Origin of the sequence: Streptomyces sp. NPDC006798 (genome assembly GCF_040635975.1) — a bacterium.
Classification (GTDB): domain Bacteria; phylum Actinomycetota; class Actinomycetes; order Streptomycetales; family Streptomycetaceae; genus Streptomyces.
Genome location: NZ_JBEYIS010000030.1, coordinates 1 through 57,065 on the forward strand (window position 1 = coordinate 1; position 57,065 = coordinate 57,065).

Annotated in this window: 49 protein-coding genes and 1 tRNA gene (1 of these 50 running past the window's edge); 32 read left to right on the forward strand and 18 right to left on the reverse strand. The window is 73.2% G+C overall.

Annotated elements, in window-relative coordinates; all coding sequences use genetic code 11:
* Positions 1–202: 202 nt before the first annotated feature.
* On the reverse strand, positions 203–1,690 hold the full coding sequence (locus tag ABZ714_RS20910) for a potassium/proton antiporter (RefSeq protein WP_358826840.1): 1,488 nt from the start codon (positions 1,688–1,690) through the stop codon (positions 203–205).
* Between the two features lie 266 nt (positions 1,691–1,956).
* On the opposite strand from ABZ714_RS20910, the gene ABZ714_RS20915 reads away from it, so the two are divergent.
* Complete coding sequence (locus tag ABZ714_RS20915) at positions 1,957–4,839, forward strand: penicillin acylase family protein (RefSeq protein WP_358826770.1); 2,883 nt, start codon at positions 1,957–1,959, stop codon at positions 4,837–4,839.
* Positions 4,840–4,996: 157 nt separating this feature from the next.
* Here the strand turns inward: ABZ714_RS20915 and ABZ714_RS20920 are convergent, their stop codons facing one another.
* The gene (locus ABZ714_RS20920; protein ID WP_358826841.1) at positions 4,997–5,629 is read right to left on the reverse strand and encodes a 5-formyltetrahydrofolate cyclo-ligase; all 633 of its coding nucleotides are present in this window, start codon (positions 5,627–5,629) and stop codon (positions 4,997–4,999) included.
* 493 nt (positions 5,630–6,122) lie between these two features.
* Between ABZ714_RS20920 and galU the strand changes: the two genes are divergently transcribed.
* The 7 genes from galU (at position 6,123) to ABZ714_RS20955 (ending at position 11,784) form a co-directional block, all read left to right on the forward strand.
* Positions 6,123–7,034 (forward strand): UTP--glucose-1-phosphate uridylyltransferase GalU, encoded by a 912-nt coding sequence (gene galU / locus ABZ714_RS20925; protein ID WP_358826771.1) that lies wholly within the window; start codon positions 6,123–6,125, stop codon positions 7,032–7,034.
* 26 nt (positions 7,035–7,060) lie between these two features.
* Positions 7,061–8,404: a gephyrin-like molybdotransferase Glp gene (glp, locus tag ABZ714_RS20930; RefSeq protein WP_358826842.1), complete on the forward strand. Its 1,344-nt coding sequence runs from the start codon at positions 7,061–7,063 to the stop codon at positions 8,402–8,404.
* Positions 8,405–8,549: 145 nt separating this feature from the next.
* Complete coding sequence (moaC, locus tag ABZ714_RS20935; protein WP_358826772.1) at positions 8,550–9,032, forward strand: cyclic pyranopterin monophosphate synthase MoaC; 483 nt, start codon at positions 8,550–8,552, stop codon at positions 9,030–9,032.
* A 182-nt stretch (positions 9,033–9,214) separates the two neighbouring features.
* The gene (locus ABZ714_RS20940; RefSeq protein ID WP_358826843.1) at positions 9,215–9,730 is read left to right on the forward strand and encodes a MogA/MoaB family molybdenum cofactor biosynthesis protein; all 516 of its coding nucleotides are present in this window, start codon (positions 9,215–9,217) and stop codon (positions 9,728–9,730) included.
* Positions 9,727–10,350 carry a GNAT family protein gene (locus tag ABZ714_RS20945; RefSeq protein WP_358826844.1) on the forward strand — a complete coding sequence of 208 codons (624 nt, stop codon included), beginning with the start codon at positions 9,727–9,729 and terminating at the stop codon, positions 10,348–10,350. Before ABZ714_RS20940 ends, ABZ714_RS20945 begins: the two co-directional genes overlap by 4 nt.
* Before the next feature lie 139 nt (positions 10,351–10,489).
* Complete coding sequence (glpR, locus tag ABZ714_RS20950; RefSeq protein WP_358826773.1) at positions 10,490–11,650, forward strand: gephyrin-like molybdotransferase receptor GlpR; 1,161 nt, start codon at positions 10,490–10,492, stop codon at positions 11,648–11,650.
* A 60-nt stretch (positions 11,651–11,710) separates the two neighbouring features.
* Positions 11,711–11,784 (forward strand) — tRNA-Ala (locus ABZ714_RS20955).
* A 36-nt stretch (positions 11,785–11,820) separates the two neighbouring features.
* Here ABZ714_RS20955 and ABZ714_RS20960 read toward each other — a convergent pair.
* Positions 11,821–12,279 (reverse strand): MerR family transcriptional regulator, encoded by a 459-nt coding sequence (locus tag ABZ714_RS20960; RefSeq protein WP_358826774.1) that lies wholly within the window; start codon positions 12,277–12,279, stop codon positions 11,821–11,823.
* A 98-nt stretch (positions 12,280–12,377) separates the two neighbouring features.
* Between ABZ714_RS20960 and ABZ714_RS20965 the strand changes: the two genes are divergently transcribed.
* Positions 12,378–13,232: a polysaccharide deacetylase family protein gene (locus tag ABZ714_RS20965; RefSeq protein ID WP_358826775.1), complete on the forward strand. Its 855-nt coding sequence runs from the start codon at positions 12,378–12,380 to the stop codon at positions 13,230–13,232.
* A 12-nt stretch (positions 13,233–13,244) separates the two neighbouring features.
* Here ABZ714_RS20965 and ABZ714_RS20970 read toward each other — a convergent pair whose 3' ends face one another.
* A complete protein-coding gene (locus ABZ714_RS20970; RefSeq protein WP_358826776.1) occupies positions 13,245–14,084 on the reverse strand; it encodes an aminotransferase class IV family protein in 840 nt (279 codons plus the stop codon).
* A gap of 43 nt (positions 14,085–14,127) precedes the next feature.
* Here ABZ714_RS20970 and ABZ714_RS20975 point away from each other — a divergent pair, with 43 nt between their 5' ends.
* The gene (locus ABZ714_RS20975) at positions 14,128–14,553 is read left to right on the forward strand and encodes a MerR family transcriptional regulator (protein WP_358826777.1); all 426 of its coding nucleotides are present in this window, start codon (positions 14,128–14,130) and stop codon (positions 14,551–14,553) included.
* A gap of 60 nt (positions 14,554–14,613) precedes the next feature.
* Here ABZ714_RS20975 and ABZ714_RS20980 read toward each other — a convergent pair whose 3' ends face one another.
* Positions 14,614–15,600 (reverse strand): methyltransferase, encoded by a 987-nt coding sequence (locus ABZ714_RS20980; RefSeq protein WP_358826845.1) that lies wholly within the window; start codon positions 15,598–15,600, stop codon positions 14,614–14,616.
* A gap of 285 nt (positions 15,601–15,885) precedes the next feature.
* Positions 15,886–16,368, reverse strand: a complete 483-nt coding sequence (locus tag ABZ714_RS20985; protein WP_358826778.1) for a GNAT family N-acetyltransferase — start codon at positions 16,366–16,368, stop codon at positions 15,886–15,888.
* 82 nt (positions 16,369–16,450) lie between these two features.
* Between ABZ714_RS20985 and ABZ714_RS20990 the strand changes: the two genes are divergently transcribed.
* The 3 genes from ABZ714_RS20990 to ABZ714_RS21000 all read left to right on the forward strand — a co-directional run bounded on the left by ABZ714_RS20990 (position 16,451) and on the right by ABZ714_RS21000 (position 19,985).
* On the forward strand, positions 16,451–17,251 hold the full coding sequence (locus tag ABZ714_RS20990) for an exodeoxyribonuclease III (protein WP_358826779.1): 801 nt from the start codon (positions 16,451–16,453) through the stop codon (positions 17,249–17,251).
* A gap of 212 nt (positions 17,252–17,463) precedes the next feature.
* Positions 17,464–19,086, forward strand: a complete 1,623-nt coding sequence (locus tag ABZ714_RS20995; RefSeq protein WP_358826780.1) for an NAD(P)/FAD-dependent oxidoreductase — start codon at positions 17,464–17,466, stop codon at positions 19,084–19,086.
* Positions 19,083–19,985 carry an alpha/beta hydrolase gene (locus tag ABZ714_RS21000; RefSeq protein WP_358826781.1) on the forward strand — a complete coding sequence of 301 codons (903 nt, stop codon included), beginning with the start codon at positions 19,083–19,085 and terminating at the stop codon, positions 19,983–19,985. The genes ABZ714_RS20995 and ABZ714_RS21000 overlap by 4 nt, the downstream gene beginning before the upstream one ends.
* A 124-nt stretch (positions 19,986–20,109) precedes the next feature.
* On the opposite strand, the gene ABZ714_RS21005 is transcribed toward ABZ714_RS21000, so the two are convergent.
* Positions 20,110–20,991 carry a TIGR03620 family F420-dependent LLM class oxidoreductase gene (locus ABZ714_RS21005; protein WP_358826782.1) on the reverse strand — a complete coding sequence of 294 codons (882 nt, stop codon included), beginning with the start codon at positions 20,989–20,991 and terminating at the stop codon, positions 20,110–20,112.
* A 28-nt stretch (positions 20,992–21,019) separates the two neighbouring features.
* The gene (locus ABZ714_RS21010) at positions 21,020–24,682 is read right to left on the reverse strand and encodes a S41 family peptidase (RefSeq protein WP_358826783.1); all 3,663 of its coding nucleotides are present in this window, start codon (positions 24,680–24,682) and stop codon (positions 21,020–21,022) included.
* A 317-nt stretch (positions 24,683–24,999) separates the two neighbouring features.
* Here ABZ714_RS21010 and ABZ714_RS21015 point away from each other — a divergent pair, with 317 nt between their 5' ends.
* Together ABZ714_RS21015 and ABZ714_RS21020 are read left to right on the forward strand one after the other, a co-directional pair.
* Entirely contained in the window at positions 25,000–25,575 is a 576-nt protein-coding gene (locus ABZ714_RS21015) for a TetR/AcrR family transcriptional regulator (RefSeq protein ID WP_358826784.1), read from the forward strand.
* 398 nt (positions 25,576–25,973) lie between these two features.
* On the forward strand, positions 25,974–28,205 hold the full coding sequence (locus ABZ714_RS21020; protein WP_358826785.1) for an MMPL family transporter: 2,232 nt from the start codon (positions 25,974–25,976) through the stop codon (positions 28,203–28,205).
* Positions 28,206–28,309: 104 nt separating this feature from the next.
* Here ABZ714_RS21020 and ABZ714_RS21025 read toward each other — a convergent pair whose 3' ends face one another.
* Complete coding sequence (locus tag ABZ714_RS21025) at positions 28,310–28,735, reverse strand: SsgA family sporulation/cell division regulator (protein WP_358826786.1); 426 nt, start codon at positions 28,733–28,735, stop codon at positions 28,310–28,312.
* A gap of 344 nt (positions 28,736–29,079) precedes the next feature.
* Here ABZ714_RS21025 and ABZ714_RS21030 point away from each other — a divergent pair, with 344 nt between their 5' ends.
* From ABZ714_RS21030 to ABZ714_RS21050, 5 genes are all read left to right on the forward strand, one after another.
* Positions 29,080–30,354 carry an energy-coupling factor ABC transporter permease gene (locus tag ABZ714_RS21030; protein WP_358826787.1) on the forward strand — a complete coding sequence of 425 codons (1,275 nt, stop codon included), beginning with the start codon at positions 29,080–29,082 and terminating at the stop codon, positions 30,352–30,354.
* Positions 30,342–31,136 (forward strand): cobalt ECF transporter T component CbiQ, encoded by a 795-nt coding sequence (gene cbiQ, locus ABZ714_RS21035; protein ID WP_358826788.1) that lies wholly within the window; start codon positions 30,342–30,344, stop codon positions 31,134–31,136. Before ABZ714_RS21030 ends, cbiQ begins: the two co-directional genes overlap by 13 nt.
* Positions 31,133–31,915 (forward strand): ABC transporter ATP-binding protein, encoded by a 783-nt coding sequence (locus ABZ714_RS21040; RefSeq protein ID WP_358826789.1) that lies wholly within the window; start codon positions 31,133–31,135, stop codon positions 31,913–31,915. Before cbiQ ends, ABZ714_RS21040 begins: the two co-directional genes overlap by 4 nt.
* A 42-nt stretch (positions 31,916–31,957) precedes the next feature.
* Positions 31,958–33,193: a serine hydrolase domain-containing protein gene (locus ABZ714_RS21045; protein ID WP_358826790.1), complete on the forward strand. Its 1,236-nt coding sequence runs from the start codon at positions 31,958–31,960 to the stop codon at positions 33,191–33,193.
* 98 nt (positions 33,194–33,291) lie between these two features.
* Complete coding sequence (locus ABZ714_RS21050) at positions 33,292–34,071, forward strand: SDR family NAD(P)-dependent oxidoreductase (RefSeq protein WP_358826791.1); 780 nt, start codon at positions 33,292–33,294, stop codon at positions 34,069–34,071.
* Between the two features lie 102 nt (positions 34,072–34,173).
* Here the strand turns inward: ABZ714_RS21050 and ABZ714_RS21055 are convergent, their stop codons facing one another.
* From ABZ714_RS21055 to ABZ714_RS21075, 5 genes are all read right to left on the reverse strand, one after another.
* A complete protein-coding gene (locus ABZ714_RS21055) occupies positions 34,174–34,983 on the reverse strand; it encodes a hypothetical protein (RefSeq protein ID WP_358826792.1) in 810 nt (269 codons plus the stop codon).
* A 104-nt stretch (positions 34,984–35,087) separates the two neighbouring features.
* Entirely contained in the window at positions 35,088–36,413 is a 1,326-nt protein-coding gene (locus ABZ714_RS21060) for a penicillin-binding transpeptidase domain-containing protein (RefSeq protein WP_358826793.1), read from the reverse strand.
* 145 nt (positions 36,414–36,558) lie between these two features.
* Positions 36,559–37,680, reverse strand: coding sequence for an NADAR family protein (locus tag ABZ714_RS21065; protein WP_358826794.1), 1,122 nt, complete (start codon positions 37,678–37,680; stop codon positions 36,559–36,561).
* Between the two features lie 115 nt (positions 37,681–37,795).
* The gene (locus tag ABZ714_RS21070) at positions 37,796–38,857 is read right to left on the reverse strand and encodes a DUF5954 family protein (protein WP_358826795.1); all 1,062 of its coding nucleotides are present in this window, start codon (positions 38,855–38,857) and stop codon (positions 37,796–37,798) included.
* A 275-nt stretch (positions 38,858–39,132) separates the two neighbouring features.
* The gene (locus ABZ714_RS21075; protein WP_358826796.1) at positions 39,133–40,089 is read right to left on the reverse strand and encodes a helix-turn-helix domain-containing protein; all 957 of its coding nucleotides are present in this window, start codon (positions 40,087–40,089) and stop codon (positions 39,133–39,135) included.
* A gap of 312 nt (positions 40,090–40,401) precedes the next feature.
* Here ABZ714_RS21075 and ABZ714_RS21080 point away from each other — a divergent pair, with 312 nt between their 5' ends.
* Together ABZ714_RS21080 and ABZ714_RS21085 are read left to right on the forward strand one after the other, a co-directional pair.
* Positions 40,402–41,295 carry an ABC transporter ATP-binding protein gene (locus ABZ714_RS21080; protein ID WP_358826846.1) on the forward strand — a complete coding sequence of 298 codons (894 nt, stop codon included), beginning with the start codon at positions 40,402–40,404 and terminating at the stop codon, positions 41,293–41,295.
* Positions 41,292–42,164, forward strand: coding sequence for an ABC transporter permease (locus tag ABZ714_RS21085; protein WP_358826797.1), 873 nt, complete (start codon positions 41,292–41,294; stop codon positions 42,162–42,164). Before ABZ714_RS21080 ends, ABZ714_RS21085 begins: the two co-directional genes overlap by 4 nt.
* Before the next feature lie 39 nt (positions 42,165–42,203).
* Here the strand turns inward: ABZ714_RS21085 and ABZ714_RS21090 are convergent, their stop codons facing one another.
* From ABZ714_RS21090 to ABZ714_RS21105, 4 genes are all read right to left on the reverse strand, one after another.
* Complete coding sequence (locus ABZ714_RS21090; RefSeq protein ID WP_358826798.1) at positions 42,204–42,632, reverse strand: helix-turn-helix domain-containing protein; 429 nt, start codon at positions 42,630–42,632, stop codon at positions 42,204–42,206.
* Between the two features lie 10 nt (positions 42,633–42,642).
* Positions 42,643–43,143, reverse strand: a complete 501-nt coding sequence (locus tag ABZ714_RS21095) for a YbaK/EbsC family protein (protein WP_358826799.1) — start codon at positions 43,141–43,143, stop codon at positions 42,643–42,645.
* A gap of 583 nt (positions 43,144–43,726) precedes the next feature.
* A complete protein-coding gene (locus tag ABZ714_RS21100) occupies positions 43,727–45,367 on the reverse strand; it encodes a penicillin-binding transpeptidase domain-containing protein (RefSeq protein WP_358826800.1) in 1,641 nt (546 codons plus the stop codon).
* A gap of 214 nt (positions 45,368–45,581) precedes the next feature.
* Positions 45,582–47,309: a phospholipid carrier-dependent glycosyltransferase gene (locus tag ABZ714_RS21105; protein WP_358826801.1), complete on the reverse strand. Its 1,728-nt coding sequence runs from the start codon at positions 47,307–47,309 to the stop codon at positions 45,582–45,584.
* A gap of 460 nt (positions 47,310–47,769) precedes the next feature.
* On the opposite strand from ABZ714_RS21105, the gene rsmI reads away from it, so the two are divergent.
* The 10 genes from rsmI to ABZ714_RS21155 all read left to right on the forward strand — a co-directional run.
* Positions 47,770–48,645 carry a 16S rRNA (cytidine(1402)-2'-O)-methyltransferase gene (rsmI, locus tag ABZ714_RS21110; RefSeq protein ID WP_358826802.1) on the forward strand — a complete coding sequence of 292 codons (876 nt, stop codon included), beginning with the start codon at positions 47,770–47,772 and terminating at the stop codon, positions 48,643–48,645.
* Positions 48,646–49,224: 579 nt separating this feature from the next.
* Entirely contained in the window at positions 49,225–49,707 is a 483-nt protein-coding gene (locus ABZ714_RS21115; RefSeq protein WP_358826803.1) for a hypothetical protein, read from the forward strand.
* A gap of 239 nt (positions 49,708–49,946) precedes the next feature.
* On the forward strand, positions 49,947–50,825 hold the full coding sequence (locus ABZ714_RS21120) for a TatD family hydrolase (protein ID WP_358826804.1): 879 nt from the start codon (positions 49,947–49,949) through the stop codon (positions 50,823–50,825).
* A gap of 153 nt (positions 50,826–50,978) precedes the next feature.
* Positions 50,979–52,199: a ubiquitin-like domain-containing protein gene (locus ABZ714_RS21125; RefSeq protein WP_358826805.1), complete on the forward strand. Its 1,221-nt coding sequence runs from the start codon at positions 50,979–50,981 to the stop codon at positions 52,197–52,199.
* A 575-nt stretch (positions 52,200–52,774) separates the two neighbouring features.
* Complete coding sequence (gene rsmA / locus ABZ714_RS21130; protein WP_358826847.1) at positions 52,775–53,659, forward strand: 16S rRNA (adenine(1518)-N(6)/adenine(1519)-N(6))-dimethyltransferase RsmA; 885 nt, start codon at positions 52,775–52,777, stop codon at positions 53,657–53,659.
* Positions 53,656–54,576, forward strand: coding sequence for a 4-(cytidine 5'-diphospho)-2-C-methyl-D-erythritol kinase (locus ABZ714_RS21135; protein WP_358826806.1), 921 nt, complete (start codon positions 53,656–53,658; stop codon positions 54,574–54,576). Before rsmA ends, ABZ714_RS21135 begins: the two co-directional genes overlap by 4 nt.
* 202 nt (positions 54,577–54,778) lie before the next feature.
* Positions 54,779–55,048, forward strand: coding sequence for a hypothetical protein (locus ABZ714_RS21140; protein ID WP_358826807.1), 270 nt, complete (start codon positions 54,779–54,781; stop codon positions 55,046–55,048).
* A 170-nt stretch (positions 55,049–55,218) separates the two neighbouring features.
* On the forward strand, positions 55,219–55,686 hold the full coding sequence (locus tag ABZ714_RS21145; RefSeq protein WP_358826808.1) for a hypothetical protein: 468 nt from the start codon (positions 55,219–55,221) through the stop codon (positions 55,684–55,686).
* A 114-nt stretch (positions 55,687–55,800) separates the two neighbouring features.
* Entirely contained in the window at positions 55,801–56,676 is an 876-nt protein-coding gene (locus ABZ714_RS21150) for a glycosyltransferase (protein WP_358826809.1), read from the forward strand.
* Positions 56,677–57,056: 380 nt separating this feature from the next.
* Positions 57,057–57,065, forward strand: the 5' portion of a protein-coding gene (locus tag ABZ714_RS21155) for an acyltransferase (RefSeq protein WP_358826810.1). It continues 1,377 nt past the right edge of the window; only the first 9 of its 1,386 coding nucleotides appear in the window; it begins with the start codon at positions 57,057–57,059; its stop codon lies off the right edge, out of view.

Below are 57,065 nucleotides of genomic sequence, written 5' to 3' on the forward strand. Positions count from 1 at the left end.
GAGCGGCCGGACCGAGCAGGAGTGGCTGGAGAGCGTCTGGCCGACGGCGGTGGCGGCGGCGCAGCCGTACCCCCGGCTGCGGAAGCGGTACGCCCCCGTCCCGATCCGCCGCCCGCCCCGGCTCCGTACCGACCGCTCCGGGCCCGGCTCCGTACGCCCGGCGCCTTGCCGGCCGCCCCGGATCCGCCCCGTACGGCCGTCGTCAGCTCGCCCGGCCCAGCCAGCCCGCCAGCTTGCCGCCCCGTCCCACGTCGAGGAGGCGGCGCTCCGCCGCGTCCCTGACCGGGTCCGTCGCCACCACCAGCAGCTCGTCGCCGCGCCGCAGCACGGTCGTCGGCAGCGGTACGAAGCTCTTGCCGTCCCGGACCACCAGGGTGACCGCCGACCCGGCGGGCAGCCGCAGCTCGGCCACCTCCACCCCGTGCATCCGGGAGTCCTCGCCGATGGTGAGCGAGAGCAGGTGGCCGCGCAGCCGCTCCAGCGGCGCCGACTCGATCCCCAGGTCCGACGGCGCGCCGGGACCCAGCTTCAGGGCCTTCGCCAGCCAGGGCAGCGTCGGACCCTGGATCAGGGTGTAGACGACGACCAGGACGAAGACGATATTGAAGATCCGGGTACTGTCCGCGACGCCCGACACCATGGGGATGGTCGCCAGGATGATGGGCACCGCCCCGCGCAGCCCCGCCCAGGAGAGCAGGACCTGCTCCCGTTTGGGGATCGGGAACGGCAGCAGGGTCAGGAACACCGACAGCGGGCGGGCCACCATCGTCAGCGCCAGCCCGATGAGCAGGGCGGGCACCAGGTCGTCGCCCAGTTCGTGCGGGGTGACCAGCAGCCCCAGCAGGACGAACATCCCGATCTGGGCGATCCAGCCGAGCCCCTCCGCGAAGCCGCGGCTGGCGGGGGCGTGCGGCAGCTTCGAGTTGCCGAGGACGACGGCGGCCAGATAGACGGCGAGGAAGCCGCTGCCGTGGGCCATGGCGCCGGCGGCGTACGCGATCACCGCGATGGCCATCACGGCGATCGGGTACAGACCGGACGCGGGCAGCGCCACATGCCGCAGCCCCAAGGCGCCGAGGAAGCCGACGGCGAGCCCGATGCCCGCACCGATCGCCAGCTCCAGCGCTATCTTCCCGACCAGCATGTACCAGTCGTCCACCGGTCCCGCGGTCGAGAAGGCGACGACCAGGATCACGACCGGGGCGTCGTTGAATCCCGACTCGGCCTCCAGTACGCCGGTGACCCGGGACGGCAGGGGCACTCTGCGCAGTACGGAGAAGACGGCGGCGGCGTCCGTGGACGAGACGACGGCGCCGATGATCAGTGCCTGGCGCCACTCCAGCCCGATCACGTAGTGCGCGGCGGCGGCCGTGACACCCACGCTCAGCGCGACGCCGACGGTCGACAGGGCGATCGCCGCGGGCAACGCGGGTTTGATCTCCTGCCATTTGGTGCCGAGACCGCCCTCGGCCAGGATCACCACCAGCGCGGCATAGCCGATCACCTGTGTCAGCTCGGCGTTGTTGAACGTGACGTTGAAGATGCCGTCCTGGCCGATGGCCACCCCGATACCCAGATACAGCAGCAGGCTCGGGAGGCCGCTGCGGGACGAGATGCGTACGGCGGCGACGGCGATCAGCAGCACGAGCGCGCCGCTGAACAGGAGCTCATTGAGGTCGTGAACAGTCAGTGGCCGATCCTTCCCCTCGCGCCTCTATGTGCCGGATGCTGATTCCGGGCGGCGACACTTCGTTACCTTACCTAATCTTTAACGTTTTCTTGACGGCCCCGATGGGATCGCCGCCCCGGTCCGCCAACTGCCGTGAATCGGACACAAGGTGGCGCTCCGGTCCGATAATCGGGGTGCGCTTGTGGATACCGCGTCAGGGGTGGAGGGCCGCTGCGCCTATGGTTGCTCCAGCACCCCAGGACCAGCTTGCGCCTCGAAGGACAGCGATGCCCTCCAACACAACGGCCTCTTCCCCCAAGAAGAAGAAGGGGCGACGCGGTCGTCTGTTCGTGATCGTCCTGGTGCTGGCGCTGCTCGGCGGCGTCGGTTACGGCGGTTACTGGACCGTCGACTCCGTGCGCGCCTCCTTCCCCCAGACGACCGGCAAGATCGAGATCCCGGGTCTGAAGGGCGAGGTCGAGGTCAAGCGGGACGACTACGGCATCCCGCAGCTCTACGCCGACAGCGACGAGGACCTGTTCCGCGCCCAGGGCTTCGTGCACGCCCAGGACCGCTTCTGGGAGATGGACGTCCGCCGCCATATGACGGCGGGCAGGCTCTCCGAGATGTTCGGCTCGGGCCAGGTCGACACGGACGCCTTCCTGCGGACCCTGGGCTGGCACCGGACCGCGCAGGAGGAGTACGACAAGAAGCTCTCCGCGTCCACCAAGAAGAACCTGGACGCCTACGCGGCCGGGGTCAACGCCTATCTGAAGGGCAAGGAGGGCAAGGAGCTGTCGGTCGAGTACGCGGCCCTGTCCTTCAGCAACGACTACAAGCCGGAGGCCTGGACCCCGGTCGACTCGGTGGCCTGGCTCAAGGCGATGGCCTGGGACCTGCGCGGCAATATGCAGGACGAGATCGACCGCTCCCTGATGACGTCCCGGCTCTCCCAGGACCGGATCGCCCAGCTCTACCCGGAGTACCCGTTCAACCGGAACAAGCCGGTGGTGCGGAACGGCGCCGTGGACGAGTCCGAGGGCGCCTTCGACCCGCAGGGCGAGCCCTCGGAGGACGGCGGCAGCGGCAGCGGGATCGGCAACGACGGTTCGAGTTCCGGCTCGGGCTCCGATTCGGGTACGGGCGGCGCCTCGTCGGACTCCGGTACGGGTGACGGCACCGGGATCTCCAACAACAGCGGCTCCGGCGACGGCTACCCCGGCGGCACCGACGCCTCCGACGCCGTTGACGGGGTGAACACCCAGCTCGCCGGGGTTTCCGAGGCCATCGAGTCCATCCCCGCCCTGCTCGGCCCCAACGGCGACGGCATCGGCTCGAACTCCTGGGTCGTCTCCGGCAAGTACACGACCACCGGGAAGCCGCTGCTCGCCAACGACCCGCATCTGGCCCCCCAGCTGCCGTCGCTCTGGTACCAGATGGGCCTGCACTGCCGGAAGGTCTCCAGTACCTGCTCCTACGACACCGCGGGCTTCACCTTCTCCGGTATGCCCGGTGTGATCATCGGACACAACCAGGACATCTCCTGGGGCCTGACCAACCTCGGCGCCGACGTCACCGACCTGTATCTGGAGAAGATCTCCGGCGACAGCCGGATCGCCGACGCCGAAGAGGGCACCGAGGAGAAGCTGGTCTCCCGCAAGGAGATCATCAAGGTCGCGGGCGGAAAGCCCCGGACGATCACCGTCCGCGAGACCGCCCAGGGCCGCCCGCTGCTCTCCGACCGCAGCGACGAGCTGGAGGGCGTCGGCGAGAAGGCGCCCGTCGACAACGACGCGCCCGACCGGGCCACCGGCTACGGCGTCTCCCTCCAGTGGACGGCCCTGGAGGCCGGCCGCTCCATGGACGCCGTCTTCGAGCTGAACCGGGCCGAGGACTTCGACTCGTTCCGGGAAGCGGCGAGCAAGTTCGAGGTCCCCTCGCAGAACCTGATCTACGCCGACAAGAGCGGCAAGATCGGCTACCAGGCCCCGGGCCGGATCCCGGTCCGCGCCAAGGGCGACGGCACCCGCCCGGCGCCCGGCTGGGACCCCGCCTACCGCTGGGAGAAGGACCCCGTCCCCTTCGAGGAGATGCCGTACGAGGAGGACCCGGAGCGGGGCTACATCGTCACCGCCAACCAGGCCGTCATCGACGACTCGTACAAGCACCTGCTGACCAAGGACTGGGGTTACGGCGCCCGCAGCCAGCGGATCAACGATCTGATCGAGCAGAAGATCGCCGACGGCGGAAAGATCTCCACCGAGGACATGCGGACCATGCAGATGGACAACAGGAGCGAGATCGCCACGCTGCTGAACCCCATCCTGGTCAAGCTCGACATCAAGGACCCGCATGTCCGCGAGGCGCAGAAGCTCCTGGAGAGCTGGGACTTCAGCCAGGAACCCGACTCGGCCGCCGCCGCCTACTTCAACGCCGTCTGGCGGAACATCCTCAAGCTCGCCTTCGGCAACAAGCTGCCCAAGGAACTGCGGGCCGAGGGCGACTGCCTGAGTGTCCGCCCGGCCGACGCGACCGGACCGGACGACCAGATCGAGCCGGTCGTCGAATGCGGCGTCCGGGACGGCGACACGGCGCAGCCCGACGGCGGCGACCGCTGGTTCGAGGTGGTCCGCGGCATCCTCAAGGACGAGGACAACATCTGGTGGCAGTCGCCCCGCAGCCGTACGGACAAGGCGACCAAGACCCGGGACCAGCTGTTCGCCCGGGCCATGGAGGACGCCCGCTGGGAGCTGACCGCCGAGCTGGGCAAGGACATGGACACCTGGAGCTGGGGACGGCTCCACCAGCTCCAGCTGAAGAACCAGACCCTCGGCAAGGAGGGCCCCGGCCTGGTCAAGTACTTGCTCAACCGCGGCCCGTGGAACCTGGGCGGCGGTGAGGCTGCGGTCAACGCCACCGGCTGGAACGCGGCCTCCGGTTACGACGTGGTCTGGGTGCCGTCCATGCGGATGGTGGTCAACGTCGGCGACTGGGACAAGTCGCGGTGGATCAATCTGACCGGCGCCTCCGGGCACGCGTACAGCGCGCACTACACGGACCAGACCGACAAATGGGCCAAGGGTGAACTGCTGGACTGGTCCTTCAGCCCCGACGCGGTGGAGAAGAACACGGTCGACACCCTCACCCTCGCCCCGAAGTCCGGCGGCTGACGGCGGCCGGGTGCACGGAGACGACCGGGCCGGGAACGGGGCGTACGGCCTCGTTCCCGGCCCGTCCGGGCTCTCGGGGCCGGGCGGGATGTGCGGCCCGCCCGGCCCCGCAGACGCCGTTCGCCGGTCCGGTCCGGTCCGCTATCGGGCTGCCGGGCTACCGGTTCGGGCCCGGCCGCCCGTCCCGGTCCCCGGCGCCGTCGTGTGGTCCGTCCCCGGCCTCGGGCGGGGCGGTGAAGCGGCGGACGCCGTCGGGGGTGACGACCGTGTGCACGGGACGGTCGTGCGCCTCCGCCGGGACACGGTCGACCACCTCGTTCGCGTACAGCAGGACGACCAGCGGCGGCGGTACGGCGCTGTCGGCGAGCCGGGCCAGTACGCGGTCGTACGAACCGCCGCCCCGGCCCAGCCGCATGCCGCGCCCGTCCACCGCCAGGCCGGGCAGCAGCACCGCGTCCGCGCCGCGTACGGCGCCGGGGCCGAGCCGGGGCCCGGTCGGCTCCAGCAGCCCCCGCCCGGCGCGCGCCAGCCGCTCCGGGCCCTCGTACACCGCCCAGTCGAGATCGTCGTCGGGCAGCAGCACCGGCAGCAGTACCCGTACGCCCCGGGCGCGCAGGGCGTCCAGCAGGGAGCGGGTGCCCGGTTCGCGTCCCACCGAGACATACGCGGCCACGGTGCCCGCGGCGGCGAGCTCGGACAGCTCCAGGGCGCGCCGGGTCAGTTCGCGGGCGGCGGTCGCGGCGAGTTCGGGGGTCGTCCCGGCGCGGGCGTCCAGCAGGGCACGGCGCAGGGCGCGCTTCCCGGCCGCCGCGTCGGTGCCGCTCCCGTCCCCGGCCGTCGGGGCGGTGCCGCCCGTACGGGACCCGGTCGTACCGGAATCAGTCGTACCGGAGCCGCCCCCACCCGTCGCACCAGTCGTACCGGAGCCGGCCCCACCCGTCGCACCAGTCGTACCGGAACCGGTCCCGCCGTCTCCACCGGTCGTACCGGAGGCGGTCGTATCGGAACCAGTCGTACCGGCCGTAGCGGAATCCCCCGCGTCCCGGCCGGGGCCGTCGGCGCCCCGGCCCGTAAGGGCTCCACTCGCCCCCGGGGCCGTACCGGAATCGTCCGAGCCCGTCTCCGGCCGCGGAACGCCCTCCGCCTCCGCCGGGTTTTCGGACACTCCACCGGAACGTTTGTGCCTCATCGACCGCTCCCAAACCCCTCGTATGCGCCTTTATGCGTAGGTAGTTAACCGGAGCCTGATCTTCCCCGCATATGCACCGGATATTGTGCCGGGCATGACTCAGTCGAACCCCAGGATCAGCAAGGCGGTCATCCCCGCCGCCGGCCTCGGTACGCGCTTCCTGCCTGCCACCAAAGCCACTCCCAAAGAGATGCTGCCTGTCGTCGACAAACCCGCGATCCAGTACGTCGTCGAGGAGGCCGTGGCCGCCGGTCTCTCCGATGTACTCATGATCACCGGACGCAACAAGCGCCCCCTGGAAGACCACTTCGACCGCAACTACGAGCTGGAGGAGGCGCTCTCCCGCAAGGGCGACGAGAGCCGGCTGAAGGCGGTCCAGGCGTCCAGTGACCTCGCCACCATGCACTACGTCCGGCAGGGCGATCCGCGCGGCCTCGGCCACGCCGTCCTGTGCGCCGCCCCGCACGTCGGCGACCAGCCCTTCGCCGTCCTCCTCGGCGACGACCTGATCGACCCGCGCGACCCGCTGCTCTCCCGCATGGTCGACGTCCGGGAGCGCGAGGGCGGCAGTGTGATCGCCCTCATGGAGGTCGATCCGTCCCAGATCCACCAGTACGGCTGCGCCGCCGTCGAGCCGACCGCCGACGGGGACGTCGTACGGGTCACCCAGCTCGTCGAGAAGCCCGAGCGGGCCGAGGCCCCCAGCAATCTCGCCATCATCGGCCGCTACGTCCTCGACCCCGCGGTCTTCGCGATACTCCGCGAGACCGAGCCGGGGCGCGGCAACGAGATCCAGCTGACCGACGCCCTCCAGAAACTGGCCGCCGACGAGAAGGCCGGCGGACCGGTCCACGGGGTGGTCTTCAAGGGACGGCGGTACGACACCGGCGACCGCGGGGACTATCTGCGGGCGATTGTCAGACTCGCGTGCGAACGTGAAGATCTGGGGCCGGAGTTCCGGGACTTTCTGCGGAGCTATGTGACCGAGGAGATGCAGCGGAATTGAGCGACAGCGCGTTGAGCAGCGGCACCATGTGGTCGGTCGACGGCCATCTGGAGGACATTCTCGCGGCGGTCCGGCCGCTCGACCCGATCGAGCTGCATCTGGCCGACGCCCAGGGCTGTGTCCTGGTCGAGGACGTCACCGTCCCGGTCGCCCTGCCGCCCTTCGACAACAGCTCGATGGACGGGTACGCGGTCCGGGTGGCCGACGTCCAGGGGGCGACGGAGGAGTTCCCGGCCGTGCTGACGGTCGTCGGCGACATCGCGGCGGGCGGCGCCGCCCCGCCGTCGGTCGGCCCCGGCGAGGCGGCGCGGATCATGACGGGCGCGCCGCTGCCGCCGGGCGCGGAGGCGGTCGTCCCCGTCGAGTGGACCGACGGGGGTACGGGCGGCGGGGCCGCCGTGGCGATGCTCCCGGCGGGCCGGGCCCCGCAGGGCGCGGGCGGCGAGGTCCGGATCCACCGCCCGGCGTCGGCGGGCGCCCATGTCCGGGAGCGCGGCAGCGATGTGAGCGCCGGGGATCTGGCGCTGGCGCGCGGTACGGTCCTGGGCGCCCCGCAGATCGGGCTGCTTGCCGCGATCGGCCGGGGGACGGTGCGGGTGCGGCCCCGGCCGCGGGTGGTGGTGCTGTCGACCGGGAGCGAGCTGGTCCAGCCCGGTGAGGCGCTGGGGGAGGGGCAGATCTACGACTCCAACAGCTTCGCGCTGGCCGCCGCCGCCCGGGAGGCCGGGGCGATCGCCTACCGGGTGGGCGCCGTCACCGACGACGCGGACATCCTGCGGGCCACCATCGAGGACCAGCTCGTCCGGGCGGACCTGGTGGTGACCACGGGCGGGGTGAGCGTGGGGGCGTACGACGTGGTGAAGGAGGCACTCTCCGAAGTCGGCGCGGTCGGCGCGGGTGGCGGCTCGGGCGACGGCTCCGGTGACGGCTCCGGGGGCGACGGCGTGGCGTCCGGCAGCGGGGTCGACTTCCGCACCCTCGCGATGCAGCCGGGCAAACCGCAGGGGTTCGGCACGGTCGGCCCCGACCACACGCCCCTGCTGGCCCTGCCCGGCAATCCGGTCTCCTCCTATGTCTCCTTCGAGCTGTTCGTCCGGCCCGTGGTGCGGACCCTGATGGGGATGACGGAGATCCACCGGCCCCGGGCCCGGGCCCGGCTGGCGGCGGACGCGCCCCTGCGGTCGCCGGAGGGCCGCCGCCAGTTCCTGCGGGGGACGTACGACCCCGGGGCGGGGACGGTCGCCCCGGTCGGCGGCGCCGGTTCCCATCTGGTCGCGGCGCTGGCCCACGCCGACTGTCTGATCGTGGTGCCGGAGACGGACACCTCCGTGGCGCCCGGGGACGATGTGGAGGTGGTCCTCCTCGGCTGACCCGCACGCCCTGGGGGTACGGTGGCTGCGCACACGCGCCCGTACGGGCCGTGACGAAGTTCTTACAGGTGCTTACGGGTTCTCACGGGTGGCACGGTCCTGCGGACCGCCGCCCGGCCCACCGGACCGGAGCGGCGAGCGGCGGATGAGTACAGAAGCGGGCGGACTGACGCATATCGATGAGGCGGGGGCGGCCCGGATGGTCGACGTCTCGGGGAAGGACGTCACCCGGCGGACCGCACGGGCCACCGGCCGCGTCCTGGTCTCGCCCCGGGTGGTCGGACTGCTGCGGGGCGACGGCGTGCCCAAGGGGGACGCGCTGGCCACCGCGCGGATCGCCGGGATCATGGGCGCCAAGAAGACGCCCGAACTGATTCCGCTCTGCCACCCGCTGGCGCTCTCCGGGGTGAAGGTCGACCTCGCGGTCGCCGACGACGCCGTGGAGATCACCGCGACCGTACGGACCACGGACCGTACGGGGGTCGAGATGGAGGCCCTGACCGCCGTGACGGTGGCCGGGCTCACGGTCGTGGACATGGTGAAGGCGGTCGACAAGGCGGCGGTGATCACCGACGTACGGGTGGAGGAGAAGACGGGCGGGAAGTCCGGCGACTGGAGCCGCCCGTGAGCCGCGGCGGCGAGGTCCACAGCCAGGCGCACGGCCCCGCGCCCGAGGGCGGCCCGGCGGTTCCCGGCGACCCCGCGGCGACGGGCCCGGCGGCCGGCGAGGGCGGCCCTGTCGCCGCAGGTGCGGCGGCCGAACTCGGTACCCCGGGCGCCCCGCCCTCCGGACCGGCCGTAGGCCGCGCCCTGGTGATCACGGCCTCCAACCGGGCATCGGCGGGCGTCTACGCCGACCGGGGCGGCCCGCTGCTCGCCGACGGCCTGGCCGAAATCGGCTTCGCCGTCGAAGGCCCCGTCGTGGTCCCCGACGGAGATCCGGTCGGCGCGGCGCTGCGCGCGGGCGTCGCCGCCGGATACGACGTCATCGTCACCACCGGCGGTACGGGCCTGTCGCCCACCGACCGCACCCCCGAGCAGACCCGGGCCGTCCTCGACTACGAGGTCCCCGGCATCCCGGAGGCGATCCGCGCCCACGGCACCCCGAAGGTCCCCACGGCCGCGCTCTCCCGGGGCCTGGCCGGAGTCGCGGGCCGCACCCTGCTGGTGAACCTCCCCGGTTCGCCCGGCGGCGTACGGGACGGACTGGCCGTCCTGGCCCGGCTGCTGCCGCACGCGGTGGACCAGCTGCGCGGCGCCGACCACGCCCCGGCCGGAGATCCCGGCCACCGGGACGGCACCGGATCCCCGGGGAGCCGGCGCTGAACGCCCCCTGGCCGGTCGTCCTGGCCGACGGCGATGTGGTCCTGCGCCCGATAAGGCTGCGCGACCAGCGGGCCTGGCGCGAGGTGAACCGCCGCAACCGGGACTGGCTGCGCCCCTGGGAGGCCACCATCCCGCCCCCGGCGCCCGGCGCGCCGCCCGCGCAGCGCCCCACGTACCGGCAGATGGTCCGCCATCTGCGGTCGGAGGCGAACGCGGGCCGGATGCTGCCCTTCGTCATCGAGTACCGGGGGCGGCTGGTGGGTCAGCTCACGGTCGCCGGGATCACCTGGGGCTCGATGTGCTCGGGGCATGTCGGCTACTGGGTGGACCGGGAGGTCGCCGGGCACGGAGTGATGCCGACCGCCGTGGCGCTCGTCACGGACCACTGTTTCCGAACCGTAGGACTGCACCGGATGGAGGTCTGCATTCGGCCCGAGAACGGACCGAGCCGCCGGGTCGTGGAGAAGCTCGGATTCCGTGAAGAGGGCCTGCGTCCTCGATATCTCCATATCGACGGCGCATGGCGTGACCATCTGGTGTTCGCCCTGACCGCGGAGGAAGTGCCCGAGGGCCTGCTCCCCCGCTGGCGGCGGGCCCGGCCCGAGACCCCACAGAAATAAGAAATATGTTCGAATACCGTCCTCGTGGCTATGTGATGATCGGAACAATCGCAAAAAATGTCCGTCATATCAGCGGGATCGGGCGACACACCGGCCCAATTGGCGGATGTCCTTGCGAGAATCCCTCTACGGTGTGACCGTGAGCAGCAGCGGCCTCATCTACGCAGTCATCGTCGGGGCCTGGGCCGCCTACCTGGTGCCGATGTGGCTCCGCAGGCAGGACGAGCTGAACGAGGCACGTCCGACGGAACGCTTCTCCACCGCCATCCGGCTGCTGTCCGGCCGTGGCGCGATGGAGCGCCGGTACGCCAAGGAGCTGCGGGATCGCGACCCGGAGCGGCCCGAGTCCGACATCGACCCTGACGCCGTCACGGAGCATCTGAGCACCGTCGACGTCCGGGCCTTCGCCGCGCCCCGCACGGAGGTCCGCCCCGCGGACCAGGTGCAGGCGCCCGTCCAGGCCCGCCCGGGCCACGGCCCGTCCGGCCCGTCCGGCCCGGGCGGCCCCGGCGGAACGGTGTACGCCCAGTCGGCGCCCGGGACCGGCGCGGCCACGGCCGAACCGCCCGCCCCCGGCCCGCTCCAGCAGCGCCGCCAGCGCCCGCGCCCCGGCGGCACGGCCGCCGAGCGGGCTCGCCGCAGCAAGGTGCTGGCCCGCCGTCGCCGTACGACGGTGATGCTCTTCCTCACCTTCACCGCGGGCTCCGTGGTGGCGGCGGTCGGCGGCCTCGGCTTCCTGTGGGCCCCCGCGGCACCCGCCGTACTCCTGAGCGCGTACATCGCCTATCTGCGCGCCCAGGAACGACGGCGCTTCGTGGTCGTGATGGACCGCCGCAGGGCGGAGGCGGCAGCGGCCCGGCTGCGGGAGACCCGCCGCCGCCCCGCGCCCCCCGCGCCCCGCCCGGAACCCGCGGCCGAACGCCCCGACCCCCTCCCCGAGCCCGAACCGGCCCCCGTCTCCCCGCAGGAGGCCGGCCGCCGCGCCCTGGTCGAGCAGACCGACCACGCGGAATGGGTCGACCAGCAGCGCGACCGCGGCCCGGCCTCCGGCGACAGCTGGGACCCGGTCCCCGTCCCCCTCCCGACCTATGTGACGGCCCCGGTCGCCCCCCGCGCCACCAGCGGTATCGACATGAACGACCCGGAGACCTGGAGCTCGGCCCGCTCCTCGGCGGCGGACCCCGCCCCGCCCCCGCCCCACCAGTCCCCGCCCCCGCGCCGCGCCCCCCGTGACCGCGGCCGTACCCCCCTCTTCGACCAGTACGCGGACGAGGACCGCCCCCGCGCCGCCAACGAGTGACCTGCGCGGAACGGATTAACGGGCACTCCGATCGAGATGCTAAAGTTTCACTCGTTGCAAGGGCCTGTGGCGCAGTCCGGTAGCGCACCTCGTTCGCATCGAGGGGGTCAGGGGTTCGAATCCCCTCAGGTCCACAACAACGACTCTTGTTGATTCCGTTCAGGAAGAGTTCACGAGATCCCGTCCGATCTGATTGATCGGGCGGGATCTTCGTCGTTTCGGGGGCCGTTCTGTGCCGGTCGCTCTCGCCGGTCGGGGTTCCGGGCCCGGTCTTCGGCGCGGACCGTGGCGACATACGTCGAGATCGCGTCGCGGTTGCGGGTGAGGACGTCGATGCGGGTCGTCATGCGGTCGCGTTCGTGTTCCAGGGTCGCCAGCATCTCCGGGGTGGGGTTGGGGAAGTAGATCGTGGTCGGCTGGTCCAGGCAGGGCAGGATCTGTTTGATGATGCGGGTCGGGAGGCCCGCGTCGAGGAGGCCGCGGATCTGGCGGACGCGGGCGACGTTGCGGGGGTCGTAGTCGCGGTAGCCGTTGGGGGTGCGGGCGGCGGCGATCAGGTCCTGGGACTCGTAGTAGCGCAGCAGTCGGCGGGACGTCTCGGTGAGGCGGGAGAGTTCGCCGATGCGCATGTGATCCACCTCATGTCGGGGCGTGTTGACCCTCACACAGATGTGAGGGTTCGAGTCTAGGAGGGCGAAGTCCGCGCCTGCGACGAGGGGTTACGACGATGGACCAGACGCTCTACGACTACAGCCCGATCACCGAGCGGGAGCCGCTGCGGTGGCCCGGTGGGGCGAGGGTCGCGTTCTATGTGGGGCTCAATGTGGAGCACTACCGGATCGACAAGCCCTCCACCAGTACGTTCGCCGGGACGGCCGGGCTGACGCCCGATCCGCTGAACTACGGGTGGCGTGACTACGGGCCCCGGGTGGGGATCTGGCGGGTGATCCAGAGCCTGGACCGGTACGGCGTACGGGCCAGCGCGCTGCTGAACTCGGCCGCGGGGGAACGGTATCCGCAGATCGTCGGGGCCGGGCGGGACCGGGACTGGGCGTGGCTGGCGCACGGGCGGGACAACTCGACCTTCCAGGCGGCGATGGCGGCCGAGGAGGAGCGGCGGTATCTGACGGAGGTGGTGGAGTCCGTCGAGCGGACCACCGGGCGGCGGCCGCGCGGCTGGATGGGGCCCGCGCTGACCGAGACGTTCCGTACGCCGGAGCTGCTGGCCGAGCTGGGGCTCGGGTATGTCTTGGATTGGACCAACGACGACCAGCCGTACCGGCTGAACGTACCCGGGATGATCAGCGTGCCGTACTCCGTGGAGCTGAACGACATCGGGATCTTCGTGGGCAAGGGGACCACCGGGCCCGACTTCGTGCGGATCGTCAAGGACCAGCTCGACCGGCTGTACGCCGACGCCACACCCGACAGCGGGCGGGTGATGGCGCTGGCGCTGCATCCCTTCGTCATCGGGCAGCCGTTCCGCAGCCGCTATCTGGACGAGGCGCTGGAGTACGTCACACAGCACCCCGGGGTCTGGGTGACCACCAGCGACGAGATCGCCGGGCACTACGCGGGCTGAGCCCGCCCCGGGTCAGGGGGAGACCGGGGGTTCCGTCGCGTGGGCCCGGTGGAGTGCATCGAGGAACTCGGGGGGCGTCGGGATCTCCGTGGTGTCGACGCGGTGGACCGCGATCCCCGGGGTCCAGGAGTTCAGCACCGCGACGCCCGTCAGCGACGGCAGATCGGCGGGGGTGACCGTCCGGTCCTCCTGGGGGACGCCGAGCCTCGTCAGGCCCCGGCGGACCGTGCCCATCATCGTGCCGCGCAGCATCTCCGCCACCGGCCAGACCACGGTCTCGCCGTCCCAGAAGACCAGATTCCAGATCGACGCCTCGCTGAACCGGCCCACGCGGTCGACGAAGGCGACGTCGTCGAAGCCCCGGGCCGCGAGCTGCCGGGGGTAGTACGTCTTGGCGATCTCTCCGACGTGCTTGATGGCCGCGACGGGTCGCTCGTAGGGGACGACCGCCAGGGACAGCGGGCCTTCGGGGCCGTTCGCGGGCGGGGCCGTTGCGACCAGCAGATCGAGGGCGGCTGCCGGGTCGGCGGGGGTGAACTCGCCGTCCCGGGAGTAGACCGTCGCCTTCAGCGACAGATCGCCGGGGCCCGCCGCCAGGGCGTCCCGCAGCAGTTCGCGGATCCGTTCGTCGGGCAGCGCCCGGCCGAACAACTCCTCCGACGCGTGGCGCAGCCGGTCCAGATGCAGGTCCAGGCCCCTGATCCGGCCGTCGCGGACCTGGATGGCGGTGAAGTGGGCATAGCCCGCGAAGGCGAGCGGGGCCAACTCTTCGGCGGCGGCCGGGCGTCCGTTGAGCCGGGTGATATACGGCGATGCGGGGGCGGCGGTGGAATGGTGGGGTGTGGTGGTCATGTTGGGACCGTAGGACTTCACATCGGTGTGAGGTTCAAGTGCCGTGGCGGACATCACACCGGGCCGGGCGGGCGGGGGCGAAGAGGGGATGGGTATGGGTGCGGGGATGCGGATCGGGGAGCTGGCCGGGGTGACCGGGGTCAGCCCGAGGCTGCTGCGCTATTACGAGGAGCAGGGCCTGCTCACCCCGTACCGGGTCGGGACGCACCGCCGCTACGGCGCGGACGCGCCCGCCGTCGTCGGCTATATCCGTACGTTCCTGGACGCCGGGCTGCCCACCCGGGTCATCCGTGAGGTGCTGCCTTGTGTGGAGGGCCCCGGGCCTGCCCTGAACGAGTGCGTCGCCCTGACCCTGGAGGAGCAGCTGCGCGAGCTGGACGACCGGATAGCGACGCTGAGGTCGAGCCGGAACGTACTCGCCGGGCTGCTGGCCTCGGGGCGGGTGGAGCGGGTACGGGAAGCCGCCTGAGGTGTGGCCGGGGGCGGCCGGACCCTGTGGCCCGGCCGCCCCCGCGCCGCACCTTCGCGGTCAGACGGCCGCGGCCTCGATCAGGCTGAACGGCGGTGCCTGCGGGAGCGGGGTGACCGAGGTGACGGCGAGCCCCGCCCGGCCGCAGACCTCGTCGAAGTCCGTCCGGGTCCGTTCCCGGCCGCCCACGTTCACCAGCATGTTCAGATCGCTGAGATAGGGCGTCCCGGCCGCCGGGTCCACGACCTCCGGAAGGATCGGTTCCACGATCAGGATCCGGCCCTCCGGCGGCAGCGCCGTACGGCAGTGGGTGAGGATCGTGACGACCTGGTCGTCGGTCCAGTCGTGCAGGACGCTCTTCATCAGATAGAGGTCGGAGCCCTCGGGGACCGTACGGAAGAAGTCGCCGGTGAGCAGTTCGGCGCGGTCCCGTACGCCCTGCTCGGTCAGGTTCCGGTCCGCGTCGGCCAGGCCCTCCGCCGTGTCGAGGATCGCGCCGGCCAGTCCGGGGTGGCCGGTGAGGACGGCGGCCAGGAGGGTGCCGTCGCCGCCGCCGACGTCGGTGACCCGGCTGAAGCGGCCGAAGTCGTAGGCGCCGGGCAGGACGGCGGCCGTGGCCCGGCTCGCCTGGCTCATCGCCGTGTTGAAGTCGGCGGAGAGTTCGGGGTGCCGGGCGAGATGGCCGAAGAAGTCCGTACCGAAGATCTGGTCGAACGCGATCTCGCCGGTACGGACGCTGTCGTCGAGCCGTTCCCAGGCCCGGGTCATCAGCGGATCGGTGAACGACTTGACGAAGGCGGTCAGGGATTGGGGGTGACCCGGGTCGAGGAGCGTGCCGGCCGGGGTGGCCGAGAAGACCCCCGGGGAGTGCTCCCGCAGCAGGCCCAGGCCCGCGAGGGCGCGCAGCAGCCGGAGGGTGGGCAGCGGCGCCGTCCCGGCCTCGGCGGCGATCTCGTCGGACGGGCGGGGCTCGTCGCCGATCAGCTCCACCACCCGCAGCCGGACGGCCGCGCGCAGGGTCTGCGCCGCCATGGTGCCGAAGCCCATCCGGGCGATCAGGAAACGGTCGGCGGGGGTGGGAGCGGCGGCAGCGGGGGAGTCGGCGGGGACCCCGGAGCCGGTCGTATCGGCGGCAGCCGTACCGGTGTCGGTCGTGCGGGCGCCGGTACTACCGGTGCCGGCCGTGCGGGCGTTTGTCGTACCGGCGGCGTCGTCACTGGCGGTCATACGCGATGTCCTCCTCGGCCGGGCGGTGCGCCCGGCGACGGCGGTGGTGGTCGTTCGCGCGGTTCCTCGGTCCCCCGGAGGGATGGGTGACGGCCCGGGGAGGGTCTACAGGGGTTTGGCGAAGCAGCGGACGTCGTCGTGGTGGCGGTAGTGGCCGAAGGGCGTCGCCGGGGTGTAGCCCGAGGACGCGTAGAGCGCGATCGCCTCCGGCTGGGCCGAACCCGTCGACAGGACCATCCGGTCGCGGCCGGCCGACCGGGCGTCGTCCTCCAGGGCCGCGAGTATCCGCCGGGCCAGGCCGCGGCCGCGGGCCCTCGGGACCACGTACATCCGCTTGAGTTCGGCGTCCCCGTCCGCGTACCCCTCGGGGTTGTCCTCCTGGGACCGCCAGCCGCCGGTCGCCAGCGGCTCGCCCGCCGCGTCGTAGACGATCAGATAGGCGCCGTGCGGCGGGTCGAACATGGTGGCGTCGAGCGGGGTGGCGTCGCCGCCGTCCTCGGGGCCGTAGAGCCTGATGTATTCGAGCCGCACCTCGTCGTCGAGCTTGACGGCGTCGGGGTGGTCGAAGGCGACCCTGCGGATGTCCATGCGGTTCATCGTACGTTTCGGGGTTCGGTGACGGGCCGCCGCCGTCCGGTTACCGGACCCCGGGCCGGGTTAGGCTGCCGGGATGCTGACCGTGACTTCCGTGAACGTGAACGGGCTCCGCGCCGCCGCCAAGAAGGGCTTCGCCGAGTGGTTCGCCGCGACCGGGGCCGATGTGGTCTGTCTGCAGGAGGTACGGGCCGAGCCGGGGCAGCTGCCGGAGTCCCTGCGGGAGCCGGAGGGCTGGTTCGCCGCGCACGCGCCCGCCGCGGCGAAGGGCCGGGCCGGGGTGTCGCTGTACACCCGGCGGGAGCCCGACGCGGTGCGGACCGGGTTCGGGTCGGCCGAGTTCGACGACAGCGGACGGTATCTGGAAGCGGACCTTCCGGGTGTCACCGTCGCCAGCCTGTATCTGCCGTCGGGTGAGGTCGGCACGGAGCGGCAGGACGAGAAGTACCGCTTCATGGACGAGTTCCTGACCTATCTGGCGGCCCTGCGCGCCCGGGCCGGGGCCGAGGGGCGGGAAGTCGTGGTCTGCGGCGACTGGAACATCGCCCACCGCGAGGCCGACCTCAAGAACTGGCGGGCCAACCGCAAGTCCTCCGGCTTCCTCACCGAGGAGCGGGAGTGGCTCTCCCGGGTCTATGACGAGGCGGGGTACGTGGACGTGGTCCGCGCCCTGAACCCGGACCAGGTGGGGCCGTACAGCTGGTGGTCCTACCGGGGCCGGGCCTTCGACAACGACACGGGCTGGCGGATCGATCTCCAGGTCGCCACACCGGGACTGGCCGGACGCGCCGCCAAGGCCGTGGTGGAGCGCGCCGCCACCCACGGCGAGCGGTGGAGCGACCACGCGCCGGTGACGGTGGTGTACGAGCAGCGGTAGCGGTGCCGGTGTCCGCCTCGGCCCGGGTTCCCGGGGCGGCCTTCGTCACTTTCCGGGGTCGCGCCCTACCAGTCGGTAGGGATCTGTCCTAGGCTCGGACCGCGCCGGTGGGGGACGGCGGACGCCACCGCGTCCCGTGCCGGGCCCGCGCCGGGCCCGTGGCGCGGTTCCCATCCGTACCCGTCGGGGATCCCGGGATCCCGGGAGGCGTCATGAGCCCACAGCGGCAGCCGGACGGCGGTCCGCGGACCCCTGAGCCCCCGGCGCCCGCGCCCGTACCCGCCGAACCCGTCCCGCATGTCCGGGTCGCCGTCATCGGCGCGGGCTTCGGCGGTCTCGGCGCGGCGGTACGGCTGCGCCGTGAGGGCGTCGAGGACTTCGTGATCCTCGAACGGGCCGGTGCCGTCGGCGGCACCTGGCGGGACAACCAGTACCCGGGCGCGGGCTGCGACGTACCCTCGCACCTCTACTCGTTCTCCTTCGCCCCCAACCCCGACTGGAGCCGGGTCTTCTCCGGGCGGGACGAGATCCGCGCCTATCTGGAACGGGTCACGGACGACTTCGGCCTCCGGTCCCGGCTCCGCCTCCACCACGACGTCCGGATGACGACCTGGGACGAGGACCGCCTCCACTGGCGGATCGAGACGACCGGCGGCGATCTCACCGCCGATGTCGTGGTCTCCGCCGCCGGTCCTCTCACCGAGGGCCGGATCCCCGACATCCCCGGCGCCGACGGCTTCCCCGGCGAGATCTTCCACTCCTCCCGCTGGAACCACGGCGCCGAACTGCGCGGCAAACGGATCGCCGTGGTCGGCTCGGGCGCCTCCGCCGTGCAGATCGTGCCCAGGATCCAGCCGGAGGCCGCCCGGCTGACGGTCTTCCAGCGCACCCCGAGCTGGGTACTGCCCAAGGGCGACCGGCCCGTCACCGGGGTGGAACGCTGGCTCCACCGCCGTGTCCCGGTCACCGCGAAGGCCCGCCGGGCGGCGCTCTGGGCCGTACGGGAACTCCTCGTCGGCGCCTTCACCCGGCATCCCGGCCGGATGCGCCGCGGCGAGGACATCGCCCGCGCCCGGCTGGCCCGGCACGTCCGGGACCCGGAGCTGCGGGCCGCGCTCACCCCCTCGTACCGGATGGGCTGCAAGCGGATCCTGCTCTCCAACGACTTCCACCCGGCCCTCACCCGGCCCAATACGTCCCTGGTCGCCTCGGCGCTGACGGAGATCCGGGGCTCCACCCTGATCGCCGCCGACGGTACGGAGACCGAGGCGGACGTCATCGTCTTCTGTACCGGGTTCCGGACCGCCGGGATGCCCGTCGCCGAGCGGATCCGGGGCGTCGGCGGCGTACTGCTGGCGGATCACTGGAAGAGCGGCGTACGGGCGCTGCGCGGCTCGGCCGTGGACGGGTTCCCCAACCTGCTGACGGTCATCGGGCCGAATACGGGCGTCGGGAACACCTCCATGGTGCTGATCATCGAGGCGCAGCTGAACTATCTCGCCGACTTCCTGCGGCAGTTGTCCCGGCTGGGGCCGGGGCGGGCGCTGGTCGCCAGGCCCGGGGCCGTCGCCGCCTGGGGGGAGTCGATCGACCGGCGGATGCGGAAGAGCGTCTGGACCACCGGCGGCTGCGACAGCTGGTATCTGGACGAGTCCGGCCGCAACACGACGCTCTGGCCCGGGTCCGCGACCGGGTTCCGGCGGGCGGTGCGCGAGGTCGATCTGGGGGAGTACGAGATCCTGCGCCGCGCGCCCGGGGCCGCGCGGGACGGGGCGGGGGAGACCGCCGAGAAGACCGCGTCCGCCGGGGAGACCGCCGAGGAGGCCGCCGTATGAGCGCGGGTGTCCGCCGCCGGTTCCGTACGGCCGAGTCCGCCGACGGCACCGTGCTCCATGTCGAGGTCCACGGCCCCGAGAACGCGCCCGCCGTGGTCCTCTCCCACGGCTGGACCTGCTCGACCCGCTTCTGGTCCGCGCAGATCGCCGCGCTCTCCGCCGATCACCGCGTGATCTGCTACGACCAGCGGGGCCACGGCCGCACCCCGATGGGCCGGGTCGGTACGCGGTTCCTCGCCGACGACCTCGAAGCCGTACTGCGCGCCACCCTGGCCCCCGGCGAACGGGCCGTCGTCGCGGGGCACTCGATGGGCGCCATGACCATCATGGCGGCGGCCGGCCGCCCCGCCTTCGCCGCGCGCACCGCCGCCGTCCTGCTGGCCAGTACCGGCTACGCGGATCTGGTCGAGGAGTCCACGGTGGTGCCGGGGGCGGCCCGGGGGCCGCTGCGGGCCCGGATCACCCGGGCGGTCCTGCGGTCCGGCGCGCCGCTCGGTCCGGTGAACCCGCTCGCCCGCCGTCTGCTGCGGTACGCCGCCCTGAGCCCGGCCGCCTCGGCTGCCCAGGTCGCCGAGTGCGCCCGGATCGTGCATGCCTGCCCCAGGATCGTCCGGGCCTGCTGGGGGCAGGTGCTGGACACCCTCGATCTGACGGCGAACGTGGCGGAGCTGACCGTGCCCGCGGTCGTCCTGGCGGGTACGGCGGACCGGCTGAGCCCGCCCGTGCACGCCTACCGGCTGGCCTCCCGGCTGCCCGACTGCCGGGACCTCGTCCTGCTGCCCGGGGCCGGTCATATGACCCCGGTGGAGACGCCGGACGCCGTGACGGAACAACTGCGGACGCTGGTACGGACGTTCCTCGGGCCCGGCGACCGCGACCGGGCCCCGCTCCCCGGCTGAACGGGCGGCGGTCCGGATCCCCGGCCCGCCGCGCCGCTGCCCCGGGCCCGCCGCCCGGCGCCCGGGCCTCACCGGGGAACCCGGCCGTACACCCGCTCGTAACAGGTCGTCCCGTCAGGAGAGTTCAGGAGAGTTCCAGCGCCGCCGCCAGATCGCGCCACTGGCGGCGGGGGAGGTCCTGATCGCCCGTCATCACATTGAGGGCGACATGGTCGGCGCCCGCCGACCGGAACTCCTCGATCTTCCGCCGGGCCCGGTCCACGTCGCCGAGGGCGAAGACCGCGTCCAGCAGCCGGTCCGAACCGCCGTCCGCGAAGTCGGGCGCCGAGAACCCGGCCCGCTCGAAGTTCCGCAGATAGTTCGGCAGCTCCAGATAGAAGGAGAGATTCTCCCGGGCGATGCTCCTGGCCCGGTCCAGGTCCGGTTCGAGTACCACCTTCAGATCCGGGGCGATCACGGCGTCCGGGCCCAGCAGCTCCCTGGCCTCGGCGATCTGGCCCGAGGTCACCAGATAGGGGTGCGCGCCCCCGGCCCGGTCGGCGGAGAGCCGCAGCATCTTCGGGCCGAGCGCCGCCAGCAGCCGCCGCTCCGCCGGGACGGGCACCGGGGCGGTGTCGAGACCGTCCAGATACGACACCATCGCCCCGTACGGCTTCGCGTACTCCGGGGTGAACTTCTCATGGCTGACGCCGAGTCCGAGGAAGAACCGGCCGGGCGCGGACTCCTCGATCCGGGCGACGTCCGCCGCCACGTCCGCCGCGCCGTGCTGCCAGATCGACAGGATGCCCGTCGCCACCTTGATCCGGCGGCCCGCCGCCACGACCGGCGCGACCTCGGCGATCGAGGGGCTGCCGCCGACCCAGAGCGCGCCGAAGCCCAGCTCGTCCAGCTCGGCGACGGCCTCGGCCGCCTCCGCCGTCAGCTCCGACGCGTCCGGCGCGGCCCGGAGGGCGAGGGTCCAGACTCCGACCGGGCCGAGCTTTCCTTGGTTCGTAGAGGAGGTCATGGCCGTACAACGAGCGTGCTCCACAAGGCTATTCCGGCTTTCCGTCCCTCTTTCTGGTGACCTTCGCGGTGGTCTTACGGGCACCCCGGCGCGTGCCGCCGCCGGTGCCGGTGCCGCCCTTGCTCCCGACCGGCCCGGAGCCGGGGCGCGGCCGGGGCGGCAGCGCCGGCCGGCTGAGGTCGGGGACGCGGTCGTAGCCCGGAGGATCCTGGGCCGGGTTCTTCTCCAGCATCTCCAGCGCCACCCGTACCGCGTCGTCCAGACCCGCGTACCGGCCCTCCGCCCAGTCGAGAGGGGTCCGCAGCGCCTCCAGATCGGGCTCGACCCCGTAGTTCTCCACGGACCAGCCGTACTCGTCGAACCAGGCCGCGTTCATCGGCACGGTGATCGCCGTACCGTCGATCAGCCGGTGGCTGCCGCTGATCCCCACCACCCCGCCCCAGGTCCTGGTGCCCACCACCGGACCGATGCCGAGCAGTTTGAAGGCCGCCGTGATCATGTCGCCGTCCGACGACGTCGCCTCGTCCGCGAGGGCGACCACCGGGCCGCGCGGCGCGTTGGAGGCGTACGAGACGGGGCGCGCGTCCCGGGTGAGATCCCAGCCGATGATCTTCCGGGTCAGGTTCTCCACCACCAGCTCGCTGATATGGCCGCCCGCGTTGCCCCGGACGTCCACGATCAGCGCCGGGCGGGACACTTCGAGCCGCAGATCCCGGTTGAACTGCGCCCAGCCCGAGCCGCCCATGTCGGGGATGTGCAGATAGCCGCACCGCCCGTCGCTCAGCTCCCGGACCACCGCACGGCGTTTGGCCACCCAGTCCTGGTAGCGCAGCGGGCGTTCGTCGATCAGCGGGACGACCGCGACCCGGCGGGCCGCGGGGGCCGCGCCGGATCCGCCCGTACCGCCGTCGGCGGGCCGGAACGTCAGCTCGACCGTCGTACCGCCCGCCGCCGACAGCATCGGGAACGGACCGGCGACCGGGTCGACCGGGCGGCCGTCGACATGGGTGAGGACGGCGCCCTCGCGAATGCCCGTACCGGCCAGCGGGGAACGGGCCTTGGAGTCCGAGGAGTCGCCCGGCAGGATCCGCTGGACCGTCCAGCCGTCGTCGCGGCGGACCAGATTCGCCCCCAGCAGGCCCATCGGACGCTGGTAGTGCGCGGGGCCCTCGTTGCGGCGGGCGGGCACGACATAGGCGTGCGAGGTGCCCAGTTCGCCGAAGACCTCCCGCAGCAGATCCGCGAACTCGTCCGGGGACGCCACCCGGTCCAGCAGCGGCCGGTACTGGTCGAGTACGGCCCGCCAGTCGATGCCGCTCATCCCCGGATCCCAGAAGTAGGCCCGGACCAGACGTCCGGCCTCCGCGTACGCCTGGCGCCACTCGGCGGGCGGCTCCACCTCGTGGTGGATCCGGCGCAGATCGATGTAGACCGTGGCGTCGCCGTCGCCCGACTCGGTCGACGGCTGGGCCCGCAGCTCGCCCTCGTCGACCACGACGAGACGGCTGCCGTCGCCGCTGACCGCGAACCAGTCGAGATGGTCCACGAGTTCGGTCCGGCGCGCCTTGGTGATGTCGAAGTGCTCCAGGGTGGGGCGGCCCGAGGTGTCGGCCGGGTTGGCGAAGGTCTCGCCCAGGGCGCCCGAGATCGGCCAGCGCAGCCAGACCAGACCGCCGCCGCTGACCGGATGGAGCGCCGAGTACTTCGACGCGGCGACCGGGAACGGGGTCACCCGGCTCTCCAGGCCCTCCGTCTCCACGACGACCGTACTGCCGCCGCCTCCGCCCCCGCCGGGGGCGGCGCCGCCCGTGCCGTCGGCCGCGGGCTCCGGCTCGTCCAGCGGATCGAGCCCACCGGCGGCGGGCCGCCCGTCGGGCAGCAGGGCGAACGGCGACGGCGTCGCCGACGACAGCGGTACGAGATAGGGGCGGCAGCCCAGCGGGAAGGAGAGATCGCCGGTATGGACGTCGTAGACCGGGTCGAAGCCGCGCCAGGAGAGAAAGGCGAGATAGCGGCCGTCGCTGGTGAAGACCGGGTTCTCGTCCTCGAACCGGCCGTTGGTGACGTCCACGACCGTACGGTCCTTTATCCGCGCCATGCGGATCTGGCGCAGGGTGCGGCCCACCCCGGGCTGGGACCAGACGAGCCAGGCGCCGTCGGGGGAGAAGGCGAGATCGGTGACGGGGCCGTTGAGGGAGCGGAGCAGCCGTACGACACCGCCGTCCGCCTCGTCCACCGCGTGGGTGACGGTGGGGGCGGTCGCCGTCTCGGCGGCAGCGGTCTTCGCGCCCTTCGCGGTCTTCTTGGCCTTTCCGGCCTTCCCCTCCTTGGCGGCCTTCCCGGCCTTCGCCGCTTTCTCCGCCTTCTCTGCTCTCCCGGGCTTCTCCGCTGCCGCCGCCGCGTCCGCGGCCTCCGCCGGGTCCGCTGTGTCTGCTCTGTCTGCCGTGTCTGCCGTGTCTTCTACGGTCAGCAGCAGCAGACGCCCGTCGTGCGAGGCCACCGCGAGCCGCTTCCCCTGCGGGTCCGACACCATCTCGCGGACCACACCCAGCTCGCCCGAGGCCAGCCGTCTCGGCGCCCGCTCCCCGGTCGCCCGGGGCAGATACGCGATCTCCACCGCGTCCTCGCCGTCGGCGTCCGTCACATACGCCACCCGGCCGCCGGTCCCCAGCATCACCGGCATCCTGACCCGGACCCCGGGGGTGTCCGCGATGGTCCTGGCCGGTCCGTCGCGGTGGGTCAGCCAGTACAGACTGCCCCGCACCGAGACGGCGCTGGCCCGCCCGGTGGCGTCCACGGAGATCCCGTCGACATGGTCCGAGGCCGGGATCTGATACGTCCGGCGGCCGGTGCGCGGCCCTCCGAGCCGTACGCCGATCCGGCGCGGCACCGCGTCCGGCACGGTCAGATCGTCCACGATCCACAGCTCGCCCGCGCACTGGTAGACCACCCGGGTGCCGTCGCTGGAGGCGTGCCGGGCGTAGAAGGCGTCGTGGTCGCTGTGGCGCCGCAGACCGGAGCCGTCGGGCAGACAGGAGTAGAGATTGCCGACGCCCTCGTGGTCGGAGAGGAAGGCGATCCGGCCCCGGACGAACATCGGACAGTCCAGATGCCCCGCCAGCTCCGGCAGCAGCCGCTTCCCGTGCAGCCAGAGCCGTCCCGTGGCCCCGCCCCGGTACCGCTTCCAGGCGGCGGGCTCGTGCGGCGGCTTCCCGGTCAGCAGCAGGGTCTGCCGCTCACCGGCCACATCGGCGACCGCGATGTCCGATACGGGCCCCCAGGGCAGCCGGCCGCCGGGCTCGCCGTCCAGGGGGACGCTGTACGCCCAGGAGAAGTACGAGAACGGCTGGCCGTGCGAGGAGACGGCGAGGACGTGTCCGTCGGGGGCCCAGCCGCAGACCCGGGTGTCGTAGGAGCCCCAGTAGCTCAGCCGCCGTGACGTGCCGCCGTCGACCGGGACCACATGGATCTCCGGGTCGAGGCTCCGCCAGGTCGTATAGGCGATCCGGCTGCCGTCGGGGGAGAACCGGGGGTGGCCGATCCGGGTCCGGTCCACGGTGAGCCGCCAGGCCCGGCCCGGGGGGTCTCCGTCGCCGGTGAGAGGGGCGACCCAGAGGTCGTCCTCGGCGGCGAAGCACACCAAGTCGCCGTGGAGATGCGGATATCGGAGGTACGCCGCGTCGTCGCTCACCCCCCAATGCTTTCCATCCGGGCGGGCCGAGGCAACTCGTGCACGGTGACGAACTCATTTCGGAGGGGGAGGGTTGAGTCCGCGCCGGGTGAGGAAACGCACAGTCGAAACGGAACCGTTTCGCTTTGACCGTGGCCTACTCTGGACGGGTACGAAACCGTTTCGTTCGGAAGCGGTCGTGGGAGAGTGCGGAAGCCGCCGGGAACGGCGGGTCCGCGCCCCGGCGGCCCGGCCCGGCGGAGCATCCGGCCGAAGAGCCGTACGACCCGATATGACCTGAAGCAGCCCGATACGACCCGTGGGAAGGGGGCCGACCGATGTCCCGCAGCCGACTGACACCCGAGCGCGAGACCGAGCTGTTCGAAGCCGTGCTCGAACTGCTGCGCGAGGTCGGATACGACTCCCTGACCATGGACGCCGTCGCGGCCAGGACCCGTTCCAGCAAGGCGACGCTCTACCGGCAGTGGCACAACAAGCCCGAGCTGGTGGCGACCGCCCTGCAGCACACCTCGGTCCCCGGCGCCGACGAGGTCGACACCGGCAGTCTCCGCGGTGACTTCCACGCGCTGCTGATGCGGACCGACGACTGCGAGATGGCGAAGGAATCCGCCCTGATCCGGGGGCTGGTCCAGGCGGTCCACACCAACCCGGATCTCTTCGACGCGCTGCGCAAGAAGGTCATCGAGCCCGATATGGCGGCGCTGCGGACCGTGGTCGACCGGGCGGTCGACCGCGGTGAGGTGGGTGCGGAGAACCCGGCCAGGGACTTCGTCCCGCATATGCTGTTCGGCCTCTTCTTCGCCATCCAGATGATCGAGGACCGGGTCCCCAACCGGGATTTCCTCACCCGGTACGTGGACGCGGTGGTGCTGCCCGCCCTGGAGGCGCGATGACGCGCCCCGGGACGCCGGTGGCCAGGATCGGCCGGGAACGGCCCCGGCGGGTGCCGGACCGGGGGCTGCCCCGGGCCGGGATCCCGCAACGGGTTCAACGGGCCTCCTGTTAGCGCCGGATCCCGTCCCCGCCGGATCCGCCTCCCTCCCACTCCCCGTCGTGGTTCCGTCCCGGCCCGTCCAGGACGTCCGCAGGACCGGTGTCCCCGCCCCGGCCCACCGCGGATCGAGCCCCGGCCACGTCCCGTACAGACCCTTCCCCAGTCTTCCCCACCCCCCGCTCGCGTACCACCAGCACCATCCGCACCACCAGCACGATCCGTACCTGACGCGCGCCGCTCACGTCGTCGGGCCGACTCCCCCTGCCCTGTTCGTCTCACCAACGGGAGAACGCCCTCGTGGCCACGTTCCTCTACAAAATCGGGCGGTTCGCCTTCAGGCGCCGCAAACTAGTCGCCCTGATATGGGTGGCACTCCTCGTACTCGCGGGGGTGGCGGCCTCGTCGGCGGCCACGCCCAAGGACCCCGGCTTCGCCCTCCCCGGCACCGAGTCCCAGAAGGCGTTCGACCTGATGGAGGAGCGGTACCCGGGCGGCGGCAGCGCCGACGGGGCCGTCGGCCGGATGGTCTTCAAGGCACCGGCCGGGCAGAAGATGTCCGACGCCAAGAACAAGGCCGAGGTCACCGAGGCCATCGCCGACCTCAAGAAGGGCTCGACCGAGATCTCCTCGGTCGCCGACCCCTTCGAGGCGGGCGCGGTCTCCGAGGACGGCTCCACGGCCTACATCGTGGTCGAGTACAAGATCAACTCGATGGAGTTGAGCGACAAGAGCAAGGAGTCGCTCACCGACGTCGCGAAGGACGCCAGGTCCGCCGGTCTCGCCGTGGAACTCGGTGGTGACGCCAGCATGGTCGAGCACGACGCCGCCTCCAGCGAGATGATCGGCATCCTGATCGCCGCGATCGTCCTGGTGATCACCTTCGGTTCGCTGATCGCCGCGGGTATGCCGCTGCTGACCGCCATCATCGGCGTCGGGGTCGGCATCTTTACCATCACCGCCCTGGCGAACGTGCTCGACCTGGGCACCACCACCTCCATGCTGGCGACGATGATCGGCCTCGCGGTCGGTATCGACTACGCCCTCTTCATCGTCTCCCGTTACCGCGCCGAGCTGACCGCGGGCCGGGAGCGCGAGGAGGCGGCGGGCCGGGCCGTCGGCACCGCGGGCTCCGCGGTCGTCTTCGCCGGTCTGACGGTCGTCATCGCCCTCGCCGGACTCGCGGTCGTCAATATCCCCATCCTCACCAAGATGGGCTTCGCCGCCGCCGGGACCGTCGTCATCGCCGTGGTCATCGCGATCACCCTGATCCCGGCGCTGCTCGGGTTCGCGGGCGACAAGATCCTCGGCCGCAAGGTGCGCAAGGCTCGCAAGGCCGGGGTGGACATCGGCCAGGGCGTCCCCGGCGCCAAGCCGAAGGCCGGGGTCCGCTGGGCGCAGTTCGTACTGCGCCGTCCGGTCGCCGTACTGCTCACCGCGGTCGTCGGCCTCGGTCTGATCGCCGTCCCGGCGGCATCGCTCCAGGTGGGTCTGCCCGACGAGGGCTCGTCCTCGCCGGCCTCCACCCAGCGCAAGGCGTACGACATGCTCGCCGACGGCTTCGGCCCCGGCTTCAACGGTCCGCTCACGATCGTGGTCGACGCCAAGAAGAGCGCCGACCCCAAGAAGGCGGTCGACGAGGTCGCCACGGCCGTCGAGAAGATGGACGGTGTGGCCGCGGTCGTCCCGGCCGGGCTGAATCCGGCCGGTGACACCGGTCTGATCACCGTGATGCCCGAGGACCGGCCGGCCTCCACGGAGACCGAGAAGCTGGTCGAGAACATCCGCGGCGAGAGCAAGACGTTCAAGGCCGACAGCGGTGCGGCGATCTTCGTCACCGGTGCCACCGCCCTGAACATCGACTTCTCGCAGATGATGAACGACGCCCTGATCCCGTATCTGGCGCTCGTCGTCGGCCTGGCGTTCGTCCTGCTGATGCTGGTCTTCCGGTCGATCCTGGTCCCCCTGAAGGCGGCCCTCGGCTTCCTGCTCTCGGTGGTGGCGGCGCTCGGCGCGGTCGTCGCCGTCTACCAGTGGGGCTGGCTGGCCGATCTGTTCAATGTCGAACAGCCCGGCCCGATCATGTCGATGATGCCGATCTTCATGATCGGTGTGGTCTTCGGTCTCGCCATGGACTACGAGGTCTTCCTCGTCACCCGGATGCGGGAGGCGTACGTCCACGGGGAGCGGCCCGCAGAGACCATCGTCACCGGCTTCCGCGACGGGGCCCGGGTGGTCAGCGCCGCCGCCGTCATCATGATCGGCGTCTTCGCGGGCTTCATCAGCTCCGGTGAGCAGATGGTCATGATGATGGGCTTCGGCCTGGCGATCGCGGTCTTCTTCGACGCGTTCGTGGTCCGGATGGCGATCGTCCCGGCGGTCCTGGCCCTGCTGGGCGACAAGGCGTGGTGGCTGCCGCGCTGGCTCGACAAGGCGCTGCCGAACGTGGACGTCGAGGGCGAGAAGCTGCAGAAGCAGCTCGCCGACCGGCCGCAGGACCCGGACGAGGACCGTCAGCTGGTCCGCGTCTGACCCTGCCGCTGATCGCCCCTGGTCTCAGGGCGACGGGCCGCATCCCCGGATGGGGGTGCGGCCCGTCCGCGCGTTCCGGGGCGGCCGGCCTCCTCAGACACGCCCTAGGCCGTACGGGTGGCGGGTCCGTCGGTTCCCGTGGCCGTCAGCGGGCTCACGGCCGGGGCGGGGGCCGGGGGCGGGGTCGTCTCCGGCGGGCCCGGGGAGGCGTACGTATGGCGCAGGAACCGGGTCAGTACGTTCGCGTCGAACTGGACCACCGCGACCCCCTCCGGCGAGTGGAACTCCACCACCGCCTGGGCCCGGCCGCACGGCCAGATCTCCACGTCACCGCTGCGCACCGGGCCCCGCAGGCCGCTCTCCAGCAGCTCCCGGGGGAAGGTCCAGCCGGTGCCGCCGGGGAAGGCGAACCGTACGGCCCCGGGGTCGTCGGAGGGTTCGTAGGACATCGAGACGCGGACCGGACGGTACTGGGGGGCATCGCTCACGACCCGGGCCCAGGCGTGGTCCTCGACGGTGGTGGGGGACATCGGCCACTCCTCACAACGTCTCCTTTACCCTCTAATGTCCCATATTTTGGGGGAGGGTTCGATCGCGCTTTGCTCTCTTTTGGGGGTGCGGCGCTCTTGCGCATCATGTGCGGAGGAGCACAATCAATGCCGCCGCCGTACGTTCGCCCGCGCGCCGTTCCGGCCCGCTTACGCCGACTCCGCCGCTTCCGCAGCTCTCACCGACTCCGCCGACCGCGCCCGGGCACCCCCGGCCTCACGGCCCCGCTCGGTCTCGCCCGGCCCTGATCTCCTCCGGTCACTTCCCGTCTTTCCTGTTCGGTCGTCATCGCCATTCCGATCGCCTTACCGATCCGGAGCCCGCCATGCATGTACCCGACGGATTCATCGATCTGCCCGTATCGGCCGCCGCGGGGGCGGTGGCCGTCGCCGCCGTCGCGGTGAGCCTGCGCGGCGCCCGGCGCGAACTGGCCGCGCCCGGCAACGGATTCGGCACCGGCAACGGATTCGGCGACGAGCGGGCCGCGCCGCTCGCCGGGCTCGTCGCCGCCTTCGTCTTCGCCGTCCAGATGCTGAACTTCCCGGTCGCCGCCGGGACCAGCGGTCATCTCCTCGGCGGCGCGCTCACCGCGATCCTCGTCGGGCCCTTCACCGGGGTGCTCTGTCTGACCGTCGTCCTGCTGCTCCAGGGGGTCCTCTTCGCCGACGGCGGACTGACCGCTCTCGGTGTGAACATCACCCTCATCGGCGTCGTCACCGTCGCCGTCGCCTGGGGCGTCTTCCGCGCGCTGCTGTCGGTCCTGCCGCGCCGCCGGAGCGCGGTCACCGTCGCCACCTTCACGGCGGCACTGGTCTCCGTACCGGCGTCGGCGGTCGCCTTCAGCCTGCTCTACGGCATCGGCGGCACCACCGACGTCCCCTTCGGCACCGTGCTGGCCGCGATGACCGGGGTCCACGTCCTGATCGGCGTCGGCGAGGCGGTGATCACCACGGCGACCGTCGGCGCGGTGCTCGCGGTCCGCCCCGACCTGGTCCACGGGGCCCGGGACAGACTCTGCGTACCGCTGACGATCCGCAGGCCCGGTGCCCCGCACCCGGTCCCGGAACCGGCACCTGCCGCGGCGTCTCCGCGCGGGCCCCGGCCGATCCGGGCCGTCCTGCTCACCGGCGGGGCCGTCGCCCTCGTCCTCGCCGGTGTCGTCTCCTTCCACGCCTCACAGAGCCCCGACGGACTGGAGCGGGTCGCGACCGACAAGGGGTTCGGCGATTCGGCGGAGGAACACACCACCGCCGACTGGCCGTTCGCGGACTACGACATCACCGCCATCGCCGACGACCGGCTCGCGGGCGGCCTGGCGGGGGTCGCCGGGGTCGGCGTGACGGTCGTCGCGGGCACGCTGCTGCTCCGGGCCGTCACCCGCCGCCGGGCCGCGCACGGGCCCGAGGCGCCCCGTCGGCCGAAGTCACCGGGCGCCCCGGACACCGGTCCGGTCCCTCCGCCCCCGGCCCGTACCGAACGCCCGGCGGAACCGACGCCCTCGCCCTTCCCGTATCCGGCGCCGCCCCCGGGGTCGTCGGACTCTTCCGGTTCTTCGGGTTCTTCGGGGTCTTCCGGATCGTCGTCGGCATGGGACGACTGACGGCGGGCGCCGGGCCCGGCCACCGGCTCCACATCCCCCGGCGCTCGCCCGTCCACGCCCTGCCGCCCCACTGCAAACTCGTGGCCGTCCTCGGCTTCGTCCTCGTGGTCGTCTCCACACCCCGCCACGCGGTCCTGGCCTTCGTCCTCTACGCCGTCCTGCTCGCGGCCGTCGCCGCCGCGGCCCGCCTCCCGGCCGCCACCGTGGCGAAACGCCTGCTGATCGAGGCGCCGTTCGTCGCCTTCGCCGTGCTGCTGCCGTTCACCGTGCCCGCCGGGCCGGGGGAGAGCGTCGCCGTCGCCGGGACGGAGCTGAGCGAACCGGGCCTGTGGGGTGCGTGGAACATCCTCGCCAAGGGCACCCTCGGCGTCGCCGCGTCCGTCCTGCTGACCGCCACCACCGACATCCACGCCCTGCTGCTCGGCCTCCGGCGGCTCCGGCTGCCCCCGCTCCTCGTCCAGATCGCCTCCTTCATGATCCGCTACGGCGATCTGGTCGCCGACGATCTGCGCCGGATGACGATCGCCCGCCGTTCGCGCGGCTTCGAGGCGCGGGGCGTCCGCCACTGGAAGGTGCTGGCCGGGACGGCGGGCGCGCTGTTCATCCGTACCTACGAACGCGGTGAGCGGGTCCATCTCGCGATGCTCAGCCGTGGCGGGACCGGCACCGCGCCGCTCGCCGGGGCCGCGGCGGCGGGCGCGAGCCGGGCCCAGTGGACGGCCGCGGCGGCGCTGCCCGTCGCCGCACTCGCCGTCCGCCTCCTGGAAGGGAGCGTTCCGTGACCCCGCCCTCCGTACCGCCACAGCCACAGCCCCCGTCCTTGTCCGTACGCGGGCTCGCCTACGCCTACCCCGACGGCCACCAGGCCCTCTTCGGCGTCGATCTCAGCATCGGGCAGGGCGAACGGGTCGCCCTGCTCGGCCCCAACGGCGCCGGGAAGACCACCCTCGTCCTCCATCTCAACGGCATACTCGGCGGCGGCGCGGGCACGGTCGCCGTCGGCGGGCTGCCGGTCGCGAAACCCCATCTGGCCGAGGTCAGACGACGGGTCGGGATCGTCTTCCAGGACCCCGACGACCAGCTCTTCATGCCGACCGTCCGGGAGGACGTCGCCTTCGGCCCGGCCGCCGCCGGGCTGCGCGGGCCCGAGCTGGAGCGCCGGGTCGAGGCCGCCCTGGAGCGGGTCGGGATGGCGGGAGCCGCGGACCGGCCGCCGTACCACCTCTCCTTCGGGCAGCGGCGCCGGGTCGCGGTGGCGACCGTACTCGTGATGGAGCCCGAGATCCTCGTCCTCGACGAACCCACCTCCAACCTCGATCCGGTCTCCCGCCGGGAACTCGCCGACGTTCTGAGGTCGCTCGACGTCACCGTGCTGATGGTCACCCACGATCTGCCGTACGCGCTGGAACTCTGCCCGCGTTCGGTGGTGCTGGCTGACGGCACGGTGGTCGCCGACGGGCCCACGAGCCGGCTGCTGGCCGACCCCGGGCTGCTGCGGAAGCACCGGCTGGAGCTGCCGTACGGCTTCGATCCGGAGGCCGTCGCCGCCCTTCCCGACTGACCTGGAAGCCAGCGCCCTCCCCGGACGTTGCACCATGGACGGATGCACGGAAGCGGGAACCAGGGGACGGAGGCGGCCGAGGTGGAGATACACGGCACGGTGGCGGACGGTTTCGAGCCGGTACGCGACGCCTTCGTCCGCAACTTCGAACAGCGCGGCGAACGGGGCGCGGCGGTCACGGTCTACCGGGACGGCCGCCCGGTGGTGGACCTGTGGGCGGGGTCCGGGGACGCCGATCCGGACCCCGCCCCGGATCCCGGCCAGACCTCCGCCGTCCCGCCGTGGACCGCCGACACGGCCCAGATCGTCCGCTCGGCCACCAAGGGCGTCACGGCCGCCGTCGTCCTGCTGCTGCACCAGCGGGGCCGGATCGACCTGGACGCGCCCGTGGGCACGTACTGGCCCGAGTTCAAGGCGGCGGGCAAGGAGCGGGTACTCGTACGGCAGCTGCTGGCGCACCGCGCGGGGCTCCCCGCCCTCGACCGGCCCCTGACCCCCGCCGAGGCGGTCGACCAGGTCAGCGGCCCGGCGGCGCTGGCGGCCCAGGCGCCCGCGTGGGAGCCGGGCACCGACCACGGCTACCACCCGCAGACGTACGGCTGGCTGCTCGGCGAACTGGTCGCCCGGGTCACCGGCCGGACCGTGGGCCGCTGGGCCGCCGAGGAGATCGCCCGCCCCCTCGGGCTCGACTTCTGGATCGGGCTCCCGGCGGCCGAGGCGCACCGGGTGGGCCGGATCGGGCCGGTCGCCGAGCCCCCGGCGGCCGAGGGCGGCGGGTTGGCGCTGCGGCCGAAGCGGTCGGTGGCGGACGCGTACCGGGACCCGGATTCGCTGACGCGGCGCGCGTTCGGGGTGATAGCCCCGCTGCCGGACGAGAACGACCCGGCGTACCGGGCCGCCGAGATGCCCGCGTCCGGCGGCATCGCGACCGCCCGCGCGCTGGCCCGCTTCTACGCCGCGACACTCGGCCCGGTCGACGGCGGCCCCCGGCTCTTCGCGCCCGCGACGCTGACCCTGGCCAGGACCGAGGAGTCCAAGGGCCCCGACCGGGTCCTGGTCGTCCCCACCCGCTTCGGTCTCGGCTATATGCTCCACGGCCCGGCGTCGCCGCTGCTGGGCCCCGGCTCCTTCGGCCACCCCGGCCGGGGCGGCTCCCTCGGCTTCGCCGACCCGGACAGCGGCGTCGGCTTCGGCTATGTCACCAACGGCCTCCGCAAGGGCGTCACCGCCGACCCCCGGGCCCAGGCCCTGATCCGGGCGGTCCGCTCGGCGCTCTGACCCGGCGGGGCGACCGGCGTGCGGACCGTACGGATTCGGGGTCACCGTCCCGCGCCCGGGACTGCCGGACTCCGCGATCAAGAAGGTACGTTCGGTCCATGAAACGGTTCGAGGGTTACGGGGTCCTGATCACGGGCGCGGCCCGCGGCATCGGCGCGGAGACCGCGCGCCGGCTGGCGGACGAGGGCGCGCGGGTACTGCTCACCGATATCGACGGGCCCGCCGTCGAGGCCGCGGCGGCGGCGATACCGGGCGCGGAGGCGCTGATCTGCGACGTCTCCGACCAGGCCCAGGTGAACGCGGCCGTCGACCGGGCCGTCACCGCCTTCGGCACGCTCGACGTCGTCGTCAACAACGCCTTCGCGTCCGCCTGGGACGCCGATATCGCCGCCGACTCCGACGAGGTGTGGCGCCGCGATATCGACATCACCCTGATGGGAGCGGTCCGCACCGCCCGCGCGGCCCTGCCCCACCTGGCGGCGGGCGGCCGGGGCGCGATCGTCAACATCGGCTCCGTGAACGCCGAGGCGGACTTCGGCAACCACGCCTACAGCGCCGCCAAAGCGGGCCTGGCGTCCCTGACCCGCACCCTGGCCGGCGACGCGGCCCCGCGCGGCGTCCGGGTCAACCAGATCAACCCCGGCACGATCCGTACCGCCAACTGGGACGGCCGCGAGGCCCTCCTGGACGCTCTCGCCGACCAGGTCTACCCCCTGGGCCGGGTCGGCGAACCGGCCGACATCGCGGCGGCGGTCGCCTTCCTCGCCTCCCGCGACGCGTCCTGGATCACCGGCACGGTCCTCCGCGTCGACGGCGGCCTGCTGGCGGTCCACCAGGCTTTCGCGGCGATCACCGCCGCGCGGGACGAATCCGAGTAGCCGCCACCGGTGCGGGGGCGGTGCGGGTCTGCACGGGGGCGGCGGTACGGGGCCGCTCCCGTACCGCCGCCCGGGGCCCGGCCGGGACGGCTGACGTCGTGGTCAGGGGGTCAGCGGGCCGACGTGCCAGCCGTAGCGGATGCCCGCGAGGAGTTCGACGACCGTTCTGCCCGAGGGGTCCTTCGAGCCGGGCTCGTGGGTGAGGAAGGTCTCGGCCAGGAAACGCTGGTTCAGGGGGACGTCGCCGTCGAGTGTCGTGGTGGGCGCGTCGTGGAAGTTGCAGACCCGTCTGCCGTGGATCGAGGTGAGTCCGCCGTCCATGTAATACGGGTTCGCCCGGCCCATGTTGTCGATCTCGGCGGGGCGGTCCGTGCGGATGACCTGGATCCAGCGGAGGGTCTCGTGGATGCCGGGGTCGCCGTGGCGGGTGTCGGGGTCGTAGACGGCGTAGACGCCGCCGCCGAAGGTGACGCCCGGGGGGCGGCCGGGGGCCGGTCCGGTCGCGTAGACGCCGTAGGACTGGATCCGGAAGACCGAGCGGCCGCGCAGTCCGCCCCGGTAGCGGAAGGCGTAGTGGGTGCCGAACGCGGCTTCCAGGGTGCGGCGGAAGTCGATCTCGGGGTCGCCGGGGACCGGGACGTACACGGGGTGGGGCGCGGGGCCGGGGCGGTCGAGGGGGAGGAGGGAGATCCGGTGGGGCGTGCCGTTGAAGGAGAAGTCGGCGGCCGGGGTGTGGCCGCCGAGGGTGCCCGGTGGTTTTCCGGGGTGTTCGGGCCAGCCCGTGGCCTGGCTCGGCCGGTAGTCGGGCAGCAGCCGGTCGCCGGTGCGGGGGGCCGCGAAGGCTCCCGAAGGGGCCGTCAGTCCCGCCGCTCCGGCGGCGGAACCGGCGGCCAGCAGTGTTCTGCGGGTCAATCCGGATGGTTTCGGCGGGCGCATACGTCACCTCGGCGTGCGGTCGGATGAGGCGGGGCCGGCCGGCCCCGGGCCATTCGATCCGGTGCGGGGTTTCCGTACGGTTAGCGCCGAGAGGCCGCCGGGGCCGGGGCCGGCTGTCCGGCCGTGATACGGCGGGCGATCGCGGTGGCGTCCGCCGTGGTGTCGGCGGCGGAGGAGAGAGTCACGGCGACCGCCAGGGTGCGGCCCGCCGGGGTGCGGCCGGTCGTGAGGGCCCAGTTCACCGAGGACGACGGGACCCGGGCCGTGGTGGCGGCGCCCAGGGCGTCGGCCAGTTGGTCCGCCGTGCGGGCGGAGATCACGCGTACCGAGGGGGCGGGGGCCGGGTCGTCGGAGGAGGCCAGCAGCCGGGGCCCGGGCCGGAGGCCGTCGTTGAGGACGGTGGCCAGGACCAGTGCCAACTGGACCGGGGTGGCCGTGACGTCGGAGAGCCCGTTGGCGGTGAGCGCGAGCCGCGCCGGGGTCTCCGGGGCGTCCGGCCAGACGCTCTCGGCCGCGCGGAGAGGGGTGTCCAGGGTCTCGTCGCCGAAGCCGAAGGCCGCCGCCGTCGACTTCAGGGGGCCGGCGCCCAGATCTGCGGCGATCGCGGCGAAGACATTCGTACAGGAGTGCTTCAGGGCGGTCCGCAGGCTGGCGTTCTCGCAGCGGGGCGAGGGGCCGGTGAAGCGGTTGGTGCCGCCGGGGACGGTATGGACCAGCGGGGTGCGGGTGGCCGTGTCGACCGAGGGGACCAGGCCCTTCTCCAGCGCCGTCGCGGCGACCACCAGATGGGCGGCCGAGCCGGGGTTCTCGGCCCGTCGCAGGGCCCGGTTCAGTGTCGGCCGGGGCTCGGCCGAGTTCAGCCGCCCCCACGCGTCCGCGTCCGCCCTGGTGTTCCCGGCGAAGGAACCGGGGTCGTACGCCGGGGTGCTGACCAGGGCCATGATCTCCCCGCTCCGGACGTCGACCGCGATCGCGGCGCCGGTCCGGCCGCGCAGCCCGTCGAAGGCGGCCCGCTGGAGGGCGGGGTCGATGGTGGTCGGGACGTCCTTGCCCGCGTCGAGCCGGCTCCGTACGATCCGCTCCAGACCGGCGTCCCCGAAGGCCAGGGACCGGTAGCCGGTCACGGACGCGTAGACCTCGCCGTCGGTGTACGTACGGCGGAACGGGAACTTCGGGATGCCGGACGGCTCGGAGCCGGTGACCGCCCGGCCCGCGACGAGGATGTCACCCGGCCCCCCGGCGGGTTTCGGCTCCATCCGGCTCGGCCCGGGTGACACGTCCGGCGGGACGGGCGATACGTCGTCCGAGGTACACCCCGTCAAAGACATGGACGACATCGCCACGAGGGTGACGAGTACGGGGACCGCGGCGGCACGACGAAGGGCACGAAGGGGTGGGGTGGGCATCGCCACATCCTAGGCCGCCGGGGATCAACTGGTCTGGTCCACTGGCGAGTTGGCCGGGTCTGTTCCAAACCTCTCACGGTCCCCGCCGGTCCCTCACTTCGGGCCGCCCCGGGCCGCCCCCGGGCCGTCAGATCCGCCGGGTCCTTCAGCGGGCCGGTGCGGGCGCGGGCGCGGCGGGCAGGCCCGCGCGGGTGAGTTCCAGCAGCCGCCCCAGCCAGTTGCGGCCCCGGCCCCCGTTGTCGCCCCAGAAGTCGGTGTCGTCGTACTCGTCGTAGAGGATCGTCTCGTCCCCGGTGGCCAGCAGGATCGCCGCGAGGGCGGGGTGCTGGGCGAACTTGGCGTCGAGCAGCCGGGCCATCAGGGCCGGCCGGGTCCGGTCCCAGTCCGCGGGACGCGGGGCGTCCGCGGTCAGCCGCTTCGCCCGGCCCGGGGTGTCGGCCTCGGCGGCGGCGGCCCGGATCCCGGGGTCGGTCGTCGACAGGGCGAGGAACGCGTGGGCCACCGTGGGGTAGGTGGTGCCCTCGTAGTCGAAGGGCGCCGGATAGGTGATCCGGAGCGCTTCCTTCCCGGGGCTGTCGGACCCCTGCGGGTAGGAGTGGGGGATGTGTACGGAGGAGAACCGTCCGGCGGCGTTCTTCTCGGCGGTACGGTCCCCGGCCGGGGCGGGGCCCCACCGCTCGGCCGCCGCGAAGTAGCCGATCGCCTCCTCGTACTCCTCCGGGGTGACGACCTCGTCCACCTCCTCGTCCCGGCCGCCGACGCCTGCCGCGAGCACCCTCAGCGGCTGGTCCTTGCAGTCCATGTCGCCCAGCGCGTACCGCCGCAGCGTCTCCGGTATCGCGAGGTAGGCGGCGCGGACGGCGAGCCGGTTGGCCTCGGTGCGGTCGGCCATGAAGACATCGATCAGCGCCCGGCACCGGCCGGTGGAGTCGGGGCGGCCGTTCAGCTCGTCTATGGTGTCGCGGACCTCGGCGAGCAGCAGCTCGGGCGTGTACCAGGTGTGCGGCTCGTGGAACCGCCAGGCCGCCAGATGGTGCGCGGACGCGCGTCCGCCCTCCGGCAGGGACGTCGCCACCCAGCCGGACGCCAGCTTCTCCTCGAACTCGGCGAGGGTGAGCAGCCCCCACGCGTCGACGATGCCGTCCGCGTAGACGTACAGCTCGGTCAGGAAGTAGTTGCCGCCGTTGCGGATGAAGGCGGGCCGCCAGGTGCCGCGGATCAGGCGGCCGTCGGCCTTCCGGTGGACGATCTTGTTGCTGGGGATCATCCCCGTATTCTGCGCCGTGCTCGCGCGGGCCGGTACGCGGCGGTCGTCGCCGCCGCGCCATCTGTCCCGTACCGCGTACGGCCTCGGGTCACCGCCCGGCTCTTCGGCTATACGTCTATTCGTCGTCGTAGTGGAGCGTGCCGTCGTCGTCCATCGTCGGATGCAGCTTCATCGGGCCCCAGCCGTCGGGGTCGGAGGGGCGCGGCGGCTCGGGCCCGTCCGGGCCGCAGCGGAGCGCCCGTTCGATCCGGCAGACCCGGTAGAGGGAGTCACCGACCCGGGCCTCGTCGGCCCGGCCCGCGGCCTTGAAGTCCTCGGCGACCCGGGCGTACTCGGCACGTTCCTCCTCGTCGAACTCGTAGAGCATGGGCCAGAACTCGTTCATGCCGTCGAAGAGGCTGCGCCGGGCGTCGTGCGGGGACGGCAGCAGGATGCCCCGGGTGGTCCACCGGCCGTCCGCGAGTTCGACGACGCTGAAGCCGACCGGCAGCAGCGCGATATCGGGGTAGCGCTCGGCCGCCAGCTCCGAATCGCGGCGGACGTGGTCGGGGAAGAGGGGGCCCGAGTACGAGAAGGAGCGCAGCCCCAGCTTCATCGCGCCCGCCATCAGACCGTCCTCCCGGTCGGGGTCGATGTCCAGCCCCACCTCCGGCCAGACCCGGTCCCGGTCGCCGTCCCAGGAGTAGTCGTTGCCGGGCTCGGGATCGGTGGGGCGGGGCGGTTCGAGCCCGTCGTCGCCCCGGCGGGCGAACTCGTCGGCGCGCACCACCCGGTAGCGGCAGCCGAGTACCTCGATCTCGTCGGCGCGCTCGTTCTCCAGCACGGTGACGGCGTCGAGCAGCCTGCGGCGGAGCCGGGGGTCGTCGGTGTCGTCCTTGGCGCGGAACCAGAGGAAGGAGTTCAGATTGTCCCTGGCCTCCTGTGGGGAGCCGCTGATCAGGGGTTTCAGCACCCGCCACGCGCCGTCGTCGCCCCCGTCGCGCCAGGGGCCGAGCGCCGGGTCCCGGCCGCCGGTGTGCTGGGCGGCGAGCCCGAACACCGGTCCGCGGACCAGGAGATCCGGATAGCGGTACGAGGACTCGACGGCATCGGCCTCGGTCACCCAGGCCGCCGGGTCGTCGCGCCGTACCAGATTCTCGTGCAGCCGGTCGATCCGTCGCTTCCAGTCATCAGCCATGCGCACATTGTTGTGGTGTGGGATCGTTCCGCGTGCTGAGGGGACTTCAACTGGCCGGAAGAGTACGTCCCGTACGGGAAACGTCGAACGCCCGCTCCTCACCGCGGACTTGGGGGCGTACGTGTTCGAACGGGGGTGGCGCGGGTGGTGGCGCCGGGGGTGGCGTGGGTGGCGGGGCGCGACTTGTGGGGTGGGGGTGGCGGGTGCCGTGGCCGGTTGTGAGGCGGTCGGGGCAGGGACAGGGGCAGGGGGGCGGGTCGGTGGCGGGCGGGGCGTCAGGGCCGTGCGCCGGACCCGGTCCGCCCGGCCGCCGTGAGGGCCGCCCGCCGGGCCGGTCCGAGCCGGTCCGGCCGGGCCGCCGCCGTGTACGTACCGGACGCCACCCGCAGCGGTGCGACGGGATCCGTCAGGCCGGGATGCCGCTCCGCCGTCCCGATGGCCCGGACCACCCGCTCCCCGGTCCAGCCCAGCGCCGCCGCCAGCGCGTCCGCCGTCAGCGGGGCGCCCGCGTGGACCAGCGCCGCGAGTACGGTCAGCGCGTCCTCGCCGTCCGCGACGTCCACCGGGCCGGTGTCCATGTCCGCGGCGAGCCGGGAGAACAGCGACGCCATCCGGTCCAGCCGGACACCCGCCGGGGTCGCGGCGCCGACGATCTCCGTACCGCGCCGCGCGGTCTGCGCCCAGACGGTGATCGAGCGGGTGCTCGACGCCCAGGCGCCGGTCCACATGTCGTCGTCCAGTACGTACCGTTCGCGCCGCCGCCCCGACTCCCGTTCCCGCCGGACCGCGCCGAGCGGCGCCAGATAGCCGACCGCCTTGGAGACCGACGCCGGGCTGACCCGGAGCCGCCGTACCAGCTCCGCCGAGGTCAGTCCGTCGGCGTCGGCGAGGAACAGTTCGGTCAGGACGCGGGCCGCCATCCGGGGCAGGCCCGTACCGACCATCAATGCGGCGAACTCGGCCCGGAACGCCGACACATCGGGGCCGCCGGGGCCCCCGGAGCCCTCGGGGTCACCGGGGCGGCCGGGGCCCGAGCGGCGGGCCCGCCAGGCCGTGGCCCGGTGGGCGTACTCCGCGCGATATCCGGCCGGACCGCCGTTACGGGCCACCTCACGGCTCACCGTGGACGTCGGCCGCCCCAGCCGCCGGGCCGTCGCCGCGTACCCCAGACCCTCCGCCAGCGCCTCCGCGATCAGCCGCCGCTCCTCCCGGGTCAGCCTGCCACCGGGCATCGTGCCCCTCCTTCCCGCCGGTCTTCACCGCCAGTTTTCACCGTCAGCCCATTGCAACGGACGTCCGAAGGCCGTCGATACGTTCACCGTCAGCACCGTTGCAACAAACGGGCTTCTCCTCGGTGTATCGAGGCGATCCGGCCGCTGTACGGCTGTTCGCCGAACGGCATCGCACCCTAGCTTTCACGGCACTGTGAAGAGAAGGGCAGTGCGATGAACGATTCCGGCGCCGACACCCGGCCCCGTCCCCGTTCCGGCCCCCGGCCCGTTCCCGCCGTTCGCGAGGTCGTGCTGGACGTCGCCGGGCTGAGGATGCGGTACGGCACCCGGGACGTCCTTTGGGACGTCACCTTCCGTGCCCACCGAGGCGAGGTCCTCGCCCTGCTGGGACCCAACGGCGCGGGCAAGTCCACCACCGTCGAGATCCTCGAAGGCTTCCGGGCCCGGTCGGCCGGCCGGGTCGAGGTCCTGGGCACGGACCCGGCCCGCGGCGACGAGGCATGGCGCGCCAGAACCGGGGTGGTCCTCCAGTCCTGGCGCGACCACGGCAAATGGCGGGTCCGGGAACTCCTCGGCCATCTCGGCGCCTACTACGCGCCCTACGGCATCCCCGGCACGCCCCGCCCCCGGGACCCCGACGAACTGATCGCCGCCGTCGGCCTCGCCGACCGCGCGGGCGCCCGGATCCGGACTCTCTCCGGCGGGCAGCGCCGCCGCCTCGACATCGCGGTCGGTGTGGTGGGCCGCCCCGAGGTCCTCTTCCTCGACGAACCGACCACGGGCCTCGACCCCGAGGCGCGGGCCTCGTTCCATACGCTGGTACGGCGGCTCGCCGCCGACGAGGCCACCACGGTCCTGCTCACCACCCACGACCTGGACGAGGCGGAACGGCTCGCCGACCGGATCCTGGTCCTCTCCGGCGGCCGGATCGTCGCCGACGGCACCGCCGCCGGACTGGCCCGGGAACACGCCGTCCCCGACGAGGTCCGCTGGACGGCCGGGGGCCGCCGCCGGACCGCGGCCACCGCCGACTCCACCGGATTCGCCCGGGAACTCTTCCGCCGCCACGGCGACGGGCTGCGCGAACTGGAGATCCGCCGGGCGTCCCTCGCCGACACCTACGCGGCGCTGCTGGCGGGCGCCCGGGACGACGGCGGGGGCGGGGCCGGGGAACGGGCCGCCGCCGCGAAGGGAGCCGTACGATGACCGCCTCCTCCGCCTCCTCCGCCTCCCCCGCCACGGCCATCGGCCGTACGGGCGTCAGGCGCGGACTGATCGAACTCCGCCAGTCCTTCACCAACGGCGCCGATCTGACGTCCCACTTCTTCTGGCCGACCCTGATGCTGATCGTGCTCTTCCTGCTCCGGGACCGGGAGTTCGGCTCGTCCGGCCTGCCGTTCGGCACCCTTGTCCTGCCCGGCGTGCTGGGGATGAACATCGCCATGGGCATGGTGATGATGAGCCAGCTCCTCACCGCCGACCGCGAGGACGGCACCCTGCTGCGGGCCAGAGCCACCCCGTACGGCATCCGCGGCTATCTCATCGGCAAGGTCGTCGCCGTGGGCGGCGGGCTCCTGATCGACCTGGCGATCTTCCTCGTACCCGGGTCGCTGATCGTGGACGGCCTCGCCGTCGAGGGCGCTGCCGCCTGGGCGACCCTGGGCTGGGTCGTCGTCCTCGGCATCCTCGCGACCCTGCCCGTCGGCGCCGTACTGGGGTCCCTGATCTCCTCCAGCCGCGCCCAGGGCCTGGTCCAGCTGCCCGTACTCGCGACTATCGCGATCTCCGGGATCTTCCACCCCGTGACGGCGCTGCCGGAGTGGGTACAGGGCGCGGCCCGGTTCACCCCGGTCTACTGGCTCGGCCACGGTACGCGCTCCGCCCTGCTCCCCGAGGAGGCCGCGGCGGCCGAACCCGGCGGCTCCTGGCGGCTGTGGGAGGCGGCCGGGGTGCTGGGCCTGTGGGCGGTCGCGGGTCTGGCGCTCGCCCCGCTGGTACTGCGCCGGATGGCCCGCCGGGAGTCCGGTTCGGCGGTCTCGGCCCGCCGGGAGCGGGCGCTGCGGCGCACCGGCTGACGGGAGAGCCGGGAGCCGGTGCGCCCGCCGGGTCGGCGGTCAGCCGTCGAAGCGGCGGCGGGCCTCCTCGATATCGCCGAGGAACCGCCGCGTCCAGCCGCACATGGCGGAGACCGTCGCCCGCAGGGCCCGGCCCGGTTCGGTCAGGGTGTACTCGACCTTCGGCGGCACCGTGGGATGCGCCGTCCGCTCGACCAGCCCGTTCCGCTCCAGCATGCGCAGATTCTGGGTGAGCATCTTGTGGCTGACGCCGTCGATCTCGTTCCGCAACTCCCCGAAGCGCAGGGTCCGGTCACCGAGCGCCTCGATGATCAGAAACGCCCACTTGTTGGCGACGTCCGAGAAGATCTCCCGCGCCAGGGAATCGGACTGCCGCAGATCGCCGGCCCCGGGCAGACCGGCGGCCTTCGGCGGACCGGCTCCCTTCGGCGGACCGGCGGCTTCGGGCAGGCCGTGCGAAGGGCTCATGTCCGCCATCTCAGGCCGTGCGCTCACGGACGTCCACGACCGTCGCGCCCGCGTGCTTGACCAGGGACTCCGGATCGAGGGGGAAGACGGTATGCGGCGTACCGGCCGCCGCCCACACCACGTCATGGGCGAGCAGCCCCCGGTCCGCGAGGACCCGGGTCCGGGTCAGATGACCGAACGGGGGTACGCCCCCGATGGCGTACCCGGTCGTCGCACGGACCAGATCGGCATCGGCCCGCTTGACGGCCCCGGCGCCCAGCTCGGCCCGCACCCGCTCGACATCGACCCGGGACGAGCCGTCCATCAGCACCAGCACCGGCTCACCGTCCGCCGCGAAGATCAGCGACTTGACGATCTCGCTCACATCGCAGCCGATGGCGGCGGCGGCCTCGACGGCGGTCCGGGTCGCCTCCGGAAACCCCCGGACCGGCACATCGAGCCCCAGCTCGGCGAGCGCGGCGGCGAAGCGGGGGTGGGCGGCGGGGGCGGGGTTGCTTTTCTCGGTACTCATACGGACTGACGCTAGCGGGCGCCGACGCGGAGCGGCGACGCGTTCAGCACTTCCCCGGAGTACGGCGCCCTCCCGGCTTTCCGGGCCGCGCCCGGCGCCCTGATGTTGTCGGCGCCCCGCGGCCCGCCTGTGGCTCGTCTCGCAGTTCCCCGAGCCCCTGAAAACCCGGGCCGCGCCCGGCCGCTGATTCTTGTTCGCGGTCCGCGGACCGTGGCTGGCTGGTCGCGCAGTTCCGCCCCCTATGCCTTCGGCATGGGGGGACCCCCAGCGCCACCTGAGTTGCCCTCCTGACCGCCCCCGGAGAGAGGCGGCCCCTTCTTACAGGGGCGGGCCTCCCTTTGCAGGGCCGGGGAGCGGGAGAGCATTTAGGGGCGCGGGGAACTGCGCGACAAGCCCACGACGGCGCGCGGTCGCCCGACGACACTCGCCCCGCTGGGCGGAAGGCGCGGGCTCCGCCCGGAGGGGCAAGGCGCTGAGGGACTCCCTATGGGGCAAGGCTCCGAGCAGGGCCCGGGACAGGCGAGGGGTCTCATAGGCGAGGGGCTCGGGGCGCGCCTTCTTCAGAGCGCCCCGGCCCCCCGGGTCACCGCGCCGAGAGGACCGCGGCCACCACCGGGCCCGCCGCCTCGCCGCCGCGGCCGCCGGACTGGACCGCCGCCGCTGCCGCGAGATCCCCGGCGTATCCGGCGAACCACGCGTTGCTGGTCTCCTGGCCGCCCATCTCCGCCGAGCCGGTCTTCGACCCCTTGTCGCCGCCGACCCGGGCCATCGCCTTGCTGCCCGAGCCGGCCGTCGCGTCGGCCCGCATCAGGGCGCGCAGGGTGTCCGCCATGGCCGCGGGCATCGGCCGCGCCGTCGCGAAGTCCGCGTCACCCGCGCCCACCGCCCCCTCCGCGAGGATCGTCGGCTGCTTGAATCCGCCGTTCTTCACCGTCGCCGCCACCGACGCCATGTTCAGCGCGTTCATGGTGATCCGGCCCTGGCCGATGTACGACGCCGCCGTCTCCGTACCCTCCGAATCCGGCACGCTGCCGTCGTACGTCGATACGCCCGTCTTCCAGTCCAGCCCGATACCGAAGTACTCGCGCGCCGTCTCGCCCAGCGCCGAGCCCGCCACGCCCTTCTCCGTCAGCGGCTTGATCGCCTTGATGAAGGTGGTGTTGCAGGAGCGGGCGAACGCCTGCCGGAAGGTGGCGTTCGGTACCTCGAACCGCTTCAGGTTCTCGAAGGTCCGGCCGTTCCACTGCACAGTCGCGGGACATTCGACCGGGCTGTCCGCCCCCGCGACGAGCCCGTGCTCCAGCATCATCGCCGCCGTCACGATCTTCATCGTGGAGCCGGGGGCCTGGGTGCCCAGCAGTGCCGTGTTGTAGCCGCCCGCCGGGTTGTTGGCGATCGCCCGGATCTCCCCGGTACTGGGCTTGACCGCGACGACCGACGCCTTCGGCGTGTTCGCCACCGCCCGCTCCGCCGCGGCCTGCACCCCGGCGTCGATGGTGGTCTTCAGCTCGCCCGGCTCCCCTTCGGTGAGGGCGAGCAGGGTCTGGTCGGGTACGGACTCGTTCGACGAGGTCAGGACCAGCTCGACGCCCGGCTCGCCGCCCGCGGCCTCGCCGTACTTCTTCCGCAGCCCGTCCAGCACCCCCGCCAGGGACGGGTACTTCTCCTTCGTCAGCTCCCGGCCCGCCCGGTCGAGCGCCTTCACCGGCGGCGTACCGGCCGGTCCCGTGGAGAGCTCGGTCGTCGCCGTCAGCTTCGGATGCAGCACCGAAGGCCGCCAGTCGACCAGCGCCCGCCCGGTGGACTCGCCGCGCACCACGGTCAGTTCGGAGGTGTACGTCCACGGCTTGCTGCGGCCCTCCCAGGTCACCGTCGCCTTCACGGTGAACGGCACCTTCGGGCCGACGGCCGCCGCCGGGGTGATCTCGGCCGCCGACACCTTCGCCGTCGACCGGTAGCCGCCGAGCAGCGGCCCCGCCGCGACCGGGTCGTCCGTGAGCCGCGCCGCCGCGTCCGCCTTGCCGTCGGCCCAGGCCGTCAGGAAGTCCCGGGCCGTCCGGTCGATCTCCTCGGCCGTCGGCGGTCCCGTCTTCTTCTCCGCCAGCCCGTTCTCCCGGTTGCCGCCGGTCATCCCCTCGTAGAGGTTGTAGCCGCCGTACGCGACCCCGCCGGCCACGACCAGGAAGACCCCGCCGGCCACGGCGACCTTGACTCCACTGCGCATGACGCGCGCCCCTCCCCAGGCGGGCCCCGCCGTCCGGCGGGCCCCGCGAAACCTCTCGACCAGGCCGGTCGGTCGCCCTCCGGCCGTACGACATCCGACCCGCCCAGCCTAGGACGGGCCACCGACAGCCCGGCGGCACCGTTACGGGACCGGGACTCCCGGGCCCGGTGATAGCACCGATCCGACCGAAAGATGCTAGTTGCATCGGTGTTGCTTACACCCAGGTGTCGAGCCACATCCGGTCCTGCCACTCGCTCAACGGGATCACCGTGCCCGTATAGAGCGGATGGAAGTAGATGAAGTTCCAGACGATCAGCAGGACGAGGACGCCCGCACCGATCGCCCCCACCGCCCGCCGGGTCTCCGACGCCCCCGGCGGCCCCAGGATCGCCCCCACGAGCATCGCCACCGCCAGACAGAGGAACGGTACGAAGACCACCGCGTAGAACACGAAGATCGTCCGCTCCTGGTAGAAGAACCAGGGCACCCAGCCCGCGGCGATCGCACAGGCGATCGCGCCCGCCCGCCAGTCCCGGCGGAACAGCCACCGCCACACCACGTACACCAGCGCCGCGCACCCCGCCCACCACAGCATCGGCGTCCCCAGCGCCAGTACCTCGGAGGCGCAGCCGCCGCCCGAACTGTCCGCCGCGCAGCCGCCGCTGCCCGGCTTCAGATCCTTGTAGTAGTAGGAGACCGGGCGGCCCATCACGATCCAGCTCCACGGATTGGACTGGTACGTGTGCCCCGACGTCAGGCCCACATGGAACTCGTAGACCTCCGCCTCGTAGTGCCACAGGCTGCGCAGCCAGTCCGGCACGAACGACCAGGCGGATTCCCGGCCCGGCCCCTCCGAAGCCCAGTTCCGCAGATGCCCCCGGTCCGTGAAGATCCACCCCGACCACGACACCAGATACGTCACCAGGGCCACCGGCACGATCGCCGTGAACGCGGGCACCAGATCACGGCGGAGCACCGCCCGGTACGGGCGCACCGCGCCCGACGTCCGGCGGGCACCGACGTCCCACAACACGGTCAGCAGCCCGAACGCCGCCATGATGTACAGGCCGTTCCACTTCGTGCCGGCCGCCAGACCCAGCATCACCCCGGTCGCGATCCGCCACGGGCGGGCACCGAGCCGCAAGGTCTCCGCGACCGTCGTATCCGGCCGCAGCAAACCGTCCGCGTCCACCGGCAGCGCCCCCGCCAGCCGGGCTCTGGCCCGGTCCCGGTCGATCAGCAGACAGCCGAACGCCGCCACGACGAAGAACATCAGCACCAGATCGAGCAGCGCCGTCCGGCTCATCACGAAATGCAGACCGTCCACGGCGAGCAGCAGCCCCGCGACACAGCCCAGGAACGTCGAACGGAACAGCCGCCGCCCGATCCGGCAGATCATCAGTACCGAGATCGTCCCCAGCAGCGCGACCATGAAGCGCCAGCCGAACGGCTCGAACCCGAACAGCTTCTCGCCGAGACCGATCACCCATTTGCCGACCGGCGGATGCACCACATAGCCCGGATCGGCGGGGATCGGCACGGCCGACGGATCCGCCAGGATCTTCTTGTCGACGTCCTTGGGCCAGTGGCCCTCGTACCCCTGGTTGATCAGGGCCCAGGCGTCCTTGGCGTAGTACGTCTCGTCGAATATCACCGCGTTCGGCTTGCCCAGATTCCAGAACCTGAGCACCCCCGCGAACAGCGCCACCAACAGGGGCCCCGCCCAGGCGGAGACCCGCAACAGCGGCCCCACCCGGTCCGCGGGCACCCCCAGCACCGGCCACAACCGCTCCGACGGCCGGGTATACGGCGGTACGAGCCGCTCCCGCAGCCCGATCTCCGCCCGGGGTACGTATCCGAATCGCCGCAGACGCGCGGGCCAGGCGGACGGCGGCGGGTCGTCGTCCCCCCGCTTGAGGGGCGAAGGCGCGGTACTGGTCACCGCGCCATCGTAGGGACATCGCCCGCGCGGTGTTCCCCGGTCCGCGGCCCGATCCCTGCCGCGCCGCGCGGTTCCGTCCCCGGGGGACCCAGCGCCTCGGCTCTCCCGGGCACCGCCCCGAACTACCCGGGTCTCGCCCGGCGGCCTTGCGTTGTCGGCGGTCCGCGGGCCGCCTGTGGCTGCTCGCGCAGTTCCCCGCGCCCCTGGGTTGCCCTCCTGATCGCCCCCGGTAAGCGGTGGCTCTACCCAGGGACGGCGCTGGGGAGTGGGGAGAGCATGAGGTGGCGCTGGGGGTCCCCCCATTGCCGAAGGCATAGGGGGCGGAACTGTGCGAAAAGCCCACGACGGCGCGCCGTCGCCCGACGACGCTCGCCCCTCCGGGCGGACGGCGCGGGGCTCCCCGGAAGGCCGAGGCGCATGGCGTACGGCGGGCACGGGCGCGCGGGGGAGAATGGGGCGCGTGAGCCAGACGCCCCCCAACACCACCCCCGGCGGAGTCCTCGTCCTCGCGGGGACGCCGATCGGCGACCCCCGCGACGCCCCGCCCCGCCTCGCCGACGAACTGCGTGCCGCGGATGTCGTCGCCGCCGAGGACACCCGGCGGCTGCGGCGCCTCACCCAGGCCCTCGACGTGACGCCCGGCGGCCGGGTCGTGTCGTACTTCGAGGGGAACGAGTCCGCCCGCACCCCCGAACTGGTCGACGCCCTGACCGGCGGCGCCCGGGTGCTCCTCGTCACGGACGCGGGGATGCCCTCCGTGTCGGACCCCGGCTACCGGCTGGTCGCCGCAGCCGTCGCCGCGGACATCCGGGTGACCGCCGTCCCCGGGCCATCCGCCGTACTGACGGCCCTGGCGCTCTCCGGGCTGCCGGTCGACCGCTTCTGCTTCGAGGGCTTCCTGCCCCGCAAGGCGGGCGAGCGGCTGGCCCGGCTCCGGGAGAACGAGCAGGAGCGCCGCACCCTCGTCTACTTCGAGGCCACCCACCGCATCGAGGAGACCCTCCGGGCGATGGCCGAGGTCTTCGGCCCCGACCGCCGGGCCGCGGTCTGCCGCGAGCTGACCAAGACGTACGAGGAGGTCAAGCGAGGCGGCCTGGCCGAGCTGGCGGCCTGGGCGGCGGACGGCGTACGAGGCGAGATCACCGTCGTCGTCGAAGGCGCGCCCGCTCCCGGCCCGGGGGATCTGACCCCGGCGGAACTCGTGGCCCGGGTCCGGGCCCGGGAGGAGGCGGGGGAGCGCCGCAAGGAGGCGATCGCGGCGGTGGCGACGGAGGCGGGGGTGCCGAAGCGGGAGGTGTTCGACGCGGTGGTCGCGGCGAAGAACGCGACGCGCTAGGTTTCGCGCCGCCCCGGCCCTCCGGGTGAGCCTCACGAACCGGCCGCGCCCGGCAGCCTGATCTTCTTCGCGGTCTGCGGACCGTGCGTGGCTGGTCGCGCAGTCCCGCCCCCCTATGCCTTCGGCAATGGGGGGACCCCCAGCGCCACCTCATGCTCTCCCCAGCGCCGTCCCTGGATAGAGCCAACGCTTACCGGGGGCGATCAGGAGGGCAACCCAGGGGCGCGGGGAACTGCGCGAGCAACCACTACGGTCCGCAGACCGTGGAAGACCTGATGGCGCCGGGCGAGACCGGGTATTCAGGGGCGCGGGGAACTGCGCGACAAGCCCACCACGGTCCGCGGGCCGCGAACAACGCAAGGCCGCCGGGCCAGACCCGGCTCCCCCGGGGCGTCGGCGGCCTCGGAGGCGCTCGGACCGGCCCCGGGGGAGGTAAAGGGCTAGCCTGGAAGGCAAAGCCCGGACCGGGCCCGAGGGCTTCCCAGGCATGGGAAGTGCCAAGACCACACCATGTTTCTCCAGGCGCTGTCGCGCTCCCGCCGGAATGGGCGTCCACTGGTTCAGTGGAGAGGAGCTGGCATGAGTGAGATCACCGGCGCGGCGAGGGTCCACGAGGCGTATGCCTTCGCGTGTATGCGTTGCGGGCACGGCTGGGAGCAGGCGTACGAGATCGAGCATCACGTCGACGCGGAGGGGCGGCAGTACGTGGTCTACCGGGCCGACGGCGTGCGGGTGCCGTCCCCGTTGTCCAGTCCCACCTGCGCCAACTGCGGGGGGCATGTCGTCAGGATCATGCGCGCGGGCCAGGTGTCGTCCGTGCTGAACCGGGCGGCCAGAAACGGCCGCAACGGCCGTGGCGGCCGGGTCGTGGAGGAGCGGCCGGTCCCGATCGCGGGGCCCATCGGCGCGACGGACTACCGGCTGGAGGAGGACGGCGACCCGGCCGGTGCGCCGGATGTCGCCCCGGCGGCTGCCTCGGCCGCGGTGCCGGACGCCCGGGAGCCCCGGCACCACTGGCATCTGTCGGATCTGCTGCACCCCTTCCAGCACCGCCGCCACTGAGGCCCGGCGCGTCCGGAGGGCAGGTCTCCGGGCGCGTGGTCCGGGCCCGGGCGGGGTGACGTACGCGTTCACCCCGCCCGGTCCGCGGCGTATGGCACCGGCCCGCTCGCCAGCCTCCCGCGAGCGGGCCGGCGCCATGCCCGCGCCCGCGGCTGTCGCCTGCCGGGCCTCCCCGCCCCGGCCTCCGGCCGGTTCGGCCGCCGACACCGGCCCGCCCCCGGGTCCGTAGGATCGCGGGCATGAGTACGCAGTCCTCGTCGTTGCCGCCGCCGCTGCCCGAGCCCCTGCGGGTGCCCGTCGCCGACTCCCACACCCATCTCGACATGCAGGAGGGGACCGTCGACGAGGCGCTGGCCAGGGCCGCGGCCGTCGGGGTGACGGCCGTCGTACAGGTCGGCTGCGACATCGGGGGCTCCCGCTGGGCGGCCCGTACCGCCGCCGCGTACGACGCCGTGCACGCGGCCGTCGCCCTGCACCCGAACGAGGCGCCCCGGATCGTCCTCGGGGACCCCGGGAACGGCGGGCCCCGGCAGTCGGTCCGGCCGCCCGGCGGGGACGGCGCCCTGGACGAGGCGCTCGCCGAGATCGACGCGCTCGCCGCCCTGCCGCACGTCAAGGCCGTGGGCGAGACCGGTCTCGACTACTTCCGTACGGGTGAGGAGGGCGTCGCAGCCCAGGAGCGGTCCTTCCGCGCGCATATCGAGATCGCCAAGCGCCACGGCAAGGCGCTCGTCATCCACGACCGGGACGCCCACGCGGACGTGCTGCGCGTGCTCGCCGAGGAGGGCGCGCCCGACCGTACGGTCTTCCACTGCTACTCCGGCGACGCCGACATGGCGAAGATCTGCGCCGACGCGGGCTACTACATGTCCTTCGCGGGCAACGTCACCTTCAAGAACGCCCAGCCGCTGCGGGACGCCCTCGCGGTCGCGCCGCGCGAACTGGTCCTGGTGGAGACCGACGCGCCGTTTCTGACGCCCGCGCCGTACCGCGGACGGCCCAACGCCCCGTATCTCATTCCGGTCACGCTGCGCGCGATGGCGGCGGTGAAGGGGCTGGACGAGGACACGCTGGCCGCGGCGGTCGCGGCCAACACGGCGGAGGCGTTCGGCTACTGAGAGGGCCGCGGGGCGATCACGCCCCGTGGTCCGTCCGGGCGTACCGGGACCCGCGTCCGCGACACGGCGTGACCGGATGGCTTTGGAGAGTGACGGCCGCTCGGCTACCGTCCCGGCCCACCACACAGTGGGCGGCGGCGGACGGAGCGCGGCGTGAGCGATACGGACACGGAACGGTACGGAGACGAGGGCCCGGCCGGGCGGGCCGGCGGCGCGGCGGACGCGCCGGGCGCCCGGCGCGGCCTACGGCCGCGTACGACCCGGACCCGCGCACCTCGCGCCGCCCGCGCCGACCTGCTGCGGCGCCTCCTCCCGCAGGCCCTCGTCGTCGCCTGTCTCGCGGGCGGCACGTCCGCCTTCCTGATCAGCGACAAGGCCGTGCTGCTCACCGTCGACGGCGTACCCCGCACCCTGCACACCTTCGCCGACGACGTCGGCGAACTCCTCGCGGCGGAAGGTGTCGCCGCCGGGGCGCACGACATCGTCGCGCCCGCCCCGGCCGCCGCGCTCGCCGACGGCGACGAGGTCGTCGTCCGCTACGGCCGCCCCGTCGCCCTCACCCTCGACGGCACCCGCCGCACGGTCTGGACCACCGCCGACACCGTCGACGGCGCCCTGCGCCAGCTCGGAGTCCGGGCGGAGGGCGCCCGGCTGTCGGCGTCCCGGTCGGCCGGGATCTCCCGGGCGGGCCTCGCCCTCGACGTCCGTACGGAACGCGCCGTCACCCTTCTCGCCGACGGCCGGGCCCGCACCCTGCGCACCAACGCGGCGACCGTCGCCGACGCCCTGGCGGAGGCCGGGATCGTCCTCGGCCGCGAGGACACCGCGTCCGTACCCCTCGACGCCTTCCCCCGGGACGGCCGGACGATCACGGTCACCCGGATCAGCGGCTCCCGCCAGGTCCGGGAGGAGCCGGTGCCGTACGCCACCGTGCGCACCGCCGACCCCGGCGCCTTCGTGGGGACGGAGACCGTGGTCAGCCCCGGCCGGGCGGGCACCCGCCGCGTCGTCTACACCGTGCGGACCGTCGACGGGGCGCGGGAGGAGCCCCGCAAGGTGGCGGAGCGGCTGGTCCGGCCGCCCGTCACCCGGCATGTCTACTACGGCACCCGCCGCCCGCCCCGGTCGGTCGCGGGCGCGGACGGGCTGAACTGGGCGGCGCTGGCCCGCTGCGAGTCCGGCGGCCGGCCGGACGCGGTCGACCCGTCGGGCACGTACGGGGGCCTCTACCAGTTCGACACGCCCACCTGGCGGGCCCTCGGCGGCGGCGGGCGGCCCCAGGACGCGCCCGCGTCCGAGCAGACGTTCCGGGCGAAGAAGCTCTACGTCCAACGGGGCGCGGCCCCCTGGCCCCACTGCGGCCGCCTGCTCTGACCCGGGGCGGTGCTTCCCATGCCCCTTGAACCCGGCTCCCCCGGCGCCGCGGCCCTCCGGGTGAGCGCCACAACCCGGGCCGCGCCCGGCAGCCTGATGTTGTCCGCGGACCGCGGTGGGTTGCTCGCGCAGTTCCGCCCCTATGCCTTCGGCAATGGGGGGACCCCCAGCGCCCCTAAATGCTCTCCCCAGCTCCGCCCCTGGAAAGGGAGACCCGGCCTCTCTGCGAGGGCGTTGAGGAGGGCAACCAGGGGCGCGGGGAACTGCGCGACCAGCCCACGACGGCGCGCGGTCGCCCGACAATATTCGCCCCGCTGGGCGGGTGGCGTGGCCCTGACCCGGAGGGCCAAGGCGCTGGGGGTCCCCCCGTCGCCGAAGGCACAGGGGGAGGAACTGCGCGACCAGCCACAGACCGGGCGCGGTCGCCCGACGACGCTCGCCCCTCCGGGCGGAAGGCGCGGGCCCCACCCGGAGAGCCGAGGCGCAGTGGGGTGCCGGAGCCGCGCGACCCCGGTGTGGGCGGGCGCGGGGCCCGGGGCCCTTAGGGTGGAGGCGTGAGCAGCACCGATCCCGATATGAGCACCCACGACGCGTCCGAGCCCCCCGGTGGCGCCGGTACCGACGCCCTGCTCGGTCCCGCCGACATCCGGGAACTCGCCGCAGCCCTCGGCGTGCGGCCCACCAAGCAGCGCGGCCAGAACTTCGTCATCGACGCCAACACCGTCCGCCGGATCGTGCGGACCGCCGGTGTCCGGCCCGACGACACCGTCGTGGAGGTGGGTCCCGGGCTGGGCTCCCTCACGCTGGCGCTGCTGGAGGCCGCCGAGCGGGTCGTGGCCGTCGAGATCGACGACGTACTCGCCGCGGCCCTGCCCGCCACCGTTCTCGCCCGGACGCCCGAGTACGCGCCCCGCTTCTCCCTCGTGCACTCGGACGCGATGCTGGTCGAGGAGCTGCCCGGCCCGCCGCCCACGGCGCTGGTGGCGAATCTGCCGTACAACGTGGCCGTTCCCGTCCTGCTGCACATGCTGGACCGGTTCCCGACCATCGAGCGGACCCTCGTCATGGTCCAGGCCGAGGTCGCGGACCGGCTCGCCGCCGGGCCCGGGAACAAGGTGTACGGCGTCCCGTCCGTGAAGGCCAACTGGTACGCCGACGTGAAGCGCGCCGGGTCCATCGGCCGCAATGTGTTCTGGCCCGCGCCCAATGTCGACTCGGGGCTCGTCTCCCTGGTCCGCCGCGAACCGCCCCGGACGACCGCCACCAAGCGGGAGGTCTTCGCCGTGGTCGACGCGGCCTTCGCCCAGCGCCGCAAGACGCTGCGGGCCGCCCTGGCGGGCTGGGCCGGGTCCCCGGCGCTCGCCGAGCGGGCCCTGGTCGCGGCCGGGGTGTCGCCGCAGGCCCGCGGCGAGGCCCTGACCGTCGAGGAGTTCGCCCGGATCGCGGAGGCCAAGCCGTGACCCGCCACCGTACGGACGCCCCGGGCGCCGTCACCGTACGCGTACCGGCGAAGGTCAATGTCCGGCTCGCGGTCGGTGCCGCCCGCCCCGACGGCTTCCACGACCTGGCCAATGCCTTCCTCGCCGTCTCCCTCCACGACGAGGTGACGGTACGGCCCGCGGAGGCGCTGACCGTCACCTGCGAGGGCCCCGGCGCCGATCTCGTACCACTGGACGGGACCAATCTGGCCGCCCGGGCCGCGACTCTGCTCGCCGCCCGACACGGCATCGAACCCGCCGTCCACATCCACATCGCCAAGGACATTCCCGTCGCGGGCGGTATGGCGGGCGGCAGCGCCGACGGCGCGGGCGCCCTGCTCGCCTGCGACACGCTCTGGGGGCTCGGCTCGACCCGCGCCGAACTCCTCGACATCTGCGCCGAACTCGGCTCCGACGTCCCCTTCAGCCTGGTCGGCGGGGCCGCCCTCGGCACCGGCCGGGGCGAGCGGCTGACCCCCCTCGACACCGGCGGTACGTTCCACTGGGTCTTCGCCGTCGCCGACGGCGGGCTCTCCACCCCGGCGGTCTACGGCGAATTCGACCGGCTGACCGCCGGTACCGAGGTCCCCGCCCCCGAGGCGCCCCCGGCGCTCCTGGCGGCCCTGCGCTCCGGCGACGCGACGGCCCTGGCCGCCGCCCTCGCCAACGACCTCCAGCCCGCCGCGCTCTCCCTGCGCCCGGCGCTGCGGGCCACCCTCGACACCGGCCTCGCGGCGGGCGCGCTCGCCGCGATCGTCTCGGGCTCGGGCCCGACGACGGCGTATCTGGTGAAGGACGAGGAGTCGGCGCGGGCGGTCGCGGCGGCCCTGACGGCCTCGGGCACCTGCCGCACGGCCCGTACGGCGACGTCCCCGGCGGCGGGCGCGACGATCCTCTGAGACTCGGGCGTCCCGTACTCCGCGACCGAGACCCCGTCCCGCCGGGCGCCCCTCCGGACACGCGTGCGTCCACGGGCCGCACCCCGCCCGATCTTTCGGGTGATCGGAGCGGTCTCCCGGTGTGTGGTGCCGTCAGCACCCCGCGCCCCGTGGTCGATTGGGGCCGAGCCCCGTCACGACGACCGGGCTCGGAGAGGAACTCATGAAGAGCATCCTGGGCAAGGCACTGGTGACCGCCGGTGCCGCGCTGGCCCTCGCCGCCGTCGCGGCCCCCGCGCAGGCGCACGAGCCGGTGACCGCGGGCGGCGGCGGGCAGTACATCGCCTCCGCCGAACCGCACAACATCTTCGCCGCGGGCGAGATCGAAGGCTTCGCCGAGACCGCCCACGCCTACGCCGCCGGATTCGGCGTCGGCTGGGCCACGGACATCGCGTCCGGCGGTGGCTTCGAGGGCATCGCGGGCACCCGCTGACACCGCCGCGCCCGGACGGAGGGGACACCCCGCCGTCCGGGCGCGGTCATCCGCGGACGCGGCCCGGGCGCCGTCTGCCGCCCGTACCGAGGCCGTACGCCGCCCGTACCGGGGCCGCGCGTCAACCGGCAGTTGACGCGATACGTGCCCATGGCCAAGGATCCGGGCTCATGGCCTCCGTGAACATCGTGCTCCTGCACGGCCGCCGTGTGCTGATGGGGGCCATCGCCCTGCTGCTGCTCGTCGCGGGCTCCTGGGCGTCCTGGGACTCCGCGCGCCACGTGCTGCTCGGCGGCGACCGCGAACGCGGCACGATCACCGTCGCCGCCTGCGGCGACGAGACCTGCACCGGCCCGTACGTCCCCGACGACCCGGCACCCGCCAGGACCGGGCTCACCATCGAGAAGTCCGTCGCCGTCGAGAAGGGCGCCGTACTCGCGGTCGTCCTCAAACCCGGTACGAAGGAACTCATCCGCACCGGACCCGCCGGGGCCCTGCACGCCTGGCTGCCCCTCGCGGGCGCGCTGCTGCTCGCCTCCGTACTCGTCGCGGGCGGACTCGCCCTGCCCAAGGTCGCCGGAGGGATGGCGGTGGCGGGCGGCGCGATCACCCTCGCCACCTTCACGGCACTGCTCTGACCCGGGCGCCCGCCGCACGTGCCGTGGTCGGCTCCGGGCGCCCCGCCCCGCGCGCCCGTGCCGTCAGCGACTAGCATCCGAACGCATCACCCCTGAGGAGCGGAGAGTTCATTGGTGCGTCAACCGCGCGTCGGCGTCGCGATCCTGACCATGGGCAACCGCCCCGCCGAACTGGCGGAGCTGCTCGAATCGGTCGCCCGGCAGGACACCCCCGCGAGCCGGATCGTGGTCGTCGGCAACGGCGCCCCGCTGCCGCCGCTCCCCGACGGGGTCACCGGCGTCGAACTCCCCGAGAACCTCGGCGTCACCGGCGGACGCAACGCGGCCATCGCGAAACTCCGCGAACTGGGAGAGGTCGATGTCGTCGTCGACCTCGACGACGACGGACTCCTCATCGACACCGACGTCTTCTCCCGGCTCGTCAAGCTTTACGAGCAGGACGACACCCTCGGCGTCGTCAGCTTCCGGATCTCCGACGAACAGGGCCGTACCGCCCGCCGCCACGTTCCCCGGCTGCGGGCGAGCGACCCGATGCGGCGCGGATACGTCACCACCTTCCTCGGCGGCGGCCACGGCCTCTCCATGAAGATGCTCGACCAGACCGGCGACTGGCCCGAGGCGTTCTTCTACGCCCACGAGGAGACCGACCTCGCCTGGCGCGCACTCGACCACGGCTGGAAGATCCTCTACGAGCCCGAGCTGGTCCTGCGCCACCCGTGGACCTCGCCCACCCGGCACGCCGTCTTCCACCGCATGGTCGCGCGCAACCGGGTCTGGCTGGCGAAGCGGCATCTGCCGGCGCTGCTGGTGCCGCTGTACCTGGGGGTGTGGACCGCGCTCACGCTGCTGCGGACGCGGTCCGCGAGCGGGCTGCGGGCGTGGTTCGGGGGCTTCGCGGAGGGGGTACGGACGCCGTGCCCGCCGAGGAAGCCGATGCGGTGGTCCACGGTCTGGCGCATGACGCGCCTGGGCCGCCCCCCGATCATCTGACCCGCGCCCCGGGGCCCCGTGCCCCGGTCTCGCCCGTGGGCCTGATGTTGTTCGCGGTCTGCCGCCCGCGGGTGGTTGCTCGCGCAGTTCCCCGCGCCCCTGAACGCTCTCCCCGGCGCCGTCCGGGTGGGAGGCGGGCTCCCAGTCGGGGCGCTGCCCTCACAAGGGCCAGGAGGCGGGCAACCAGGGGCGCGGGGAACTGCGCGACAAGCCACGACGGTGGTGCGGACCGCGAACAACATCGGGCCGCCGGGCGCGGCCCGGGTACCGAGGGGCCGGGGAACCTGCGAACAGGCGGCGGCGGCGCGTGGCGTACTCAGGGCGCGAAGTGAGTATCCGCGCCCTGACCCTGGCGGCAAGGCGCGCGGCACCGTAGGCGCATGGTCACT

Coding starts and splice junctions, on each gene's coding strand:
- ABZ714_RS21000 (WP_358826781.1), top strand. CDS start 19,083: ATGAGCGCGGGTGTCCGCCGCCGGTTCCGTACGGCCGAGTCCGCCGAC.
- ABZ714_RS20960 (WP_358826774.1), bottom strand. CDS start 12,279: ATGCGCATCGGCGAACTCTCCCGCCTCACCGAGACGTCCCGCCGACTG.
- ABZ714_RS20990 (WP_358826779.1), top strand. CDS start 16,451: ATGCTGACCGTGACTTCCGTGAACGTGAACGGGCTCCGCGCCGCCGCC.
- cbiQ (WP_358826788.1), top strand. CDS start 30,342: ATGGGACGACTGACGGCGGGCGCCGGGCCCGGCCACCGGCTCCACATC.
- ABZ714_RS21085 (WP_358826797.1), top strand. CDS start 41,292: ATGACCGCCTCCTCCGCCTCCTCCGCCTCCCCCGCCACGGCCATCGGC.
- ABZ714_RS21025 (WP_358826786.1), bottom strand. CDS start 28,735: ATGTCCCCCACCACCGTCGAGGACCACGCCTGGGCCCGGGTCGTGAGC.
- ABZ714_RS21090 (WP_358826798.1), bottom strand. CDS start 42,632: ATGAGCCCTTCGCACGGCCTGCCCGAAGCCGCCGGTCCGCCGAAGGGA.
- ABZ714_RS21065 (WP_358826794.1), bottom strand. CDS start 37,680: ATGATCCCCAGCAACAAGATCGTCCACCGGAAGGCCGACGGCCGCCTG.
- ABZ714_RS21140 (WP_358826807.1), top strand. CDS start 54,779: ATGAAGAGCATCCTGGGCAAGGCACTGGTGACCGCCGGTGCCGCGCTG.
- ABZ714_RS21005 (WP_358826782.1), bottom strand. CDS start 20,991: ATGACCTCCTCTACGAACCAAGGAAAGCTCGGCCCGGTCGGAGTCTGG.
- ABZ714_RS21115 (WP_358826803.1), top strand. CDS start 49,225: ATGAGTGAGATCACCGGCGCGGCGAGGGTCCACGAGGCGTATGCCTTC.
- ABZ714_RS21060 (WP_358826793.1), bottom strand. CDS start 36,413: ATGCCCACCCCACCCCTTCGTGCCCTTCGTCGTGCCGCCGCGGTCCCC.
- ABZ714_RS21080 (WP_358826846.1), top strand. CDS start 40,402: ATGCGGTACGGCACCCGGGACGTCCTTTGGGACGTCACCTTCCGTGCC.
- ABZ714_RS20985 (WP_358826778.1), bottom strand. CDS start 16,368: ATGGACATCCGCAGGGTCGCCTTCGACCACCCCGACGCCGTCAAGCTC.
- ABZ714_RS21145 (WP_358826808.1), top strand. CDS start 55,219: ATGGCCTCCGTGAACATCGTGCTCCTGCACGGCCGCCGTGTGCTGATG.
- rsmA (WP_358826847.1), top strand. CDS start 52,775: ATGAGCACCCACGACGCGTCCGAGCCCCCCGGTGGCGCCGGTACCGAC.
- moaC (WP_358826772.1), top strand. CDS start 8,550: ATGAGTACAGAAGCGGGCGGACTGACGCATATCGATGAGGCGGGGGCG.
- ABZ714_RS21030 (WP_358826787.1), top strand. CDS start 29,080: ATGCATGTACCCGACGGATTCATCGATCTGCCCGTATCGGCCGCCGCG.
- ABZ714_RS21095 (WP_358826799.1), bottom strand. CDS start 43,143: ATGAGTACCGAGAAAAGCAACCCCGCCCCCGCCGCCCACCCCCGCTTC.
- ABZ714_RS20970 (WP_358826776.1), bottom strand. CDS start 14,084: ATGACCACCACACCCCACCATTCCACCGCCGCCCCCGCATCGCCGTAT.
- ABZ714_RS20980 (WP_358826845.1), bottom strand. CDS start 15,600: ATGGGCTTCGGCACCATGGCGGCGCAGACCCTGCGCGCGGCCGTCCGG.
- ABZ714_RS21070 (WP_358826795.1), bottom strand. CDS start 38,857: ATGGCTGATGACTGGAAGCGACGGATCGACCGGCTGCACGAGAATCTG.
- ABZ714_RS21100 (WP_358826800.1), bottom strand. CDS start 45,367: ATGCGCAGTGGAGTCAAGGTCGCCGTGGCCGGCGGGGTCTTCCTGGTC.
- ABZ714_RS21050 (WP_358826791.1), top strand. CDS start 33,292: ATGAAACGGTTCGAGGGTTACGGGGTCCTGATCACGGGCGCGGCCCGC.
- galU (WP_358826771.1), top strand. CDS start 6,123: ATGACTCAGTCGAACCCCAGGATCAGCAAGGCGGTCATCCCCGCCGCC.
- ABZ714_RS20995 (WP_358826780.1), top strand. CDS start 17,464: ATGAGCCCACAGCGGCAGCCGGACGGCGGTCCGCGGACCCCTGAGCCC.
- ABZ714_RS21045 (WP_358826790.1), top strand. CDS start 31,958: ATGCACGGAAGCGGGAACCAGGGGACGGAGGCGGCCGAGGTGGAGATA.
- ABZ714_RS20915 (WP_358826770.1), top strand. CDS start 1,957: ATGCCCTCCAACACAACGGCCTCTTCCCCCAAGAAGAAGAAGGGGCGA.
- glp (WP_358826842.1), top strand. CDS start 7,061: ATGTGGTCGGTCGACGGCCATCTGGAGGACATTCTCGCGGCGGTCCGG.
- ABZ714_RS21015 (WP_358826784.1), top strand. CDS start 25,000: ATGTCCCGCAGCCGACTGACACCCGAGCGCGAGACCGAGCTGTTCGAA.
- ABZ714_RS21075 (WP_358826796.1), bottom strand. CDS start 40,089: ATGCCCGGTGGCAGGCTGACCCGGGAGGAGCGGCGGCTGATCGCGGAG.
- ABZ714_RS20965 (WP_358826775.1), top strand. CDS start 12,378: ATGGACCAGACGCTCTACGACTACAGCCCGATCACCGAGCGGGAGCCG.
- ABZ714_RS21120 (WP_358826804.1), top strand. CDS start 49,947: ATGAGTACGCAGTCCTCGTCGTTGCCGCCGCCGCTGCCCGAGCCCCTG.